The 57,671-nt window shown below is 44.7% G+C and carries 44 protein-coding genes and 2 tRNA genes (2 of these 46 cut by a window edge); 20 read left to right on the top strand and 26 right to left on the bottom strand.

Annotation, left to right across the window (positions count from 1 at the left end; translation table 11 throughout):
* Nucleotides 1-715, top strand: partial view of a glycoside hydrolase family 97 protein gene (locus tag ACLI09_RS12840; protein ID WP_411420023.1) — the 3' end only. 1,382 nt of this gene lie to the left of the window's left edge; 715 of the gene's 2,097 nt are visible here — the last part of the coding sequence; its start codon lies beyond the left edge, outside the window; the stop codon is at nt 713-715.
* A 156-nt stretch (nt 716-871) separates the two neighbouring features.
* Here ACLI09_RS12840 and ACLI09_RS12835 read toward each other — a convergent pair whose 3' ends face one another.
* Together ACLI09_RS12835 and ACLI09_RS12830 are read right to left on the bottom strand one after the other, a co-directional pair.
* Nucleotides 872-3,574, bottom strand: coding sequence for an AsmA-like C-terminal region-containing protein (locus tag ACLI09_RS12835; RefSeq protein ID WP_411420022.1), 2,703 nt, complete (start codon nt 3,572-3,574; stop codon nt 872-874).
* Nucleotides 3,575-3,797: 223 nt separating this feature from the next.
* Nucleotides 3,798-4,124 (bottom strand): hypothetical protein, encoded by a 327-nt coding sequence (locus tag ACLI09_RS12830; RefSeq protein WP_411420021.1) that lies wholly within the window; start codon nt 4,122-4,124, stop codon nt 3,798-3,800.
* Between the two features lie 38 nt (nt 4,125-4,162).
* Here ACLI09_RS12830 and ACLI09_RS12825 point away from each other — a divergent pair, with 38 nt between their 5' ends.
* The 5 genes from ACLI09_RS12825 to ACLI09_RS12805 all read left to right on the top strand — a co-directional run bounded on the left by ACLI09_RS12825 (nt 4,163) and on the right by ACLI09_RS12805 (nt 11,752).
* A complete protein-coding gene (locus tag ACLI09_RS12825) occupies nt 4,163-4,336 on the top strand; it encodes a DUF5522 domain-containing protein (protein WP_411420020.1) in 174 nt (57 codons plus the stop codon).
* A 168-nt stretch (nt 4,337-4,504) separates the two neighbouring features.
* Nucleotides 4,505-6,490, top strand: a complete 1,986-nt coding sequence (locus ACLI09_RS12820; RefSeq protein ID WP_411420019.1) for a urocanate hydratase — start codon at nt 4,505-4,507, stop codon at nt 6,488-6,490.
* Nucleotides 6,491-6,569: 79 nt separating this feature from the next.
* Nucleotides 6,570-7,121, top strand: coding sequence for a DUF4136 domain-containing protein (locus ACLI09_RS12815; RefSeq protein ID WP_411420018.1), 552 nt, complete (start codon nt 6,570-6,572; stop codon nt 7,119-7,121).
* Between the two features lie 106 nt (nt 7,122-7,227).
* Complete coding sequence (locus ACLI09_RS12810; RefSeq protein ID WP_411420017.1) at nt 7,228-9,441, top strand: T9SS type A sorting domain-containing protein; 2,214 nt, start codon at nt 7,228-7,230, stop codon at nt 9,439-9,441.
* Nucleotides 9,442-9,541: 100 nt separating this feature from the next.
* On the top strand, nt 9,542-11,752 hold the full coding sequence (locus ACLI09_RS12805) for a T9SS type A sorting domain-containing protein (RefSeq protein WP_411420016.1): 2,211 nt from the start codon (nt 9,542-9,544) through the stop codon (nt 11,750-11,752).
* Between the two features lie 58 nt (nt 11,753-11,810).
* On the opposite strand, the gene ACLI09_RS12800 is transcribed toward ACLI09_RS12805, so the two are convergent.
* A complete protein-coding gene (locus ACLI09_RS12800) occupies nt 11,811-13,727 on the bottom strand; it encodes an ABC-F family ATP-binding cassette domain-containing protein (RefSeq protein ID WP_411420015.1) in 1,917 nt (638 codons plus the stop codon).
* A 54-nt stretch (nt 13,728-13,781) separates the two neighbouring features.
* Between ACLI09_RS12800 and ACLI09_RS12795 the strand changes: the two genes are divergently transcribed.
* Nucleotides 13,782-14,174: a DUF983 domain-containing protein gene (locus tag ACLI09_RS12795; RefSeq protein WP_411420014.1), complete on the top strand. Its 393-nt coding sequence runs from the start codon at nt 13,782-13,784 to the stop codon at nt 14,172-14,174.
* On the opposite strand, the gene ACLI09_RS12790 is transcribed toward ACLI09_RS12795, so the two are convergent.
* The 11 genes from ACLI09_RS12790 to ACLI09_RS12740 all read right to left on the bottom strand — a co-directional run bounded on the left by ACLI09_RS12790 (nt 14,161) and on the right by ACLI09_RS12740 (nt 26,851).
* Complete coding sequence (locus ACLI09_RS12790) at nt 14,161-15,204, bottom strand: NAD(P)/FAD-dependent oxidoreductase (RefSeq protein ID WP_411420013.1); 1,044 nt, start codon at nt 15,202-15,204, stop codon at nt 14,161-14,163. The genes ACLI09_RS12795 and ACLI09_RS12790 overlap by 14 nt on opposite strands.
* A 234-nt stretch (nt 15,205-15,438) precedes the next feature.
* Nucleotides 15,439-15,515, bottom strand: a tRNA-Asp gene (locus ACLI09_RS12785).
* A gap of 120 nt (nt 15,516-15,635) precedes the next feature.
* On the bottom strand, nt 15,636-16,562 hold the full coding sequence (locus ACLI09_RS12780; RefSeq protein WP_411420012.1) for a DUF58 domain-containing protein: 927 nt from the start codon (nt 16,560-16,562) through the stop codon (nt 15,636-15,638).
* 33 nt (nt 16,563-16,595) lie between these two features.
* Nucleotides 16,596-17,726, bottom strand: coding sequence for a hypothetical protein (locus tag ACLI09_RS12775; RefSeq protein WP_411420011.1), 1,131 nt, complete (start codon nt 17,724-17,726; stop codon nt 16,596-16,598).
* An 18-nt stretch (nt 17,727-17,744) separates the two neighbouring features.
* A complete protein-coding gene (locus ACLI09_RS12770) occupies nt 17,745-18,425 on the bottom strand; it encodes a hypothetical protein (RefSeq protein WP_411420010.1) in 681 nt (226 codons plus the stop codon).
* The gene (locus ACLI09_RS12765; protein WP_411420009.1) at nt 18,422-18,973 is read right to left on the bottom strand and encodes an RNA polymerase sigma factor; all 552 of its coding nucleotides are present in this window, start codon (nt 18,971-18,973) and stop codon (nt 18,422-18,424) included. Before ACLI09_RS12765 ends, ACLI09_RS12770 begins: the two co-directional genes overlap by 4 nt.
* A 247-nt stretch (nt 18,974-19,220) precedes the next feature.
* Nucleotides 19,221-20,279, bottom strand: a complete 1,059-nt coding sequence (locus tag ACLI09_RS12760) for an NADH:flavin oxidoreductase (protein WP_411420008.1) — start codon at nt 20,277-20,279, stop codon at nt 19,221-19,223.
* 223 nt (nt 20,280-20,502) lie between these two features.
* The gene (trxA, locus tag ACLI09_RS12755; protein WP_411420007.1) at nt 20,503-20,823 is read right to left on the bottom strand and encodes a thioredoxin; all 321 of its coding nucleotides are present in this window, start codon (nt 20,821-20,823) and stop codon (nt 20,503-20,505) included.
* A gap of 115 nt (nt 20,824-20,938) precedes the next feature.
* Entirely contained in the window at nt 20,939-25,450 is a 4,512-nt protein-coding gene (gene dnaE / locus ACLI09_RS12750; RefSeq protein WP_411420006.1) for a DNA polymerase III subunit alpha, read from the bottom strand.
* Between the two features lie 281 nt (nt 25,451-25,731).
* Entirely contained in the window at nt 25,732-26,154 is a 423-nt protein-coding gene (locus ACLI09_RS12745) for an RNA recognition motif domain-containing protein (protein ID WP_411420005.1), read from the bottom strand.
* Between the two features lie 211 nt (nt 26,155-26,365).
* Nucleotides 26,366-26,851, bottom strand: coding sequence for a DUF6252 family protein (locus tag ACLI09_RS12740; RefSeq protein WP_411420004.1), 486 nt, complete (start codon nt 26,849-26,851; stop codon nt 26,366-26,368).
* Between the two features lie 229 nt (nt 26,852-27,080).
* Here ACLI09_RS12740 and ACLI09_RS12735 point away from each other — a divergent pair, with 229 nt between their 5' ends.
* From ACLI09_RS12735 to ACLI09_RS12725, 3 genes are all read left to right on the top strand, one after another.
* Nucleotides 27,081-27,623, top strand: coding sequence for a 30S ribosomal protein S16 (locus ACLI09_RS12735; protein ID WP_411420003.1), 543 nt, complete (start codon nt 27,081-27,083; stop codon nt 27,621-27,623).
* A 14-nt stretch (nt 27,624-27,637) separates the two neighbouring features.
* A complete protein-coding gene (gene rimM / locus ACLI09_RS12730; RefSeq protein ID WP_411420002.1) occupies nt 27,638-28,165 on the top strand; it encodes a ribosome maturation factor RimM in 528 nt (175 codons plus the stop codon).
* A 179-nt stretch (nt 28,166-28,344) separates the two neighbouring features.
* Nucleotides 28,345-29,052: a tRNA1(Val) (adenine(37)-N6)-methyltransferase gene (locus ACLI09_RS12725; RefSeq protein ID WP_411420001.1), complete on the top strand. Its 708-nt coding sequence runs from the start codon at nt 28,345-28,347 to the stop codon at nt 29,050-29,052.
* 25 nt (nt 29,053-29,077) lie between these two features.
* On the opposite strand, the gene ACLI09_RS12720 is transcribed toward ACLI09_RS12725, so the two are convergent.
* Entirely contained in the window at nt 29,078-29,707 is a 630-nt protein-coding gene (locus ACLI09_RS12720; protein ID WP_411420042.1) for a DUF6705 family protein, read from the bottom strand.
* A 322-nt stretch (nt 29,708-30,029) separates the two neighbouring features.
* Between ACLI09_RS12720 and ACLI09_RS12715 the strand changes: the two genes are divergently transcribed.
* The gene (locus ACLI09_RS12715) at nt 30,030-31,208 is read left to right on the top strand and encodes an acyl-CoA dehydrogenase family protein (protein WP_411420000.1); all 1,179 of its coding nucleotides are present in this window, start codon (nt 30,030-30,032) and stop codon (nt 31,206-31,208) included.
* A gap of 175 nt (nt 31,209-31,383) precedes the next feature.
* Entirely contained in the window at nt 31,384-32,016 is a 633-nt protein-coding gene (locus ACLI09_RS12710) for a hypothetical protein (protein ID WP_411419999.1), read from the top strand.
* 17 nt (nt 32,017-32,033) lie between these two features.
* On the opposite strand, the gene ACLI09_RS12705 is transcribed toward ACLI09_RS12710, so the two are convergent.
* The 3 genes from ACLI09_RS12705 to sppA form a co-directional block, all read right to left on the bottom strand.
* Nucleotides 32,034-32,615, bottom strand: a complete 582-nt coding sequence (locus tag ACLI09_RS12705; RefSeq protein WP_411420041.1) for a DNA-3-methyladenine glycosylase I — start codon at nt 32,613-32,615, stop codon at nt 32,034-32,036.
* Nucleotides 32,605-33,297 carry a queuosine precursor transporter gene (locus ACLI09_RS12700; protein WP_411419998.1) on the bottom strand — a complete coding sequence of 231 codons (693 nt, stop codon included), beginning with the start codon at nt 33,295-33,297 and terminating at the stop codon, nt 32,605-32,607. Before ACLI09_RS12700 ends, ACLI09_RS12705 begins: the two co-directional genes overlap by 11 nt.
* 279 nt (nt 33,298-33,576) lie before the next feature.
* Nucleotides 33,577-35,349: a signal peptide peptidase SppA gene (gene sppA / locus ACLI09_RS12695; protein ID WP_411419997.1), complete on the bottom strand. Its 1,773-nt coding sequence runs from the start codon at nt 35,347-35,349 to the stop codon at nt 33,577-33,579.
* A gap of 132 nt (nt 35,350-35,481) precedes the next feature.
* Between sppA and folK the strand changes: the two genes are divergently transcribed.
* Nucleotides 35,482-36,609 carry a 2-amino-4-hydroxy-6-hydroxymethyldihydropteridine diphosphokinase gene (folK, locus tag ACLI09_RS12690; protein WP_411419996.1) on the top strand — a complete coding sequence of 376 codons (1,128 nt, stop codon included), beginning with the start codon at nt 35,482-35,484 and terminating at the stop codon, nt 36,607-36,609.
* Between the two features lie 82 nt (nt 36,610-36,691).
* On the opposite strand, the gene ACLI09_RS12685 is transcribed toward folK, so the two are convergent.
* Entirely contained in the window at nt 36,692-37,357 is a 666-nt protein-coding gene (locus ACLI09_RS12685; protein ID WP_411419995.1) for a TonB family protein, read from the bottom strand.
* A 344-nt stretch (nt 37,358-37,701) separates the two neighbouring features.
* Between ACLI09_RS12685 and ACLI09_RS12680 the strand changes: the two genes are divergently transcribed.
* Nucleotides 37,702-37,902, top strand: coding sequence for a hypothetical protein (locus tag ACLI09_RS12680; RefSeq protein ID WP_411419994.1), 201 nt, complete (start codon nt 37,702-37,704; stop codon nt 37,900-37,902).
* Between the two features lie 130 nt (nt 37,903-38,032).
* Here the strand turns inward: ACLI09_RS12680 and ACLI09_RS12675 are convergent, their stop codons facing one another.
* Nucleotides 38,033-38,854, bottom strand: coding sequence for a ferritin-like domain-containing protein (locus tag ACLI09_RS12675; protein WP_411419993.1), 822 nt, complete (start codon nt 38,852-38,854; stop codon nt 38,033-38,035).
* A 27-nt stretch (nt 38,855-38,881) separates the two neighbouring features.
* The gene (locus ACLI09_RS12670; RefSeq protein ID WP_411419992.1) at nt 38,882-39,646 is read right to left on the bottom strand and encodes a ferritin-like domain-containing protein; all 765 of its coding nucleotides are present in this window, start codon (nt 39,644-39,646) and stop codon (nt 38,882-38,884) included.
* A 440-nt stretch (nt 39,647-40,086) separates the two neighbouring features.
* Between ACLI09_RS12670 and ACLI09_RS12665 the strand changes: the two genes are divergently transcribed.
* Nucleotides 40,087-41,118 (top strand): LacI family DNA-binding transcriptional regulator, encoded by a 1,032-nt coding sequence (locus tag ACLI09_RS12665; RefSeq protein ID WP_411419991.1) that lies wholly within the window; start codon nt 40,087-40,089, stop codon nt 41,116-41,118.
* 83 nt (nt 41,119-41,201) lie between these two features.
* Here the strand turns inward: ACLI09_RS12665 and ACLI09_RS12660 are convergent, their stop codons facing one another.
* Both ACLI09_RS12660 and polA read right to left on the bottom strand, forming a co-directional pair.
* Nucleotides 41,202-42,515 (bottom strand): serine hydrolase domain-containing protein, encoded by a 1,314-nt coding sequence (locus ACLI09_RS12660; RefSeq protein WP_411419990.1) that lies wholly within the window; start codon nt 42,513-42,515, stop codon nt 41,202-41,204.
* A 129-nt stretch (nt 42,516-42,644) separates the two neighbouring features.
* The gene (polA, locus tag ACLI09_RS12655; protein WP_411419989.1) at nt 42,645-45,476 is read right to left on the bottom strand and encodes a DNA polymerase I; all 2,832 of its coding nucleotides are present in this window, start codon (nt 45,474-45,476) and stop codon (nt 42,645-42,647) included.
* Nucleotides 45,477-45,920: 444 nt separating this feature from the next.
* On the opposite strand from polA, the gene ACLI09_RS12650 reads away from it, so the two are divergent.
* Both ACLI09_RS12650 and ACLI09_RS12645 read left to right on the top strand, forming a co-directional pair.
* On the top strand, nt 45,921-47,153 hold the full coding sequence (locus tag ACLI09_RS12650) for a metallophosphoesterase (RefSeq protein ID WP_411419988.1): 1,233 nt from the start codon (nt 45,921-45,923) through the stop codon (nt 47,151-47,153).
* An 85-nt stretch (nt 47,154-47,238) separates the two neighbouring features.
* Nucleotides 47,239-47,535, top strand: a complete 297-nt coding sequence (locus tag ACLI09_RS12645) for a thioredoxin family protein (RefSeq protein ID WP_411419987.1) — start codon at nt 47,239-47,241, stop codon at nt 47,533-47,535.
* On the opposite strand, the gene ACLI09_RS12640 is transcribed toward ACLI09_RS12645, so the two are convergent.
* The 3 genes from ACLI09_RS12640 to ACLI09_RS12630 form a co-directional block, all read right to left on the bottom strand.
* The gene (locus tag ACLI09_RS12640) at nt 47,532-48,173 is read right to left on the bottom strand and encodes a polysaccharide deacetylase family protein (RefSeq protein WP_411419986.1); all 642 of its coding nucleotides are present in this window, start codon (nt 48,171-48,173) and stop codon (nt 47,532-47,534) included. The genes ACLI09_RS12645 and ACLI09_RS12640 overlap by 4 nt on opposite strands.
* Nucleotides 48,174-48,237: 64 nt before the next feature.
* Entirely contained in the window at nt 48,238-51,519 is a 3,282-nt protein-coding gene (locus ACLI09_RS12635) for a DUF2723 domain-containing protein (protein ID WP_411419985.1), read from the bottom strand.
* A gap of 266 nt (nt 51,520-51,785) precedes the next feature.
* Nucleotides 51,786-55,076, bottom strand: a complete 3,291-nt coding sequence (locus ACLI09_RS12630) for a DUF2723 domain-containing protein (RefSeq protein WP_411419984.1) — start codon at nt 55,074-55,076, stop codon at nt 51,786-51,788.
* Between the two features lie 146 nt (nt 55,077-55,222).
* Here ACLI09_RS12630 and ACLI09_RS12625 point away from each other — a divergent pair.
* The 3 genes from ACLI09_RS12625 to ACLI09_RS12615 form a co-directional block, all read left to right on the top strand.
* Nucleotides 55,223-55,293: transfer RNA gene (locus ACLI09_RS12625), tRNA-Gln, on the top strand.
* 99 nt (nt 55,294-55,392) lie between these two features.
* Entirely contained in the window at nt 55,393-56,475 is a 1,083-nt protein-coding gene (locus tag ACLI09_RS12620) for a hypothetical protein (RefSeq protein ID WP_411419983.1), read from the top strand.
* 194 nt (nt 56,476-56,669) lie between these two features.
* A protein-coding gene (locus ACLI09_RS12615) for an SDR family oxidoreductase (protein ID WP_411419982.1) crosses the window boundary here: on the top strand, nt 56,670-57,671 show its 5' portion. 426 nt of this gene lie beyond the right edge of the window; only the first 1,002 of its 1,428 coding nucleotides appear in the window; it begins with the start codon at nt 56,670-56,672; the stop codon falls past the right edge of the window.

Raw genomic sequence — 57,671 nt, 5'->3', positions numbered from 1 at the left:
AAACCACTACCTGTATGCCATTAAAAAAGCAGCCGGGTATAAAATTATGGTAAATGCCCATGAGGCAATACGCCCTACCGGGCTTGCCCGTACCTACCCTAACCTTATAGGCAACGAGGCGGCGCGCGGTACCGAATATGAATCCTTTGGCGGTAATAACCCAGACCATACTACGATATTACCATTTACACGCCTTACGGGTGGCCCTATGGATTACACGCCGGGCATCTTCCAAACCCAGATAAACGCATATAACCCGGACAACAATAGCTTTGTACATACAACGCTGGTTAAGCAGCTGGCACTGTATGTAACAATGTACAGCCCGCTGCAAATGGCCGCCGACCTTCCGGAAACTTACCGCAAGCACATGGATGCGTTCCAGTTTATAAAGGATGTAGCTGTTGACTGGGACCAAAGTTGGGTGCTGGAGGCCGAGCCGGGCGATTATATTACCATAGCACGTAAGGCTAAAGGCAAAAACGAATGGTTTATAGGCGCTATTACCGATGAAAACGCCCGCGAAGCTACACTTACGTTTGAATTCCTCCCTAAAGGGAAAACCTATACAGCTACCATTTATGCCGATGGTACAGATGCCAGCTACGACAAAAACCCGCAAAGCTACGCGATAAAAACCGTTAAGGTTACCAGCAAAACAAAGCTAAAGCAAAAGCTTGCCACGAGCGGGGGATGTGCTGTTAGTATTAAGTAGTGTTCGGTATTCAGTAGCAGTAGGCAGTAGCTTCACTCAATTCTAAAAGTAACCCCGGCAACATAATATTGCCGGGGTTACTTTTTATCCTATTTTGGATTCAAATGTAGTTCCGTTCAGGTCTGAGTGAAGCTACTGCCTACTGCGCCTGAAGACTTAATTCCCCTCCTTCTTGTCTTTCTTCTTAAACAGGTTGTTTACCGCGTTTTTAACGCCGGCCTTGGCCGCGTCTTCGGCTTTTTGTTTTACCTCTTCGCTGGTTTTCGGTGTGGCGGTTTTTGCCGTGTCGGCAGTAGTTGTGGTGGTAGAACCACCTTTATTGCCGCCAAGCAGGCCGTTAAGCAGTTCCTTGCCTTTTTCGGAAGCCTTTTCCTTAGCCTTGGTTATCAGTATGTCCTTACCCTGCTGTACCAGCTGTGTTGCGAATGATTTACTGGCTGCCGCAAGGTCGGTAGTTACTTTAGGGTTCTGGAAGTTCCCGGTTATGTGTGCCGTAACCGGCACGTTAATCTTGCTAATGTTTACGTGCAGTTGCTCTGCTTTGGCAATAACGGTTTCTCCCAGGTATTTAGCGGGAACATCAAACACTACATTATAGTTCATAACCTGGTCAAAACCATGCTGGCCACTTACCTTAGCGTTTATATCCTGGTATTTAATGTCGAACGGCTGTATGTTTACCTTGCCGTCATCAAATGTAAGGTTAAGCTTTTGGTTGAGGTTAATTTTGCTCGGGTCAAGAAATTTTACATTGCTGGTCAGCGCAGACAGTACTTTAGACTGCTCAGTATGTATTACTGCATTGGCAAGCGAGCCGCCCAGGCTGCCCTTTAGCGATTTCATATCCGGTGTCATTTCCTTAGCGTCAAGGTTACCCGCCACGTTAATAGTAGTGTTTAGCTTACCGGTAACAACCTGCGCAATAGGGGCTATGTTTTTAAGCATGTCCAGTTGTGTAAACGATTTTGTGATATCAATGTTGCTAAGTGCCATGTCCATGTCAAAGGTAGGGGTGGCACCTTTTGTAGAAACATCGCCGTTAAAGCCGATAGCGCCATCAAACACATTGGTTTTTGCATTTTGGATAGAAACCGTTTCATCCCTGATGATCATTTTAGCGGTCATGTTTGTAAGGTTGAGGTTGTCATACACCACAGTATTTGCGGTAGCGTTTATGGTGCAGTCCAGGAACGCCGGAATTTTAACCGCGTCGCTCGCTGCTGCCGGTTTTGCCGGGGCTTTTCTTTTATCGCCGTCGGTAGCGGCAGTTGTTTTTGCCGGGGTAGTGGCTGTGGTCATAAAATCATTCACTACAATTTTATTCGATTTCATGTTAAAGTTACCTTTTAGGGTCTGGTCTTTAAACATAAAACCATAAAAATTGTCAAGCGTACCCGTAACGGCAAGGTCGCTGCTGCCGGTTTTGGCATCAAAACGGTTCAGGCTCACGCGGCTTGGGTTAAACTGAATGCTTGCCTCGCTTATCACAAAAGGCTTGCTGAAACCATCGGGCGTGTAGTTAAACCCGCTCAGGCTTATGGCGCCGCGGTTGTCTATTCTCTCGTAAGCGCCTTTTTCTACCGATAGCATGTCAAACTTGGTTTCCACATCTGCCTTAAGTATGCCCGACAGTGGGTAGTCCAGCTTTACCGGGTAAGCTTTGGTAAGGTTGCCCAGGTTAATGGTGCCTTTAAGCGCGGCATCAACCAGTGGGTTTCCGGTAAGGTCCTGTATTTTTGCCCTGGCATCAAACACGTCCTGGTCTATTTTAAACGCCAGCTTATCAAGGTTTACATAGGTATCGTTCATAAGGCCGGTTTCATTAACAATCTTGGTATCAATGTTAATGTTACTAATGCCCTTAGGCAGGTCAGGATATTGGAATGAAGCATCCTTACTCAGGAACGCGATGTTGAATTTAGGGATATGGGTTTCGTCCATTAATCCGTTTACCGTACCGTTTATGGTAAAATTACCCTCCGTTTTTACATTCGCAAGGCTGCCGCTATAGGCTGCCGGTACCAGTGCTAAAAAGTTTTTAAACGACGACTCAGGGGTTTTAAAGGTAATGTTTATATCCTGCCCGGCTTCAAGCAATGCCACGCTGCCGTCAAACTCTAAGCCCATCTGGTTGATGAGCAATTTGTTTTCCTTAAAGGTATAAATGCTTTTGTCGAGGTGAAGGCCCAGTATGGCATCCAGCTTCAGGCGGGTATTGCGCATAAAGTTTGTCTTGTCCATATCTACGGTAAGGTTTGCCGTAGTGTGGGTGTCAAGGTCCAGCTTGTTTGCGGCAAAGTTACCCGTACCCTTGTGGTTAAGGCTGTCTATAACCACATTCATTTTAGAGTTGGCATCAAAGTAACGGAAACGCATATTTTCAACAGCATATTCATCTATGTTCAGGGCAAAAGGCTTGCCGGGTTCAGCATCTGATGGGCTGTCTTCTGCGCCTTTTTTGGCAATATCAAAATTGCCTACGCCATCTTTATTAAACAGTATGTTTACCACACTGTTTTTAAGCGTAAACGATTGCAGGCTCATGGTTTCACCCTCGCTTTTAAAGAGTTCTTTAACGCTCATCTTCAGGTTCAGCTCGCCTACGTAGGCTAAGGTGTCGCCCGCAAACGGCGCCTTGTTTATTATACTGAGCTTATCAACCGTAACATTAGCATTGGGGAAGTTTTTAAACAGGCTAATGCTAACGTCTTCAAATGCAACGGTAGCATCTACCTGCTCGTTAATGGCCTTAACCACCATGTTCTTTATCTTATTTTTAAAAATAAAAGGTGCTGCTGCCAGCAGTACAATAAGTACAAGGAGGACAATGCCTGTCCACTTCAGGATTTTTTTAACCATAGTATGCTTTCTTTTTTTGCCAATAAAGGTAAGAGATAATAACGAAAATTATGCCATAATAGTGTTATCTCTTACTGAATTTACCGTAGGTTAGCCTATGTTTACCGCAACCTGTAAAAGTGCGAACCCATAATCTCCTTCACAGGTGCCTAAAAGGCTTTAATGAAGAATTTTACCGCAAGGGCGGAGGGTTTTCGCAAGGTGCCGTTGTTGTAAAATCAGGTTACAGATATTTAAAAAATCCCCATAATTTCCGCTGATTTGTATAGTCAGGGTTTTGCTCATTGGCATACGCCTCCCGCTCAAAGCTAATGTTGCGGTAGGCCTTTTTGCCATTTTTATATCTAAGGTAGCGGATGACGTATTCTATACCATACCAAATATAAAACGGAATAACTAAAAGTTCCGCCTGCTGCCTTATATGGATGCGTTCATGGTTAATCAGCACCGCGTTTGCTGCCAGTTCCCGGCTGCGTACCAAAACAAACGGAAAGAGCGTGATGCCCGTATAGCCCTTAGGCACTAAATATTTAGAGGTTACAACTATCATTGCGTGTAAAGTTCAGTAAAGTTCCTAAATTTGCGGATATGAGCAGCGGATTTTTTGGAAATAAATTAACCGAGGGTGAAGATTACTACCTTTCGCCGGAAGGGTATAAGGTGTTTACCGAAGCATACCACCTTAAACGCGGCTACTGCTGCAAAAGCGGCTGCCGCCACTGCCCGTATGGGTTTAACAAACGAACAGGAAATTTTAAATAAGCCTCACCCCCAGCCCCTCTCCGAAGGAGAGGGGAGCCGGGAACGGGTACATTACGGGAATAAATGCTATAAAATTATTGAAAATTCGTAACCAAAACATTCGAGTGTAGCTACCCCCCTCTCCTTTGGAGAGGGGCTGGGGGTGAGGCCGACAAACACTGAAAATAAATGACATTTCAACAACAAATACTACAGGGTATTCCGGCAACATTACCGGAACCAAAGCCATACGACCCGGCCATAAACCACGCGCCTAAGCGTAAGGATATTTTATCGGCTGAGGAGAAAAAGCTGGCGCTGCGCAATGCGTTACGCTACTTTTGGCCGGAACACCACGAAACTTTGGTAAAAGAATTTGCCGAAGAGCTCGACACCTACGGGCGTATTTACATGTACCGTTTCCGTCCTGATTATAAAATGTACGCCCGGCCAATAGAGGAGTATCCGGGCAAGTCGTTACAGGCCAAGGCCATTATGTTGATGATACAGAACAACCTTGATTATGCCGTGGCACAGCACCCGCACGAACTCATTACCTACGGCGGTAACGGCGCGGTGTTCCAGAACTGGGCGCAGTACCTGCTTACCATGCAATACCTTGCCGAAATGACAGATGAGCAAACCCTGGTGATGTACAGCGGCCACCCCATGGGGCTGTTTCCGTCGCATAAGGAAGCACCGCGTGTAGTGGTAACAAACGGTATGGTAATACCCAATTACAGCAAGCCGGACGACTGGGAGAAATTTAACGCCCTGGGAGTATCGCAATACGGCCAAATGACTGCCGGCAGCTATATGTATATTGGCCCGCAAGGCATTGTGCACGGCACCACCATTACTGTGCTTAACGGCGGCCGTAAAATAGAAAAAGAAAGCGAGGGCCTTGAAGGTAAACTGTTTGTAACTTCCGGCCTTGGCGGTATGAGTGGCGCACAGCCTAAGGCGGGCAACATAGCCGGCTGCGTTACCGTATGTGCCGAGGTAAACCCTAAAGCCGTTAACACCCGCCACAGCCAGGGATGGGTAGATGAGGTAGTAATCGACCTTGATACGCTGGTTGAAAGGGTAGCTTTAGCGAAAGCCAATAAAGAGGTAGTGTCTATAGCGTACCAAGGTAACATTGTTGATGTTTGGGAGAAATTTGACACCGAAAATATATACGTAGACCTGGGCAGCGACCAGACCTCGCTGCACAACCCCTGGGCGGGCGGTTATTACCCCGTTGGCCTTACCCTCGAAGAATCGAACAAACTGATGGCCGATGATCCTGAAGTTTTTAAGGAGATGGTACAGGCATCGCTGCGCAGGCAGGCAGCTGCCATAAACGCACACACCGCTAAGGGTACCTACTTTTTTGACTATGGCAATGCATTCCTGCTGGAAGCGTCGCGTGCGGGTGCCGATATTATGGCACCAAACGGCATAGACTTTAAATATCCCAGCTATGTGCAGGATATTATGGGGCCTATGTGTTTTGATTACGGCTTTGGGCCGTTCCGTTGGGTGTGTACGTCGGGCAAACCGGAAGATTTGCAGGCTACCGATGCCATAGCCACGCAGGTTTTGGAAGAAATGGCCAAAACTGCGCCGGTTGAAATCCGCCAGCAAATGGAAGATAACATACGCTGGATAAAGGGTGCGCAGCAAAACAAACTGGTTGTGGGCAGCCAGGCACGCATACTCTATGCCGATGCCGAGGGCCGCGTTGCCATAGCCCGTGCCTTTAATCAGGCCATAGCCGAAGGTACAATAGGCCCGGTGGTTTTGGGCCGTGACCACCACGACGTGAGCGGTACCGACAGCCCTTACCGTGAAACCAGCAACATATACGACGGCTCGCGCTTTACAGCCGATATGGCCATACAAAATGTTATAGGCGACAGCTTTCGCGGTGCTACGTGGGTAAGCATACACAATGGTGGTGGGGTAGGCTGGGGCGAGGTAATTAATGGTGGCTTTGGTATGGTTCTTGATGGTTCTACTGAAGCATCAAGGCGCTTAGAATCAATGCTTTTTTGGGATGTAAACAACGGTATTACACGGCGCAGCTGGGCCAGGAATGAGGGTGCGGTTTTTGCCATAAAACGAGCCATGGAACAGCAGCCGCTGCTAAAGGTAACGCTGCCAAACCAGGTTAGCGACAGCCTGCTGTAAGCGCTCCCGCAAGTAATGTTAATAAATGCCGCTGATGCTGTATGCTATGAAATTGAAATTAACTTTATTACTAGGTCTTATGAAAAAGATACAACTGCTCTCCCTGTTTATTGTAACCGCGTTTGCGGTGAGCTGCGCTTCTGTGAGCGTGCGGACTGACTATGATGATACCACCGATTTTAGTACTTACAAAACCTACGGTTTTTTAAAAGACGGTATAGACAAGGCCGAAATTAGCGACCTTGACAAAAGGCGTATTATGAAAGCCCTTGAGGCCGAGTTTACCGCAAGGGGTTTTACAAAAAGCGAAACGCCTGATGTATATGTAAACTTTTTTACCAAGGCCTCTAAAGAAGTAAACGTAAACAACTGGAACGGCGGCTGGGGTTATGGCGGCTGGGGCTGGGGAGGTTACGGCTGGGGCGGCCCGTGGGGCTGGGGTGGTAACTACTCTTCAGTAAGTACTTCTACCGAGGGCACGCTGTACCTGGATATTATTGATGCCAAAAAGAAAGAACTAGTTTGGCAGGGGGTAGGCACCGGCGTGCTAACGCAGGACCGGGAACAAAAACAGGAACGCATTAACGAGTTCGTTAAAAAAATCGTTGCGGAATATCCGCCTAAACAGTAAGTAAACTTTCAAAAAAGTAAATTTAAAATCCTGATTTTCAATCAGGATTTTTTATGGCTTTAAATTAAAAACATTACTTTTGCCTCTAAACCAATTGAATGAATTTATGAAAAAAATTACCCTACTCTTATTATTGCTTGTTACAGGCGCTTTAAATGCCCAGATTGTGAACATTCCGGATGCTGTTTTTAAGTATTATTTACTGCATTATTTTACAAATAATGGGACTAGTATTGTTATTGATACCAATGGTGATGGTGAAATCCAGGTAAGCGAGGCAGAGGCAGTTAACGCACTTCATATCGACGTTAGCTATACCAGTCCTGGCGGTACTCATATTAATGATTTGACAGGCTTAGAAGCGTTCACCAACATAACATTACTGTTCATAAAAGGTAGCGCTTTTTACCCATCAGGTTCTTTAGATTTGTCGATATTTCCACAACTTCAAACGTTTTATAGTGATCCAATTTATTTTTTAAGTTACGAGAGTATTACCTTAGGAAACCTTCCTAATTTAACCCATTTTGAGTTTTGGAATAGCTCAGTGCCGTCGTTGGATTTTTCCGGCTGTCCTAATCTTGTTACATTTGATAGCCAGGGTGCCGCTATAGACTCGATAGATATGGGGATTAACCTTAACCTTACAACATTTCATTTAGGAGTAGTGACTGGCATTCAATCTGTTGATCTTGGCGGGTGCCCTAATCTCAATTTGACAAAAATATCGAGGGAATACTATCAACAAGAAACCGGTGGGGATTGTTACATAAATCTTAGGAATGGCAATCCGAATAACAATGCTTTAGTGTATGATAATTATGATGGAGTTAGTGAATTAGTTTATTCTAATATTTATATATGCACAGATGAAGGGGAAGATTTGGAAATCAGAGGTATACCCTTAAGTGATTTTTTGGCCTTATCAAATCCTGCCCTAACGGCTCCATATATGTATGTAAGTAACTACTGCTCTTTTACTCCTCCCGGCAGCTATAACACCATAATTGGTACTGTTACTTTAGATGCTAACAACAACGGTTGCAGTAGTGGAGGTATTGTAAGGCCGGTAGCAATTAATATTAGTAATGGCACAAGCACTACAAAAATTTATAATAGCAGTACCGGAAATTACAGCTATTATAATGCGGCCGGAACCTACACTTTAACCCCCCACCTGGAAAACAGTAGTTTATTTTCGACTGATGCTGCAACGGTAACTTTTACCAACAACGATGGTAGTACAGCAACCCAAAACTTCTGCCTGACACCAAACGGTGTGCATAATGACGTAGAGGTTGCCATAGCACCTATAGTTTCTGCCCGTCCCGGCTTTGATGCCACTTATAAAATAATTTATAAAAACAAAGGCAACCAAACCCTTAGCGGCGATGTAACCTTTACTTATAACGATGCGGTGCTAGACTATGTTTCTTCTACTGTTACACCAAATATTGCTTCCGGTAACCTTAGCTGGAACTACAGCAACCTGCTGCCCTTTGAGAGCCGCGAAATAGTTGTTACACTAAACGTAAACAGCCCTATGGAAACCCCGGCGGTAAATAATGATGACGTGTTGAACTTTACAACTACTGTTACACCTGTTTCCGGCGATGAGACCCCTGATGATAATACTTTTTCGCTTAAGCAAACAGTAGTAGGCTCTTTTGATCCTAACGATATTACCTGCCTTGAAGGCGCTACGGTACTCGCTGACAAAATAGGCGATTACCTGCACTACAACATCAATTTTGAAAATACCGGTACTGCCCCTGCAAGCTTTGTGGTGGTTAAAGATATAATCGACGAAACTAAATTTGATGTAGGTTCGCTTGTAGTGCTTAATGCCAGCCATGCTGTAGAAGCCCGTGTAACGGGTAACAAAGCGGAGTTCTATTTCGGCGATATTAACCTGGCGGCAAACGGCGGCAAGGGTAATGTAACCTTTAAAATAAAATCGCTTGAAACCCTTACGGTAAACAGCAGCGTAACGCAAAAGGCAGACATCTTCTTTGATTATAACTGGCCGATTGAAACTAACGAGGCTACAACTACCTATGCACTACTAAATGCTCCCGGCTTTACTAAAGATGCTTCGGTAAAAATATACCCTAACCCGGCTAAAAACATAGTCAGCATTTCTTCCGAAAGCGCTATACAAAGTATACAGATGTTTGACGTACAAGGCAGGTTACTTGAGGCTACAAGTATTAATGACATATCAACTACGCTTGATATAGCATCCCGCGCCAAGGGTATTTATTTTATAAAAATAGCTACTGATAAGGGCGTTAATGTTGAGAAACTGGTAAAGGAGTAAATCAACAATAAGAGTTTAAAATCCTGATTTTCAATCAGGATTTTTTTATGGCTTTAAATTAAAAACATTACTTTTGCCTCTAAACCAATTGAATGAATTTATGAAAAAAATTACCCTCCTTTTATTATTGCTTATTACAGGTGCAATTAATGCCCAGATTGTGAATATACCGGATGCTGATTTTAAGTATTATTTAGCACATTATAATTATTCTAATTATAGTGTTATAGACACCAATGGTGATGGTGAAATCCAGTTAAGCGAGGCGGAGGCAGTTCAGGTCCTTACAATCGTTATTGCATTTGGTTACAACGATGAATACCAAATTCATGATCTTACTGGTTTAGAAGCGTTTGTCAACCTTACTGAGTTGTCATTTTATATAGACACCTTAATGACTCCAATTCCATTAGATTTATCTCCATTTTCGCAACTTCAAGCCTTTCATAGTGATTCAACTTTTTATACTATGTATTTTGCAAGTATCACTTTAGGAAACCTTCCTAATTTAACCTATTTCGATTTTTGGAATAGCTCAGTGCCGTCGTTGGATTTTTCCGGCTGTCCTAACCTGGTTACATTTGATAGCCAGGGTGCCGCTGTAGACTCGATAGATATGGGGGTCAACCTTAGCCTTACAACATTTCATTTGATAGTGGCAACTCATATAAACTATGTTAATCTTGGCGGGTGCCCTAATCTCAACTCTACAGAAATATCGAGGGAATACTTTCAAGGAGAGCCTGATGGGGATTGTTACATAAATCTTAGGAATAGCAATCCAAACAATAATGCTTTAGTAGCCGATAATTATGATATAAACAGTGAATATGCTTATTCCAACACTTATGTCTGCATAGATGAAGGGGAAGATTTGGAAATCCGAGGTATACCCTTAAGTGATTTTTTGGCCTTATCAAATCCTGCCCTAACGGCTCCATATATGTATGTAAGTAACTACTGCTCTTTTACTCCTCCCGGCAGCTATAACACCATAAGTGGTACTGTTACTTTAGATGCTAATAACAACGGTTGCAGTAGTGGAGGTATTGTAAGGCCGGTAGCAATTAATATTAATAATGGCACAAGCACTACAAAAATTTATAATAGCAGTACCGGAAATTATAGCTATTATAATGCGGCCGGAACCTACACTTTAACCCCCCACCTGGAAAACAGTAGTTTATTTTCGACTGATGCTGCAACGGTAACTTTTACCAACAACGATGGTAGTACAGCAACCCAAAACTTCTGCCTGACACCAAACGGTGTGCATAATGACGTAGAGGTTGCCATAGCACCTATAGTTTCTGCCCGTCCCGGTTTTGATGCCACTTATAAAATACTCTATAGAAATAAAGGCAACCAGACCCTTAGCGGCGATGTAACCTTTACTTATAACGATGCGGTGCTAGACTATGTTTCTTCTACTGTTACACCAAATATTGCTTCCGGTAACCTTAGCTGGAACTACAGCAACCTGCTGCCCTTTGAGAGCCGCGAAATAGTTGTTACACTAAACGTAAACAGCCCTATGGAAACCCCGGCGGTAAATAATGATGACGTGTTGAACTTTACAACTACTGTTACACCTGTTTCCGGCGACGAAACCCCTGATGACAATACTTTTGCGCTTAAGCAAACAGTAGTAGGCTCTTATGACCCTAACGATATTACCTGCCTTGAAGGCGCTACGGTACTCGCTGACAAAATAGGCGATTACCTGCACTACAACATCAATTTTGAAAATACCGGTACTGCCCCTGCAAGTTTTGTGGTGGTTAAGGATATTATAGACGAAACTAAGTTTGATGTAAGCTCGCTCGTGGTGCTTAACACCAGCCATGCCGTGGAAGCCCGCGTAACGGGCAATAAAGTTGAGTTCTATTTCGGCGATATTAACCTGGCGGCAAACGGCGGCAAGGGTAATGTAACCTTTAAGATAAAGTCGCTTGAAACCCTTGCTGTAAACAGCAACGTAACGCAAAAGGCAGACATCTTCTTTGATTATAACTGGCCGATTGAAACTAACGAGGCTACAACTACCTATGCACTACTAAATGCTCCAGGTTTTACAAAAGATGCTTCGGTTAAAATATACCCTAACCCGGCTAAGAACATAGTCAGCATTTCTTCCGAAAGCGCAATACAAAGTGTTCAGCTTTTTGATGTGCAGGGCAGGCTGTTAGAGGCTTCAAGCGTAAATAATGTAGCCGCTTCGCTTGATATTGCCTCACGTGCCAATGGTATTTACTTTATAAAAATAACTACCGAAAACGGAATGAAGGTTGAGAAGCTGGTAAAGGAGTAAATCAACGAATACACAAAAAAATCCCCCAGCCGCTCAGCTGGGGGATTTGCTTTATATACTAATTTGCAGCGTCTATTTCTTCCTGCACCTGCTCCCATTCGGCCATTTGTGCCTCCAGGTCTTTCTTCCTTTTTTCATAGGCCGAAAAGAACGCGGCATCGCCGTTTAGCTTCTCCGGATGCTCTGCAAGGGCGCGGTCGTCTTTTTGTATTTCCCGTTCCAGCTGTGCTATCTGGCTCTCTATTTTACTGAGCCTGTTTTGCAGCGCCTTGCCTTTTTTTTGCTCTTCAAAGCTAAGCTGGGGTTTTGGCTTTTCGGCCTTAACCGGCGCTTTTACTACATCGCGTTTTTCTACTTCACGCATGTTTTGCATGTTGCGCTGCTCCAGGTAATAGTTAATATCGCCCAGGTACTCGCGTATTTTATGGTCTTTAAATTCATACACTATGTTACTCATCCCCTGCAGGAAATCCCTGTCGTGGCTTACCAGCAGCAGTGTGCCCTCATATTTTTGCAGGGCGGCCTTAAGTACGTTTTTCGATTTTATATCAAGGTGATTGGTAGGTTCGTCCATTACAAGCACATTTATGGGCTGTAACAGCAGTTTACAAAGCGCAAGCCTGTTCCGTTCGCCACCACTCAATACCTTTACCTTCTTCTCTACATCATCCCCACGGAACAGGAACGAGCCCAGCATATCGCGCACTTTACTGCGGTTAGTATCTGTAGCGGCATCTTCCATGGTTTGCAGCAGCGTAATTTCGCCGTCAAGGTGTTCGGCCTGGTTCTGCGCAAAATAGCCCAGCTGTACGTTGTGGCCCAGTTTTATAGTACCGGTATACGGAATTTCCTCCACAATTGCTTTTATAAATGTCGACTTACCCTGGCCGTTCTGTCCCACAAAGGCAATTTTGCTACCGCGTTCTACGAGCAGGTTCAGGTCTTCCAGTATCAGTTTGTCACCATATCTTTTGGTTACATGCTCAGCCTCTACCACCACGCGGCCCGGGGTTTGCGACACGGGGAACGAGATGTTCATTACGCTGTTATCATCTTCGTCTACCTCTATACGCTCTACTTTGTCCAGCTTCTTTATGAGCGACTGCGCCATGGAAGCCTTGCTGGCCTTGGCACGGAATTTTTCAATCAGCTTCTCAGTCGCCTCTATGCTTTTTTGCTGGTTCTTTTGGGTAGCCAGTTGCTTTTCACGGATTTCCTCACGCAGTATTAAATACTCGCTGTACGGTTTATTAAAATCGTAGGCTTTGCCAAGGGAAATTTCTATAGTACGGTTGGTAACATTATCAAGGAACATTTTATCGTGCGATACAATAACCACTACACCGGGGTAGTTTTTAAGGAACGACTCCAGCCAAATGATACTCTCAATATCAAGGTGGTTTGTAGGCTCATCCAGCAGCAGCACATCATTAGCCTGGAGCAGCAGCTTTGCAAGCTCTATACGCATACGCCACCCTCCGGAAAAGGTATCTGTAAGCTGGTCAAAATCTTCCCGTTTAAAGCCAAGGCCCAGGAGTATTCGTTCAGTATCGCCCTGGTAGTTGTAGCCGCCCAGTATTTCATAGCGATGGCTATAGTCGCTTAAGTCTTCAATAAGTTTAGAATAGGCTTCGCTTTCATAATCGGTACGGGTAGCAAGCTGGTGGTTAATCTCGTCTATCTTAACCTCGGCTTTTTTTATCTCTACAAATGCCTGGTAGGCTTCGTCGAGCACGGTACGGCCCGGTATAAAGTCGATATCCTGGCGCAGGAAGCCCATGCGTACTTCCTTCTCGGTAGCGATAACACCACTGTCTGGAGCTATATCCCCGGAGAGGATTTTAAGCATCGTAGATTTTCCAGCTCCGTTCTTGCCTACAAGGCCTACGCGGTCGCCGGCTCCTAAACGGAAGGTTACTTCTTCAAACAGGTACGTCCCTCCAAAGGAAACCGATAAATTATGAATGTTAAGCATTATAAATGTCTTATATTAAAATCGTAAATTTGCGGTATTACAAATTTTGTGCAAATGTTAAAAAAAGGAACGAGACTATATAGTATTTTAACAGGAACCTGCCCCCGTTGCCATCAGGAAAGTATGTATAAAGACAAAAATCCGTTCAACCTTGGCAATATATACAAAATGCACGAAAATTGCAGGCACTGCGGCCTGCATTATAAAATAGAACCGTCATTTTTTTACGGCGCTATGTATGTTAGTTACGGGCTGGGGGTAGGCCTGGGCATCGCGGCCTTTATAGTGTCGTTTGTTTTGCTGGAAACCAGCCTTAAAACTGCCTTTATAACTATAGTGATAACACTTATTGTTTTAATGCCGCTGCAAATGCGGTGGGCGCGTAACATTTGGATTAATTTTTTTGTGAGTTACAGGAAAGACTGGCGCGAACTCAAAAAACCTTAAACCGGTTCAGGTTGATTTCACGTTTTACCGGTACACCGGTTGCTATCGATTCAAATAGTTCCTTAGCCATATACGGCCCCAGCATCACCCCGCGTGTACCCAGGCCATTAAGCAAATGCATATTTTTGTATTGCGGATGCGTGCCAACCAATGCCTTTCGGTCTTTTACCGTAGGGCGGATACCTGCTAAGTGGTTCACTACTTCATACGGGCAGGTAATTATTTCATCCAGCTTTTCAGTAAGCTCCGCTTTGCCGGCGGCTGTTGGCGTAGCGGTTTTATCGTCCCATTCGTATGTAGCGCCTACTTTGTACAAGTCATTTCCTATGGGCAGTATAAACACACCGGCATTCACGCCAACGGGAAGTTGCAAATCAGGCGCGTGGATTATCAGCAATTCGCCCTTAGTACCATCTAGTGGCAGCTTTTTAAAATAAGGGTTTTGGTGGATGCCAAAGCCCTCGGCAAATATGATGTGTTTTGCGGTGATATCTTTATAAGTTATATGGTCGTTAAACACTTCCAGAAGGTTATACTGAAAGGTTTCGTGCCTTAACAAATTACTTTGCTTAAGATATGCCCGATATGAGGTAATAAGGATATTAGTATCTATATAGCCGGTTTCTTTTACCCTGCCATAACCGAATGCGGCATCTATACCAGTAAATTTTTCATGTTTAATGTTTGTATCAAGAAAAGGGGTCAGTTTAGGCTTATCAGCGGCCTCAAACCACAAATTTTGTTCTTCAACCGAAGCAAAACGCCTGTAAATGGGTATTTCAATATCAAAATGCACACCTAACCTCCCGGCGATATTTTTGTAAAACGGTTTCATATAAGCCAAATGTTCGTGGGCGTCCTGCGGCAGGCTGAACCGTTTAAGGATAACAGGGTTGTATATCCCTGCGGCCACAAGGCTTGAGTTTTGAGATTCGTCAGAAACTACAATAAAAGACTTATTGTTTTGTAGCGCCGTTTCGGCAAATGCAATGCCCGCAAGGTTGCCGCCTATAATAAGATAGTCTGTCATGGTGCAAAGATAGGATTATATGCAGCTCCTTAAAAGACCAGTGGATTACTACTAATCCAAAAAATATCGTTAAATCAAAAAAGCCCTCCAATTAAGGAAAGCTTTTCATTGGTCTAACTACTAAACCTACCGCTCGCGCGGCATAAACAACACAACTATCTTTAAAGCCTTATAGAAAGGCTACTTATTTCGGCGCAAAAAGCCCCGCTTAAAGCAGGGCTTTCTTTGCAATACTGGCGGTCTGGACGGGACTCGAACCCGCGACCCCGTGCGTGACAGGCACGTATTCTAACCAACTGAACTACCAAACCAGCGTTCTTAATGATTAGCAGCGCGTAGCTGATTGTTTCATTATTACGGGTGCAAATATACGGCAGTTTTTGATTCTTGCAAGCATTTTTATAACAATCGTAAAAATATTTTTTAGACGACTATCCAAACTTTTGTTTCTCAACAAGGTAGGTGGTTAATATTTTTTCAAAACTTTCATGCACCGAAACCGGAACATACCTAATATGGTACTGAATGCAGGTTTCTTCTACTTTTTTAAAATAGGCAGCAACGCGTTTTTCATATTCCTCTTTTACATTTTCGGCAAAAAGGTTTACCTCCTCTCCACTTTCCAGATCGATGAATTTGCGGGGGGCATTATCAAAATCAAAATTAAACTCGGTCAACCTGTCCGTTACATGAAACAGCACTACCTTATGCTTATCGTGCTTTAAATGTTGTAACGCGTTAAACAGTGCATCCTCATTACCGGGCTGAAACATATCGGTAAATAATATAATCATGCTGCGGCGGTGCATCTTTTGGGCTATCTGGTGCAAAAACGTGGTGGTATCGGTATCTTTAGGGGAGGGCGGTTCCACAAGCAGTTGCTCCAGGCGGTTCAGAAGCATGCGGTGGTGCCTGCCGCTGCCTTTCTCCGGCGCGTAATACTCGTAATTATTGCTGTACACGCTAAGCCCCACAGCATCGCGCTGGCGCTTTAGCAAATCCATAAGCACTGCCGATGCCAATACCGAAAACCCTATCTTGCTTTCATAGAACTGCTGCCCGCTATTAAGCTTCGGGTAGTGCATGCTCGATGAGTTGTCTATAATCAGGTGGCAGCGCAGGTTGGTCTCCTCCTCATAGCGCTTGCTGTACAGCCTGTCAGTACGCGCGTAGAGCTTCCAGTCTATGTTTTTAGTGCTCTCGCCTGCATTGTACACCTTATGCTCGGCAAACTCAGATGAGAAGCCGTGAAACGGGCTCTTGTGCATCCCGGATATAAAGCCTTCCACAATTTGGTTGGCCAAAAGTTCCAGCCGGGAAAAGACCGATATTTTTTCTAAATGTGATTCTAACTTCATAGTACCAAATGTAACGAAAAAAAATGTTTTTCATTACAGGTCTACCCGCACCCCAAAATACAGTGCATGGTCTTTATGCGCCGAGTTGCTAAAAATGCTGTTGAGCTCGTAATTTGCAAAAAGGCTTAGGCTGCCAAAGCCCACATAGCCCTTAAGACCGTAAATAAACTTCTCGGTGTTATAGTCCTGTCGCAGCTTAATTTTATACTCCTTATCGTTTATTTCGTACTTCATACGCTGTATAGCGCCTGTATTAACCCCAATAAAGCCTCCTAAGCCCACTTTAAAACTCTTAGACGTATCATAACGGAAATACGTACGGTAGTCTTTCTTTTTTGATGGCCCAAACTCTATCATTACCGGGACTACAAGGTTTTCTACACTAAAGTCGTTTCTTTTTATCCTGTACGGAAACGGTTCAAGAGCCGTATAGCCGCTGTTGTTTACTACCTGCTTATTGTCTGATATACTAAGCTGGTTTTGCTGGAACGATATACCATAGGCAAGCCTCCAGAAATTAGACTCCTTAAGCAATCGGCTGCGCAGCGTAAATCCAATTTCAGAATAAGCGCTTTTCCAGACTTTGTAGGTATCGCCAAGCTTAGTGCCACCGCCGGTAGCACCACCCACACCAAATGCCGCCACAATATCAAACGACGTGCGCCTGTCTTTACGTGGATAAAGGCCTTTGGCATTATACTCTAACCCAAGCAAAAAGCTACCTTTTTCGTCGGTTTCCTGACCCAGGCCAAGATTTAGGTAAGCCCCGTTGTAATGTTCGTAACTATAATAAATATCACGCTCCACTAGGGCCATTTGGTTTTGTATAATGGCCGTTTTATTATCTATGTTTTGGGCGGCGCGCTTTGCGGCTTCTTCCTTAAGTGCCTTTGCCTTTTCGGCGGTTATTTCGCCCTTTTCAAATTGCCCGTCTATTTCATTTATCCGTTTTTTAAGCTCCTCCTTTTCGGCTTCTTTAATATCCAGTAACTCCTGATCTAGCCCTTCTTTCGTTACTTTTTTAAGATTGTCGTAATACCTCCTAAGCTCGTTTTCGGATTTGCTTTGCCCCGGCTTTACAGTATCCTGCTCTGTTTGGGCGTAAAGTTTAGGCATAGAAAATCCTGTCGCCACTAAGGCGAAAAATAAAATTGTGCGTTTCATAATGTTATGTGACTGAGATTATTGTTTGTTTACGGCAAACCGTATGGTTTTGTGTTTCAGGGCAAAAACTTTCATGGCCTTATCGCGGTAATAGTCGTCCATTTCGGTTTCTACTTCCTTTAAAAGCGCGGTATCGTTGGTGGCTTTTGCCTTTTCTTTGCTTAGCGCGATATTTTTAGTGGCATTCGCCAAAAGATATTCTGCCTCGGCATCTTTAGAAACCGCTGCGGGCGGAGTTACCACAACCGTTGCTAACTGTGTATCGTCAGTATTGGCAACACCTTTATTTTCAATTATCAGGTTCTGCTGCTGTGTTTTTTCTTTCGGAACAAATGCTTTAACCACTACTGCGTTTTGCTTCTGCGGAAACACGGGGTTTTCAATTACCGCAGCGCTTTCTTCCTGTGGTACTGCTACAGCTTTAGTCGGTATATTTTCAGCGGGTTTTTCGGTATTCACTACCTGCGGGTTAGTTATTGGCGCAGCAGCCTTATTATTCATACTAAAAAACGCGTAGCCTCCCGCCATAAAGAAAACCGCTACCGCTGCCGCGTAATAATAGAATGCCCTCTTTTTATTGGTATTTTCTTTTTGAGTACGCTGCCTGTTCAGGGCAAGGCGCTCCCAGGCATCGGCCGATGGCGTTATGCTGCGGTTGCCCAGGGTTTCCTGTAATTGTTGTTCTATATCCTTTTTCATTTTTGTAGCCTTTTTACGTGTTGTAGCTGTTCCTGTAGTTGCCTGCGCGCCTTAAATAGCTGCGATTTAGATGTACTCTCTGTAATGCCCAGTGTTTCGGCAATCTCCTTGTGGCTATAGCCCTCTATGGCGTGCATAACCATTACGGTGCGGTAGCCGTCCGGCAGCTGGTCTATGAGCAGTTGCAGCAGGTCGGCATCCAGGTGGTTGTCATCTGTTTCCACCAGTGGCACCTCAGCGGTTTCTATCTCCTCAAACCGGAATACCGTGCGCCCCCTTAAAAAATCAATCGCCTCACGCACCATAATGCGGCGCAGCCATCCCTCAAAACTACCCTCGTGCCTAAATTTGCCCAGATTATCAAACGCCCGGGTAAAGGCCTGTATCATTACGTCTTCGGCATAGTGCAGGTCCTTTATATACAGCCTGCACACGCCCAGCATTTTTGGCGCGTGGCGTTCATACAGCTCCCGTTCTGCCCGGGTATCATGGCGCAGTATCCTTTTTATAAGGGACTCGTCTGAGGTATGTAACTTAATAATTTTCAAAGCTCATGATTGGTTTACACCCTTAAGACGGAATTTTAAATGATGAAGTTGCCTGAGGTTGTAATTTTTTTTGAAAATTATAAAAAATATTTAGCTCCGGCAGGAGCGGCATATCTATAGGAAATTATATTATGAAGTGAGAGAGCCCCGGAGGGGCGGCATATATACATGCCGCCCCTCCGGGGCTCTTAGAATTGGATCTGAATTCGCTATAAATATGTAAACCCCGGAGGGGTTTACTTCCCGATTAATACAACGTACCCAAACTCGCAGCATCAAATGGTTTTAATTGGTCAATCTGCCCGGCAGCTACCTTTTGTACCCATTCCGGGTCGTGCAAAATAGAACGGCCTACAGCTACAAGGTCAAAATCGCCACGTTCGTAACGGCGTAGCAGTTCGTCTATGTTCGCCGTCTCAGACCCCTGCCCCCCAAAGGCACCTAAAAAATCACCCGATAGCCCCACTGAACCTACCGTGATAGTAGGCTGCCCGGTAACTTTTTTAATCCACCCTGCAAAGTTAAGGTCGCTGCCCTCAAACTCCGGTTCCCAGTACCTGCGCTGCGACCCGTGGAAGATATCTACACCGGCTTCGGCAAGCGGCTGTAGCCAGTTTTCTAACTCTTCAGGGGTATGGGCAAGCTTTACAGTGTAGTCCTGCTGTTTCCATTGCGATATGCGTAGTATGATTACAAAATCAGGCCCCACGGCTGCGCGCATGGCTTTTACCACTTCAACCGCAAAACGGCTGCGCTCTTTTATAGTGCTTCCGCCAAATTCATCGGTGCGGGTATTGGTACCTTCCCAAAAAAACTGGTCGATAAGGTAGCCGTGCGCCCCGTGGATTTCCAGCGCGTCGAAGCCTAACTCTTTAGCACTTTGGGCCGCATCTGCAAATGCTTTTATAGTATTTTCTATATCTTCGGTGGTCATGGTTGCCGGGCTTTCAAACGGGCCGGGCGGCTGCCAGCCGTAAGGTGTATTGCCCACATGCCAAATCTGCGGGGCTATGGCGCCACCATTAGCATGTACTGCCTTAACTACATTGCCCCAGCCTGTAAGGGCTGCATCGCCATGAAAATCAGGGATATCCTTAAGGTTTTTAGAAGCCGGGCGGTTTATAACGGTACCTTCAGTAAGTATAAGGCCTACCTGGCCCGCAGCGCGGCGTGAATAATATTCGGTTATCTGTTCGTTAGGGATACCATCAACGGCAAATGCACGCGTCATCGGGGCCATTACAAAGCGGTTACGCAGTGTAAGGCTTTTGTATTGAAACGGCGTAAAAAGGGAATCAAAATTCATTTTATAAACGTTATTATTTTGGGTTACTATTATTTTTATTTGTCCTCTCCGAAGGAGAGGAGCAGCTACACGCGGGTATTTCCTGACTGTGACTGCCGCGTTATTATGGCGAACTGTACCCGTCCGGTGGCTCCCCTCTCCTTCGTAGAGGGGACGGGGGATGAGGCCAAAAAAAGCCCCAACTCTCGTCAGGGCTTCCTTTATAATTAAGCTAATCAGCTGATTATGACAATAAAGCGTCGATAGCAGCAGTATATGTTTGTTTAGGGGCAACGCCTACCTGGCGGCCTACTACCTCACCATTCTGGAATACCAAAACGGTAGGGATGTTACGGATGCCATATTTAGCAGCAAACTCCTGGTTTGCGTCTACATCAACTTTTCCTACTACGGCTTTGCCTTCATATTCGTGGCCTATTTCTTCAATGATTGGGCCTACCATACGGCAAGGGCCACACCATGCTGCCCAAAAGTCTACCAATACGGGTTTATCTGATTTCAATACTAGCTCTTCAAAAGTAGCATCTGTTATTGCTTGTGCCATTATTTCTTCTTATTTTATTAATAGTAATTCGTTACACAAAATTACAAATTATAATCTAAATGTTAAGTTAAACATATCGCTTTTACCTATAATCGCATAAACAAAACTTATCCTGTTAATTAAGCTTGAAGTTAACCTGTAACCTGTCAAGTTCCTGTAATAGTTCGTTACTTATCTGTACCTTCAGCTTGCGGCTCGGCATGGTGAGTTTTGTAACTATCTGTACACTTTCCGTTTCTACAGCCGGAGCGGTTTCAAGTTCTTCATCAAACTGCTCTTCGTCCATCTCATCGGTAACCTCGGTTTCCCTTAGTGTTACTTTCGCAGCGGGTTCCGGTGCTTTCTTCACCTTTTCCAGCTCCATTACCTCAAAGGTTACCTGGTGGTCGCCTTTGTTACCGGTAATTAATTTAAACAGATTAGTTATCAGCTGCTCCTGCAAATCAATTACATTAAATTGTATAATGAGTTTCTTGGCAAACGTAGGCAGTACATCCTGAAGGTATTGTATAGCAGTAAATTGTAGTCTCGGCTCGCCTTTTTTGCCTTCGGCATTCGTCCATCCCTCGCGTACCATTACCTTTATAAAGGTAAAATTGTTACCTATAAGGAAGTGGCGGAACTTAAGGTACTCCTCGCCGTATATCCTGAACTCATAACTCTCATCATAGCCTTCCAGCATAAACGCCGCCCAGCCCTTGCCGTTCTTGGCTACGCGGTGCTGCACGTTAGATATGATGCCACCAAAACTCAGGTTTTTATTTACATGGGGCTCAAGGTTTTTCAGTGCTTCGAGCCTGTGGCTGCAGAAATACTTCATCTCAAATTTATAATCGTCAAGTGGATGGCCGGATATATAAATGCCTACTACTTCTTTTTCTTTGGCAAGTTTTTCCATCGTACTCCATTCTTCACATGGCGGTACTACAGGCTCAGGTATCTGTACTTCGCTGGCTTCGCCAAAAAGGCTTACCTGGCTTGAATTTTCGTTTTCCTGCGACTTTGCCCCATAGCGTATTGCTTTTTCAAGGAAGCTGATGTTATCGCCCTCGTCAAGGTAAAAATACTGCGCGCGGTGGGTTTCTTTAAAACAGTCAAAACCTCCCGAAAGTGCAAGGTTTTCAAAAGCTTTTTTATTAGCCGAACGCAAATCGATGCGCTTGGCCAAATCAAATATCGATTTATAGAATCCGTTTTTACGGTTCTCTACAATGGTTTCTACCGCACCGGCACCTACGCCTTTTACGGCACCCATGCCAAAGCGTACCGCACCGCTGTCGTTAACCGTAAATTTATAATACGACTCGTTAACATCAGGACCAAGCACCTGCAAGCCCATACGCTTACATTCTTCCATAAAGAAGGTAACCTGTTTAATGTCGTTCATGTTGTTACTCAGCACCGCAGCCATATACTCGGCAGGGTAGTGTGCCTTAAGGTAGGCCGTTTGGTAGGCAACCCAGGCATAGCAGGTAGAGTGGCTCTTGTTAAAGGCGTAACTCGCAAAGGCCTCCCAGTCTTTCCAGATTTTTTCAAGCACCACCGGGTCGTGGCCCTTTTCGGCAGCCTGGGCTACAAATTTGGGCTTCATTTTATCCAGTACGTCCTTCTGCTTTTTACCCATCGCTTTACGCAGTACGTCGGCCTCACCCTTGGTAAAGCCGGCCAGCTTTTGCGACAGTAGCATCACCTGCTCCTGGTATACGGTAATGCCGTAGGTTTCCTTAAGGTATTCTTCGCAGGCGTCGAGGTCGTACTTTATTTCTTCCTCTCCGTTTTTACGGCGTACGAAACTCGGGATATATTCTAACGGGCCGGGGCGGTATAGGGCGTTCATGGCAATAAGGTCGGCAAACACGGTAGGCTTAAGGTCCTTCATGTATTTTTGCATGCCGGGCGACTCATACTGGAACACCCCTACAGTTTCCCCACGCTGAAATAGTTCGTATGTCTTTACATCGTCTATAGGGAATTCCTCAGGGTCGAGGTCTATGTTGTGCTTGTACTTTACAAGCTTAACGGTATCTTTAATAAGGGTAAGGGTCTTTAACCCCAGGAAGTCCATCTTAAGCAGCCCCGCGCTCTCTACCACCGAGTTATCAAACTGGGTAACATACAGGTCAGAGTCTTTAGCAGTGGCTACGGGAACAAAATTTGTAATATCATCGGGGGTAATAATTACCCCACAGGCGTGTATGCCCGTATTGCGCAGCGAACCCTCAAGCACTTTGGCCTGCTGTATGGTTTCGCCGGTAAGGTCGCCACCATCGGCCATAGCGATGAGTTCCAGCACACGGTCGTATTCTTCAGACCGCAATGCACCTTTAAGCGCATTTTGGTCCATGGTAAATATCTTCGCCAGCTTCATGTTCGGGATGAGCTTGGCTACCTTATCCGCCTCAAAGAGCGGCAGGTCGAGCACGCGCGCTGTATCGCGGATGGACGATTTTGCCGCCATGGTACCATAGGTAATGATTTGCGCTACCTGGCTGGCACCATATTTATTGATAACATAGTCCATAACGCTGCTCCGGCCTTCATCATCAAAGTCGATATCTATATCGGGCATTGATACCCTGTCCGGGTTTAGGAAACGCTCAAAGAGCAGGTCGTAGGCAATAGGGTCAATGTTGGTTATCCAAAGGCAATAGGCCACCGCGCTACCCGCCGCAGACCCACGCCCCGGCCCCACGGAGACGCCCATACGGCGTGCTTCGGCAATAAAATCCTGCACAATAAGAAAATACCCAGGATAGCCTGAATTTTCAATGGTCTTTAGTTCAAAATCTAAGCGCTCCCGAATATCATCGGTAATAACCTTGTAGCGTTTTAAAGCGCCTTCGTAAGTAAGGTGCCGCAGGTAGGCATTCTCACCGCGCTTGCCGCCGTCGGCCTCGTCTTCGGGCATAAGGAATTCTTCCGGAATATTGAATTTTGGCAGTAGTACGTCGCGGTACAACGAATAGGTCTCTACCTTATCGGTAATTTCCCGGATGTTTGCAATGGCTTCGGGCAGGTCTTTAAACAGCGCCTTCATTTCGTCGCCGGGCTTAAAGTAATATTCATTATTAGGCAGCCCATAACGGAAGCCGCGGCCACGCCCCTTAGGGGTAGCCAGCTTTTCGCCGTCTTTTACGCACAGTAAAATATCGTGCGCGTGGCTGTCTTCTTTGTTTACATAATAAGTATTGTTGGTGGCAACCAGCTTTACGTCGTGCCTGCGGGCCAACTTTATGAGGGTATCGTTTACACGGTTCTCATCTTCCTGGCCATGGCGCATTAGTTCTATGTAAAGGTCGGCGCCAAAAAGGTTTTTCCACCACAACAACGCATCTTCGGCCTGGTTTTCGCCCATGTTAAGCACCTTGTTAGGTATCTCGCCATAGAGGTTGCCCGAAAGGACTATAAGGTCGTCTTTATATTGCTCTATAACTTTTTTATCAATACGCGGCACGTAGTAAAAACCGGCCGTGTAAGCAATAGACGCCATCTTGGCAAGGTTGTGGTAGCCTTTTTTATTCTTAGCCAATAGCACAACCTGGTAACCGTTATCCTTGCGCGATTTATCCTTGTGGTCTTCGCATACAAAAAACTCACAGCCTACAATGGGTTTTATAACAACCTCGGCAGGTTGTTCACCAGCCTCAATAGCGGCTTTGTTTTTGGCTTCAGCCGCTTTGTTATGGTTCATAACAGCGCTCACAAACTGAAATGCCCCCATCATATTACCGTGGTCGGTCATGGCAACGGCTGGCATTTTATATTTGGCCGCTGCCGTTATCAGGTCGGGTACCGCTATGGTGCTTTGCAGTACCGAAAATTGCGTATGGTTGTGCAGGTGTACAAAGTCTACGCCTGTTATATCAATTTGCTCAACAGGCCTTACGGCTTCAATCTTATCAGCACCACGCAGTCGCTCGAGGCGCTGGCGTACTTCTTCACTCGCTTTTTTAAGATTGATGTGCTTAAGGCCTATCAATTGTATGGGCTGCGGGTTTACCGTGCGGAACTCATGAAAGTAGGTAGGGTGTACATCCAGTTCTTCTTTGGTAAAAATTTCGCGTTTAACCAGCTCCAGGAAACAGCGTGTAGTAGCTTCAACGTCGGCTGTGGCGTTGTGCGCTTCGGCAAAGGGCTCGTTAAAAAGGTACTGGTGCAGTTCGGTTAGCGTAGGTAGCTTAAATTTACCGCCACGCCCCCCGGGAATCCGCAATAATTCGGCCGTGATTTCGGTACAGGTATCAAGCACTTTCATTTTACTGAGGCGGCTTTCTACGCCGTGGCGGTAAAACTCGGCACCCATAATATTTACGTCGAAGCCTACATTCTGGCCTACTATAAATGAAGCTTTATCGAGCGCCGCGTTAAAACGGGTTAGGGCATCGGCAAGCGAAATGCCCTGCTCTGTGGCAAGGTCAGTCGATATACCGTGTATACGTTCCGCATCATAGGGAATATTAAATCCATCAGGGCGTACAATGTAATCCTGGTGATCAAGCAGGCGGCCCATATTATCGTGCAGCTGCCAGGCTATCTGTATGCAGCGGGGCCAGTTGTCTGTATCGGTTATGGGCGCATCCCAGCGTTTGGGTAATCCGGTTGTTTCCGTGTCAAATATCAGGTACATAGCAACGAGTGGACTTTTAGGTAGTTAACGGCAAATCTGCGTAAAAAAGTGCCTGTAACAAAAATAGGATTTTTTGTTTATACAGTAATACGGTTATGTGTTAATTCGGTAATTCGGAAGAAGAGGTAATTCGGGTAATAGGTTATTCAGAATAACACAATGATTGGCTATTGGAAGGCATCCAAATCAAATAACCGAATTACCGTATAACCCACCTGGCAAAACAAAAAAAACCGGCATAAAGCCGGTTTAAAAATATATTTTGTGTATTTTTTTCAGTATTAGTAACGACTACCACGGTCTCCACCGCCATAGCCACCGCCGCTGTTGCCGCCACGGTTGTAACCGCCGCCGCCATTACGGTCTCCACCACCATAGCCACCGCTTCCGCCACGGCTATTACGGTCTCCACCACCAAAGCCTCCGCCACGGTTGTTGCTAAAGCTCCTTTTAGGCTGTTGTGGCCTGGCTTCGCTTTGGTTAACAACAATAGTACGGCCGCCTACAGTAGCGCCATTCAGCTCATCGATTGCTCTTTGGGCTTCTTCTTCGTTTGGCATCTCTACGAAACCAAAACCTTTACTCCTGCCGGTCATTTTATCTGTAATAATTTTTACAGACTCTACCGGTCCATAAGCCTCAAAAGACTCTCTTAAATCTGCCTCGCCCAAGCTGAACGGAAGGCTTCCAACGAAAATGTTCATAAAAAACGATTAAAAAATGTTTGTATAGGGTGTTTGTACTCCTGCCTGAAAAAAAATAAATGCAGGCGCTTTACAAATGTAACTTTATTTAATTACATAACACCGATTTATTTTAATTTAATATAATTTTAATATTTGAGTTTCAAAAAGATACAAAAAAAAGCCCCCCGCTTATAGCGGGGGCTGTATAATATACGCTGCGGCAATCTCGTTAAGGTACTGCCGTAACAATAGGTACTTTGTAAAACCATCCTTTTTGGAATGATACTTCATATCCGTCACTGTCTACCGCTAAAAAGGTAAAGGTGCCGGTAATATATCGGCCCGTTGTGCCTGTAAGATTGGTTTCCCGTGGGTCAGGGCTTATCCTTATCTGGCCGCCCGCAAGCTCATCCATGGTAGAGTATTCATTAGAGATGCCATCGGCAGAAAATTCATAGTGTGCCATACTTGAAGCGCTGCCGCCAAGCTGGTAAGTTCCAGGGTCAGTATCTGCAACCCTTAAAGATAAGGTCTCAAAATCGCGGTGCGCTGTTATGGTAAGCGAATTGTCTGAGCCTATAGTGGCCGTAAAGTCTTCCGCCTTCCATACTTCATTATCTTTAAATCCCTGTACGGCGGGATTATTAAATTTAACATCGTCTTCACACGAAGCAAAAACAATTATTACCAGTAAAAGCGACAAAATTCTTTTCATTATATTTAATCTTAGAAGGGGTAACTCAAATTTTACAACGACAAAAATAGTTTTTTATAGAATATATCCTAATCAAAATGAAATAAATCATAATAAAATTTAAAAAAATAAATTTAATGCGTTGGTGAAAATCATAAAATCGCCCATTTTAGTTATTTGTATTAATGTTTTTAATATATTTGCACCCTAAAATTAACAGGGGTCGGGAACCCCACAAAATCTTAAAAAGATGCCTGTAAAAATCAGATTACAAAGACACGGTAAAAAAGGAAAACCTTTTTACTGGGTTGTAGCGGCTGACAGCCGTTCTAAAAGGGATGGTAAATTTCTTGAAAAATTAGGAACTTACAACCCTAACACTAACCCTGCAACTATAGAGCTAAACGTTGAGAGTGCCGCACAATGGCTGCACAACGGCGCACAGCCTACAGATACTGCAAGGGCTATACTATCTTACAAAGGTGCTTTACTTAAACACCACCTTGATGGCGGCGTGCGTAAAGGTGCACTTACACAAGACCAGGCTGACGAAAAACTGGCTAAATGGCTTGAAGAAAAAGCAGGTAAAGTAGATGCTAAGAAAGGTAACCTTTCTGACGCTAAAGCCGATGCTAAAGCAAAAGCACTTGAAGCTGAGAAAAAAGTTAACGAAGACCGTATTGCTGCTGCAAAACAGGCTGAAGCCGATGCAATTGCTGCTGCAAACCCTGTTGCTGAAGAAGCTACAGAAGAAACTGCTTCTGAAGAAAACACAGAAGAAACCCAGGCTTAATTTATATTGGCGCCATGCGTAAAGAAGATTGTTTCTATTTAGGCAAAATCGCCAAAAAATTTAGCTACAAAGGCGAGGTACTGGCCTGGCTGGATACCGACGACCCCGGGTATTTTGAAGATATGGAATCAGTGTTTGTTGAATTAAACAAACACCTGGTTCCATTTTTTATTGAAAAAAGCCGCCTGCACAAAAACGACTTTTTGCGCATACAGTTTGAAGACATGGACAGCGAGGAAGCTGCAGACCGCATTATGGGCTGCGACATTTACCTACCCCTTACCATGCTGCCCAAACTGGAGGGCGACAAGTTTTACTTTCACGAAATTATAGGCTTTACCGCTTCAGACAAGCGCCTGGGCGAAATAGGAACCATAGTAGGCGTAAACGACACCTCGGCACAGGCCCTTTTTGAAATTAAAAAAGGCGACATAGAGATACTTGTGCCCATGGTAGACCACTTTATTGTAAAGGTAGACCGCGAAAACAAAACCATTTTCCTGGATACACCCGATGGGCTGGTTGACCTTTATTTGGGATAGTTTATTTGTTTAAAGTTTCAGGTTCAGAGTTACTTACTCAAACACGCTAAATTGTTTTGAGTTCTTAGTTCGTTATCGACCTTTTCATACCCCATTTATATATGAGTGAAGCTCAATCTGACCCGAAGGCAAAGCCCGAACAGGCAAAGCAAATCTACAATCTGAAATCATAAATAGAAATGTTCCAGTTCAAACAATTCTCCATACAACAGGATAAAACCGCTATGAAGGTTGGTACCGATGGCGTATTGCTGGGCGCGTGGGCTCCTGTAGCGCACCATCCTTATGCTGTACTTGATATTGGTGCGGGAACCGGACTCATAGCCCTGATGCTGGCGCAGCGCAGCGGGGCAGAACAGATTGACGCCATAGAAATAGACGGCGATGCCTACGAGCAGTGTGTAGAGAACTTCGAGGCTTCCCCTTGGGCTGACCGCCTGTTTTGCTACCATGCCGGGCTGGATGATTTTATGGAGGAGTGGGAAGACGAGTATGACCTTATAGTAAGCAATCCGCCTTTTTATACCGAAGACTATACCAGTGGCGATGCCCGGCGCGATGCCGCACGTTTTGAAACCTCGCTACCGTTTGAAGACCTTGCCGAAGCAGCAGGCATATTACTGAGCGAAAACGGCATGCTTGCCATAATTATACCCTATAAAGAAGAAACCCGCTTTACAGCATTGGCGCGTGAGGAAGGTTTGTACCCTATTAAGATTACCCGAGTAAAAGGTACGCCTGAAAGCGACATAAAACGCAGCCTCATGGCCTTTAGCCGCCATGAAACCAATAATATTGCTACCGATGAACTGGTTATAGAAACCGCCCGCCATAAATATACAGATGAGTATATTACGCTGACGAAAGATTTTTATTTGAAGATGTAAAAAGCGGCCCGAAAGCCGCCTTAACCTACTGTATTTTTGCCATAAAAAAATTACTGATTGGTAATTGTATAGGTACTTCGGTCTCCCCGGCCTCTATGCCGGTAACCTCCAAATGTAACCATACCTGCACGCCCTGCTGGCTGCCCACGGTTCTTTTAGCCATACGTAACACTGCACCTTTGTCGGTTACAGGGTCAAAGATACCGCCTTCAATCCACTTTTCAGACAGGCATTGCGGACAAAACAATGGTTGCTGGGCCGGATGTATCCAGCTTAATGATATTTTAGAGGTCGTGTCGTTTGGCAAAGCTATTAAGTTATCGCTCATATAGTCAATGTCAACACCGTCTTTTATATATCGGTATTTGCCTACTAAAACATCTTCGCAAAAATAATCCACGTTAGAGAATATTTTCTTCAGTTCCATTTTAAAATAGAAACCCGGGCCTGTATATTCATATGCTCCCTCAAAGCCGTTTAAAACATTATTCATGTCTTTGTAATAAACTAAATGTTCTATTTCGCCCATATTTTCCAGTGGTTTTGTAGTTTGGTAAACCTGTGCTATTGCAGATAGAGGTATAAACAACAATATTAAAAAATAGATTTTTATTACACTGTCCGCTTGCTTATTAATATTAGGTAACAGGCACATGCTCTTGAAAGTTTCAAAAGTGCTTTTCATTTAATATGGATGGTTAAAGTTGGCGCTTACTCTTTTAACGGGTTTTCTGCTTACCCCTTGCATTGCAATACGTTACAATAATAGTAATTATATTGGAACGATGTAAATATTTTTATCGCTTATTTAAGTTATTTAACTATTGCCCACAATGATCAATAAATCTTTCAATTACATTTTCACTATTTAAAACACTTATAATTCGTAAGCGGTATTATTTAATTCAAAAATCACAACAAATCATTATACATTTGTTAGAAATCTGCCTACATTTGTGGTGTTTAAAATCAAACAAATGAAACCCGATCTTTTCCAGGCTCCTGATTATTACAACCTTGACGAATTACTAACCGACGAGCACAAAATGGTGCGCGATGCTGCCCGCGAATGGGTTAAGCGTGAGGTTTCTCCCATAATAGAAGACTATGCCCAGAAGGCAGAATTCCCCACACAAATTATAAAAGGCCTTGCAGAGATAGGTGCTTTTGGGCCTTACATCCCTGAGGAATATGGTGGTGCGGGCCTCGACCAGATAAGCTACGGCCTCATTATGCAGGAAATAGAGCGCGGCGACAGCGGTGTGCGCAGTACGGCTTCGGTACAGTCATCGTTAGTGATGTACCCGATATGGAAGTACGGCAACGAGGCCCAGCGCAAAAAATACCTGCCTAAGCTGGCCAGCGGTGCGTTTATGGGCTGTTTTGGCCTCACCGAACCCGATTATGGCAGTAACCCCGGCGGCATGGTAACCAACTTTAAAGATAAAGGCGACCACTACCTGCTTAACGGCGCCAAGATGTGGATAAGCAATGCGCCTTTTGCACATATTGCCGTAGTGTGGGCAAAAGACGAAAGCGGACGCATACACGGCCTGATAGTAGAGCGCGGCATGGAAGGCTTTACCACGCCCGAAACCCATAACAAATGGTCGCTGCGTGCTTCGGCTACGGGAGAGCTTATTTTTGATAATGTAAAAGTACCCAAAGAAAACCTGCTGCCTAACAAGAGCGGACTGGGCGCACCGCTGGGCTGCCTTGACTCTGCCCGTTACGGTATTGCATGGGGTGCTATAGGCGCCGCGATGGACTGCTATGATACCGCCCTGCGCTACAGTAAAGAGCGCATACAGTTTGACAAGCCCATAGGCGCCACACAGCTGCAACAGAAAAAGCTTGCCGAAATGATTACTGAAATTACCAAGGCGCAGTTGCTTACCTGGAGGTTGGGCGTGTTGCGCAACGAAGGCAAAGCGACCACTGCCCAGATAAGCATGGCCAAGCGCAACAACGTAGATATGGCCCTTACCATAGCCCGCGACGCACGGCAGATGCTGGGCGGTATGGGCATTACCGGCGAATACAGCATTATGCGCCACATGATGAACCTGGAAAGCGTGGTTACTTATGAGGGTACGCACGACATCCACCTGCTTATTACGGGTATGGATGTAACGGGCTTTGCGGCTTTTAAGTAAAAGTAATTCATAACATAAAACACCCCGAAATTCTTTTGCTTTTCGGGGTGTTTCGTAATTCGTCTTTTGGCTTTGCGAGAGGGACAATTTTTACAGTAAAAACTACATTTGCGAGCTAGGTTTACATAAGCTGCCCTACACTAAAATTTTGTAGCTTTACAGATATCCATTCGCCATGAAAAAAAGCTTTTTATTGATACTATTGGCGTTAGCTGCCTGCAAAAATGAAACGAAAGAAACTGTTGAAACTGTTACCGATACGGTTGTAATTGACACAACAGCCATCCGCGTTGCCGAAGAAAAAGCGGGGGAAGATAACGAACCCATAGCACCCGAACGTACCACAGCCAACCCTGATGAGTATGTTACCGGGCATTTTGTATCCAATAAAGACGTGACTGCTATGGCGACCTTGGTACGGGAGCGGGAAGGCAATCCATCGGAAGATGGTACTGCGGCAGCCTACAGCATTACTTTTAACGACCCTAATATACCAGCCCTGCCGGCAGGCTGCTGCGAAATGATTTTGGTAAACGAAGGCGACCTTAATGGTGACGGCCTCGATGAGTTGGGCTATGCGCAGGCACCCATGAACGGCTGCGTGTTTTACTATTATGTTTACACCTACAAAAACGCTAAGTGGAAACAGTTCATTGAACCCTTTGTAATACCCACCGGATGCGATGGCATTAGTCGCGCTGATATGGAAAAAATAGTTTTTAAAGAAGGTAATGTGATTTACTTTATGCAAACCGATATGAATGACGAGGACATGGAAAAGGTAAAAACCAAAGCTAAGTTGTTGTAGTAAATAGCCCAGTAAAGCTACTCCCTCTCCTGAGGAGAGGACGTCCTCACCCAGCAATTCATCACATGGTCATTAACCATACCTGTGGCCTGCATGTGGGCGTAGATAATGGTGCTGCCCACAAACTTAAAGCCTCGCTTTTTAAGGTCTTTGCTTATTTTGTCGCTTAGCGGTGTGGTGGCGGGTATCTGCCCCATCGCTGTAGGTTTGTTGTCAACAGGCTTGCCATCGGTAAAGGCCCAAAAGTACTTGCTAAAGCTGCCAAACTCCTGCTGCACTTTCATGAACAGCTGCGCATTTACTATGGCGGCATTTACTTTTAATTTATTACGGATAATACCTGGGTCGGCCATCAGGCGCTCACGGTCAGCCTCGGTGTATTGGGCAATCTTTTTATAGTCAAAATTGTCAAATGCAGCGGCAAAGGTTTCGCGGCGGCGCAGTATGGTTATCCAGCTCAGCCCCGCCTGAAAGGTTTCCAGCAGCAGGAACTCAAACAACGTTTCATCATCATATACTGGTTTGCCCCATTCTTCATCGTGGTATTTTTGGTACAGCGGGTCGGCACCGCACCAGTCGCAGCGAATTTTATCGTTCATCATTTGCAAGTTGTTTGTCGTGGTTGTGTACATATTTTTCTATCAGCCAGTGACCCAGGTAAATGAGCGGCGTCATGAGTACAGCTATCACAAGTTTTACGGTATAGTTAGTAAATCCAGCTTCTATATATACCGGCAGGGTCATTTTTCCGATGGCGTAAAAGGCAATGCCCAGCACAATAAACGAATCAAAGAACTGCGAAATTACCGTAGAGCCGGTACTGCGCAGCCATATCATTTTATCGCCGGTTTTTTTCTTAAAAAAGTGAAACAGCGTAACATCTATAATCTGTGACACGATAAAGGCCGTAATACTGCCCACAATAATCCACATGCTTTGCCCAAATACCGCCGTAAACTGCGCATCGGTAACCCAGCCCGGGCCGTTAGCCGCAGGTATCGACATTGCAAAATACAGCAATATAAAACAGTACGCAATAAGTATAGCCGTTATAATGGAAAGGCGGCGTACACCCTTTTGCCCGAAATATTCGTTTATAAGGTCGGTTGTAATAAATACCACCGGCCAGGGTACCACCCCTACGCTCATAAGGTATGGGCCATACCCAAAGATAGGCCCTATGTTGATGAGTTTGCCGCCAATGAGTTCGGCAACAACGGCATTGGTTATAAAAATTCCGGCTAGGATTACGTACAGGGTACTTTTACGGTTTTCGAACATAGTAAGTGTAAAACGTAAAGTTACAGAAAATTCCGTATGGCATTATATCAACAAGCGTTAAAGAAGGATGGCATTTGCCTTTTGAGTAATATTTTGCTGGCCGCGTTTTATTTACGAGGCAATTATAAATGCCATATGACACCGTTTGAGGCAAACAGCATTCTGTTATACGCGGATATTAAAACAACATTATAAAAAATGGAGGGCACAAGGTTTTAAAATCCTGTGCCCTATGTACTTAGGTTTGGGAGTAAGGTAATCCCGAATACACTAAACAAATTACCTGATAGTGATATCAAACGGCATAGCCGCCTGTGTTCCCTTTTCCTGGGTTACACGCCTTATACGCTCTAATATCTTATAATTTTCCGAGCCTATTTCCTCTTTAATCAGGCTCTCGCGGGTTTGTGCAAACGGCAGGCCTGTGGCATTTGCAAGGAAACGGTCAAATGTTGCCTCATATTCAGGGAAATCAACCGTACTGTATTCTTTAACTTTAGCTTTAGCGGCAGCATATTTTATGGCGGCATCCAGCCCGCCTATTTCATCTACAAGGCCTATGCGCTTAGCATCGGTGCCGCTCCATACACGGCCCTGGCCTATGGCATCTACCTGCTCAGTAGTAAGCTTGCGGCCCGCAGCCACACGGCTGATGAAAGTGCCATATACACGCTCCACGCTTTGCTGTATTACATCGCGGGTGCTGGCTTCAAGCGGGCGGAACAGGCTGTAATCTGCAGCGTTGGCATGGGTGCTTACCTGCTCGGTATGTATGCCCAGGTTATTGGTTACTTTAGTAAGGTTTGGCAGTACGCCAAATACGCCTATAGAGCCTGTAATGGTACCTTCTTCTGCAAAAATACGGTCAGCGCCGCAGCTTATATAGTACCCGCCCGAAGCAGCATAGTTACCCATACTTACCACAACCGGTTTTTTCTTTTTGGCAAGCTCTACTTCCCTCCATATAAGGTCAGATACCAGTGCATCGCCACCCGGGGAGTCTACACGAAGTACTATGGCTTTTACAGCATCGTCTTCAACAGCTTCCTGAAACGCTGTGCGCATGCTTTCGGTACCTATGCTGGTAAGTGTGCCCTCGCTATTGGCTATTTCACCCTGGGCATATATTATGGCAATATGGTTTTCTTTATCGTTAAGCAGTTCATTAACCTTATTGGCCTCTACATAATCAAGTATGTCAACGGAGTTATACTCTTCGTCTTTTTCAACCTTAAGGACTTTTTTGATGCTGTTTTCAAATTCATCAAAATAGGCAATCTTATCTACAAGCCCGGTTGCTTTAGCCATTTCCGGCGTGCGGGCACTAAGCCTTTCGGCAATGCCGTTAAGGCTGTCCAGCGGAATCTTCCTGCTTTTAGAGATGTCGTTGCTCACCGATGCCCATACGGCATTAAGCAGCGTGCTCATCTGCTCGCGGTTTTCGGGGCTCATTTCATTGGCAATAAAAGGTTCTACCGCGCTTTTGTATTTGCCGTGGCGGATAACCTCCATGGTAATACCTGTTTTTTCCTGAAAGTCTTTAAAGAACATTACTTCGCTGCTCAGGCCCTTAAATTCAAAGTCGCCCACCGGGTTCAGGTAAAGCGTGTCTGCAACAGAACTCAGATAGTACTGCCCCTGGCTGTAATTGTCGCCGTATGCCAGTACAAATTTGCCCGATTTTTTAAAATCGGCCAGCTTATCGCGCAGGGCTTTTGCCTGGGCTATACCCAAATTGGTCTGCACATTGGTAAGGGTAATCCCTTTAATTTTATTGTCAGTTTTTGCGGCATCAATGGCCTTAAGCACATCTACAAGGCCGTCGTGCGGCTCTGCGTTAAGGAACGCCATTTTTTCGTTTGTAAATTTTCCGGCATAGTCGTTTACTACCTCTTCAATATTCAGTTCGATAACTGAGTTGTCTTCCACCACTACCGCATCATCGTTACCGCTGCCGGCTATTGCCGCTATGGCAATAATCATGATAAAAAAGAACAGGAAGAAACAAAATATACCTACAATAGTAGAGAGTACGTTTTTTAAGAATTGCATATTATTGTTATATAAAATTTAACTGCTAATAAGTAGCAGAAATACACTTTATGTTACAGGCTAAATAAACTTAGTTGTAAAATTATCAACAACCGCCCGCTATCCGCATAATGTTTATTTACTTTGCAGCCTATGAAATTTCAAAACAGCGCCATACTATCCCTGGGCAGCAACATGGGAAACCGCCTGCAAAACATACAACAGGGCATAGACTATATACATAATAACGTTGCCACCGTGGTAAAGGTTTCGGGTGTTTATGAAACGCCGGCGCTTGGCTTTGAAGGCGATGCGTTTTACAACTGTGCCATTACTGTTCATACACTTCGCGATGCTTACGAACTGCTCATCGGCTTGCTTGCCGCAGAGCAGCAGGGTGGGAGGGAGCGTGGCACATCGGGCGAATATGTGTCGCGCACTATAGATGTGGATATCATTGCCTTTAACGATGAAGTGATAGACAGCCCGCACCTCAATATTCCACACCCGCGGATGCAGGGGCGCAACTTTGTACTCTGTCCCCTTCGGGATGTGGCACCGCACTGGGTACACCCGGTTTTGAAGAAAGATGTTAATAAGCTGATAGCTGCATCTCCTGATAACAGCGACTGCCAGTGGGTAATGAAACTGCCTGCCCCCATAGCGGTTTTTAACCCTGAAAAATTTAACTACATAGCCATAGAAGGCAATATAGGCGCGGGTAAAACTTCTCTTGCAAGCAAAATATCAGAAGATTTTAATGGGAAGCTGGTACCGGAGCGCTTTGCCGATAACCCGTTTTTGCCGCTGTTTTATACCGACCAGGCGCGCTACGCGTTTTCGCTCGAAATGTCGTTCCTGGCTGACCGCTACCAGCAGATTACCGACGACCTCTCGCAGTTTAACCTCTTCAGCGATTTTGTGGTGGCCGATTACCACGTGTTTAAGTCGCTTATCTTCGCTAAGGTTACACTAAGTGAAGACGAATACCGCCTGTACCGCCGCCTGTTTGAAATTATGTATAAAGAACTGCCGCGCCCGGGGCTGTACATCTATCTGTACCAAAGCACACCACGCCTGCTGGAGCACATTAAAAAACGCGGACGCAGCTACGAGCAGGATATTACCGCGGAGTATTTAGAGAGCATTAACCGTGGTTACCTTGATTATATAAAATCGGTTACCGGCCTTAACGTACTGGTTCTGGATGTTACCGACCGCGACTTTGTAAATAAGCAGGAGGATTATTTGTGGCTGTTGGGTGAAATTAATAAAGTCTAATTGTCTCAGGTTTAAAGTTTCGGGTTTTTGGGCCGGATGTCCTATGTCAGTCAATCTGTTGGGGCATGAGGTTAACTTAAAACTAATTAAAAGTTAGTGGAATAGTATATGTGCAGCGCACTAAGCCATTTTGCTGAAGTCCCGGTTGCCACCTGGGCATAATCGAAATTAACCGGATGGCTTCGTTATTAAGTTTGTCGTTTGTGCTTGATACTATTTCAATATCCTGAGATTTCCCGATATTGCTCGTCGTAAACTTTACTACAACTTTTCCTTTTACACCTTTAAGTTTAGGGTCAGCATTTTGCCCTATAAATTTGTAAAAACTTTGCATGCCGCCATAGGGTACGGCCTGTATGGATGAATTTGAAAAAAAATACTTCATTATTTCACTGCTCAGTTCATTTCCATCCGCATCCACAAGTGAGGTACGCCCCGCAGCATCCCTGTAAAACTGCGCCTCAATAGTTTCCGTCCCTTTGATAATTTGTATTATTCCATCCATTTTGCAGGTAGCAAAGAGTTTAGAGTCAATATAGTAATTTGTGTCGGCAATGCGTTCTCCCTTACTAAATTCAGTCACTACTGCTATTTGATGGTTATCATTTGTGCCAAATATTTTCCATATGCCGGTAGGATGATTGTCGGCATCAATGGCATTAATTTTTTCGCCATTAAATTCTATATATTCCTGGCAATACATGCAAAATGAAATAAATAAACAAGCGGCTGCGTAAAAAAGTTTCATGAGTTATGCTTAATTATACATAATAGCAAATATAGTTTTTTGAGGCAATATTTTGCTACCTCAAATACATATAAGTGTATAACTACAAACTCCTTATGCAAAAACCAATTTTTGTAAAGCAAATCTGTCATCCATCCGCCGCCTATTTTGTTGTTTTGCAAAAGATTGCAGTTTTATAAGTACCCAATATTTCAACTATATTGTTAAAAAGGTTTTTAATATTTATAATATGCTGGCATTCAGTGCTAAATCATTTTTAAAAATTTCTCTCAGAATTATTTTGCAGTGTCAAAAAATTTATATCTTTGCTCCGAATTAATAATTAACCTTTATAATTTAGTAAGATGAAAAAAGTTGTTTTAAGCGTAGCTCTAGTTGCTGTACTAGGTCTTTCTTTCACTTCATGCAAGAAAGCAGAAACTGAAACTCCAGCTGAAGATACTACAGTTGTTGTAGCTCCTGAAGCTCCAGAAGTAGATACTACAGTTGTTGCTGACACTGCAGTTGTTGATACTACTGCTGCTCCTGCTACTCCAGCTGAGTAATTAAAGCTCTAAAGAAAAAATTAAGCTACGCATCGCGTGGCTTTTTTTGTGTCCGGTTGTTAACGCTCGGAAATAAAAAAAGCCTGCTCCGGCAAAACCGGGAGCAGGCTACTATATAAAATAATGGCTATTACTGGGCGAAAAACAGGGAGGCTATTGCAGTTGCCTCATCTCCGGTAAGGATTTCGTCAAATGATTCGGTATACGAACCCGCACCAAACGCAGGGTTGCCCGATGAAGCGGTAAACATAGTAATATTTACACCGCCGTGTGTAGTGTTTTCTTCACCATTATATACAGGCTGGGTAGCCTCCGGCATACCCGCACCTCGCTGGTTGCCCACAATCCATCCTTTAAGCCCACGCAGCCTGCGTATCTGCGAGGCGTGGCGTGCTTCTACACTATGTATTTGCAGTGCCGCAGTAAGCAGGTCTCCATTGCTTTGTAAGTTACCCGCCTGGCCTTTGTATGCCCTTACGCCGGTATCTTCAAACGCCTGTGATAAGGCAAGGAACGTTGGGTAGTCATTAAACGGGTCTAATCCGGCTATGTTAAAGTTAAATTCCGGTTTTGCAGGGGCAGCGTCGGCAAGTGCGGTTTGTAAAAACGCTACGTGTGCGGCTTCATGCTGGCTTATTTGCTGAATGATTGCTTTATCGGAATTAGGTATAAGCCCTGCAGAGTCAAGCGCTGTGGCATAAAACTCGTCTTCAAGATATTCCAATATAAGTGCAAGCGAAAGGGCTGCCGTTTCTGTCTCGGGAGAAAACATGGTTGTCGCGGCTTTAGCTTTGTTGGTAGTAAATAATGAAATAAAAGGTACTGCCGCAAGGGCGGCGCCCGTACCTAATTTGCCAAACTGGCTAAAGCTGTCTCGGCGTGATGTTTTTACATCAAGGCTTTGTATAATGCCTTCGTTTGTAAACGATTCTATAAATTTCAGGATATTCATAATGTCTTTTTTAAGTGGGTTAGCTAATTAATCCAGGTACGCTGCGGTAAAGGCAGTTTGGATAAAGTTTAACGATGCTACCTGAGGTATAATTACCGATGGTTTCTCTGCTTTCTCCAGGCCATTGCTGTCAATAAGGTCATTTGGTGCAAAGGCCGCTGTGCCCGGGCTGATAAGGCTGGCAATAGCACTCGCGTGGCGCGCCTCTACCGATACTATTTTGCCGGCTATAACCAGGTATGCCGGTTCCTGAATGTAACGGCCTGCGCCATTATATGCTTTTACTCCGGTATCTTCAAGGGCTTTTGCAGTACCCAGTACGCTGTCGCGGTTATTAAAGTTTACGCCCGGATAATTAAACTCAAGGTTAGGGAGCAATTGTCCGTCAGTACCTTCAAGTGCGGCTGTGATGGCTACCTTAAAGAACTCCCTGTGCAGCACTTCGTGCGCATAAAGGTCAGATAGTACCTGGCGCTCTTCGGTATTAAAAGTCGTACCAAATGAGTTGCTGTTTACCACACGTGTGTAAAAATCGGCTTCCAGCTGCTCCAGCGCATAAGCATAGGTAAGGATTCCCGCGTCTCCACCGCCCAGGTCAAACACTCCGTTGCGCACACCCGGCAGTTTGCCTGACGGGCTACTGCTGCCACTGTCGTCATCATTGTTACAGCCCGCAAGCAGCAGGCCGGTTCCGGCAAGGGTAAGGCCGGTAACTCTAAGAAAGCTCCTTCTGCTGGTAAGCCCGTCTTTTTGGGTGCCCAGTTCAGTAACGGTTACTTTTGTCTTTTTCATAATGTAACATGTAAGAGGTTAATAGTTTTGCAAGGTGCGGTAACGTTCATCTTATGTTCTTTTTCAAAGCTATCTTTACATACGCCGTGTAACTGGTAACGGTTTTATCGATTTGCGGGCATCTTGTTATTTTAACAAAACTTTATAGATTTAAACTTAACCAGCTTATGCTAAAAGTTTGCTTGCCAGTTTGATTAAAGATTTTTATAATCGTGAATAATTTTATGTCTGGCCCTTCATTTTGTCATAGGTTTAACAACATGTATACAATAATTCCTATCATTTTTAGTTTAAGATTATTTATTTTAATCACTCTTTAACAAGTAAAGTTTTAGTAAATAAAACGGTAAATGCATCTTCAATTATAAAAATGTTGTATCGTTATTCAGAATTTCGTAAAATTTTCGTTATTTTTACGTGGTAAAAACATCTTTTTGACTATGAGACCAAAAGCGACCTTAAAACAAATAGCAAAAGAACTAAACGTATCGGTATCTACAGTGTCAAAAGCACTGAGCAACAGCCCCGAGATAAGCGAACCTACAAAAATTAAAGTGCAGGAATTTGCAAAGCTTAAAAACTATAAGCCGAACAATATTGCTGTAAACCTAAAGAGCAAGCGCTCAAAAACCCTGGGTGTACTGATACCTAACATCCTTAACCCCTTTTTTGCCAAAGTATTCAGTGGGATAGAGAAAGCAGCTAACGCCCGCGGCTTTAATGTTATAACCTGTATTAGCGATGAATCGCTTGCAAAGGAGATAAAGATTATAGACATGCTGAGCAACGGTACCATTGACGGGTTTATACTTTCTATTTCGGAAGAAACGCAAAAGGAAGGCGAAGTAAAGCATTTTAAAGAAGCCATATCTGATGACCTGCCCATAGTAATGTTTGACAGGATATCTAATGACGTAAACTGCGACAAGGTTGTTGTAGATGACTTTGATTCTGCCGTGCACGCTGTAAACCACCTGATAAAAACAGGGGCTAAAAATATTGCCCTGCTTAGTAATATAGATAACCTGAGCGTGGGTAACCTGCGTGCCGAAGGCTACCTCCAGGCACTTAAAGACAATGGTATAGCAATTAACGAAGACCTGATCTTGCGATGTGAGAGCTCAGAAGAATTTGATGAGAAATTCCCGGATTTTTTTGATATAAAAGGAAAAAATATAGATGCCGTCTTTGCATTGGAGGAACACTCGTCGGTAGCGGCGCACAAGCAAACGCTAAAATTAGGCGCTAAGATACCGGACGAAGTACAGCTTATAGGCTTTGCCGATGGTGTGTGGAGCCGCAGGCTTACGCCAAGCCTTAGCACGGTAAGCCAGCACGGCCCGGAGATAGGCGAGGCCGCAGCCGATATGCTGATTGACCGCCTTGAAAACAAAGATCCGGATGCCCCTGAATTCAGCACAACAATTATAAAAACTGAGCTCCGCCAGAGAGAATCTACCAGGAAACTGTAACGATTTTTAAATAAATTTCAGCCACGAATTATGCTAACCGCACAAATCCATTTGTGCAATTAGCATAATTCGTGGCTCGCTTTTTACTGCTTCTTAAAAAATGTCTCTGTTCCATTTTGTTTTAGCACAAAACCATCCGGCCTGAAAAGCATTTTTACGCCCGAAGCGTCGTGGCTAAATTCGTTCTCGCTTATCGGGCTTATATAAAATGTGCCCTGCTCATCAGCATGCACACGTAAAGTGCCATTAACAAGCATTACGTTTATAATAAACGGGAGCCCATCATTCTTATAGTTGCCTTCATACTTTTTAAGCACATCGTCTTCTAAGTTGATGGAATTAAAAGTAGGGAAGCGGTAGGGTAGCTTATAATAACAACTCAATATACCCAACATTATTTCGTTAAAGTCATAATCAAGGCCGTTTGTTACCATCGATACGGCAAAATTATCCTTAGGATAATACCCAACGGTAGATGTAAAGTTCTCTATACCCCCATTGTGCCCAAAGAATTTACGCTCCCCAAACGGAAAGTTCACAATGCCCTTGCCGTAACCATAATCCACCATGGTCATTATTGCCAGCGACTCCGGCGAAATTATCTTGCCGTTAAACAATGCTGTAATAAACCGGGTCAGCTCTTCAGGTGTGCTTTGCAATGCCCCCGCGGCCCCGGCCACACTCTCGTGCCACTCGGGTACGCGCTCCCAGTTGCCGTTATCAAAAGCATAAGAGTACGCCTCGTTCTTTTTAGGGTTTATTTTGCCAAAGTAATAGGTATTTTTTAAGCCCGCTTTTTTAATAATACGGCTTGTTACGTTTTCCTTATATGATTTGTGGGTAACGTCCTGGATGATATAGCCCAGCAGCATATAGTTGCTGTTGCTGTATTCCGCTTTGGTGCCGGGTTCAAATACGGCATCATACTTATACAGCCGCTCCAGCATATCACGGCGCAATACCGGTGCTGTGTATACAAAACTGCTGTCATCGGTAAAATTATAAATGCCGCTGCTGTGGTTTAGCATTTGGGTAATGGTAATTTTATCGGCATTTTTTATCCTCGGGAAAAATTCGCTCAGCTTTGTATCGAGTTTTAGCTTTTTCTCTTCGGCCAATTGAAGTATAACGCAGGCGGTAAACATTTTTGTGATGCTGCCTACTTTATATTTTGTTTGGGTAGTGGCTTTGGTATTCGTCTCTATATCGCTAAAGCCGTAGGCTTTGCTAAATACTATTTTATCTTTTTCGCGCAGCGTAAGGCTGCCCATAAACTTACCGTTTGTGTAAAGGTAATTCATAAGGCTGTCTATTTTGCTAAAACGTGCGTTTTCTGTGCTTTGACAAAAGCCGGTTAACGTGTTGAATGCGAAAAGGAATAAAAGTGTTTTCTTCATTATCATAGCATTTCCATAATCGTTGTCATCGCGGGGTACGAAGCCCGAACTGACATAGTAATCCCATCGTTGAATTAACCCTCCTTATGACATTGACGCGGTTGGTGCTGCCTTGCAATGACGGGTGTGTTAATGAGCCTCCAGCCAGTTTAACCCCGAGCCCAACTCTACTTCAAGCGGCACATCCAGCTTAAAGGCATTTTCCATTTCATGCTTGATTAACGGGGTAATGCGCTCCAGCTCTTCAGTATAAACGTCAAAAACCAGCTCATCGTGTACCTGTAGCAACATTTTGCTTTTCCAGCCCTCATCAATCAGGCGTTTTTGTATGTTAATCATCGCAATTTTAATAATATCGGCGGCGCTGCCCTGTATGGGGGCGTTAACGGCATTGCGTTCTGCCGCACCGCGCACCACAGCATTTGCTGAGTTAATATCTTTTAAATACCTGCGGCGGCCGGTAATGGTTCGCACAAAGCCGTTTTCGCGGGCCGTTTCTACCTGCTCGTTAATATAATCGCGCAGTCGCGGGTAGGTTTTGTAATAAGCATCTATAAGGTCTTTACTTTCGCCACGGCTCAGCGAGGTCTGGTTGCTCAACCCAAATGCCGAAACACCATATATGATACCAAAGTTTACTGTCTTGGCATGGCTACGCTGCTCACGCGTAACCTCCGCAAGGGGTACGTTAAACACCTTGGCAGCCGTACTGGCATGGATATCCTCACTATTTTGGAACGAGCGTATCATCTCCGGGTCGCCGCTTAACGCTGCTATAATACGCAGTTCTATTTGCGAGTAGTCGGCACTTACAAGCGTGTGGTTTTCATCGCGCGCTACAAAGGCCCTGCGTATCTGCCTGCCACGTTGCGTGCGTATGGGTATGTTTTGCAGGTTGGGGTTGTTGCTGCTCAGGCGGCCTGTGGCGGCCACTGTTTGCATATAGTCGGTATGCACACGGCCTGTGGTGGCTTTTACCTGCCCGGGCAGTGCATCTACATAAGTGTTTTGCAGCTTCACCAGTTGGCGCCACTCCAGTATATCAGCCACTATGGGGTTGTCTAACGCCAGGTAAGAGAGTACCTCCTCACCCGTAGCATATTGTCCGGTTTTCGTTTTCTTTTGTTTGTTGCCGCCTATTTTCAGTTTGTCGAATAATATCTCCCCCAACTGCTTAGGCGAACCCAGATTAAACGATTCGCCGGCGGTTTCATAAATACGCTGTTCCAGCACTTTACTATCTGCGGCTAACTCTGCCGAAAGCTCCTTTAAATAAGGCACATCCAGGTTAATGCCTTCGGTTTCCATTGCGGCGAGTACCGGCATCAGCGGGATTTCGATATTGTCGAATAACTCGCGCGTACCCGTCTGGTTCAGCATCGGTGCAAAAACCTCTTTTAGCTGTAGCGTAATGTCGGCATCTTCCGCTGCATATTCTTTTACAGTTTCTACATCTACCTCACGCATGGTTTTCTGGCCCTTACCTTTTTTACCAATAAGCGCCTCAATAGGCATGGGCGAATATTTAAGGTAGGTTTCTGCAAGGATATCCATACCGTGGCGCATATCGGGGTTGATGAGGTAATGCGCTATCATGGTGTCAAAGAATTTGCCTTTTACCACTATATTGTAGTTGGCTAAAATCTCGAGGTCATATTTAAGGTTCTGGCCTACTTTCTCTATATGTTCTGCTTCAAAAAACGGTCGGAATTTATCTACCAGTTCCTGTGCTTCGTTTCTGTCTGCTGGTACCGGTACATAAAATCCTTTACCCTTTTCCCATGAGAACGACAGGCCTACCAACTCTGCGGTAAGTGCGCAGATGCCCGTTGTCTCTGTATCAAAGCTCACGCTCGTTTGCTTGAGCAGGTTGCCTATTAAAAAATTTACCGCCATGCCCTGTACCAGCTGGTAATGGTGGTCGGTATTCTCAAGTGTGTTGTAAAAGCTAACGCCCGACGCAGCCTGCTCAGGGTCGGCGGCGCCTTCGCCAAAAAGGTCAAACTGCTGGTTATTGCTTGTAATGGTTTTAGTAGGGGAGTAGCCCGCGCCTTCTACCTGGTCATAGGTATTGCCTCCGTCAAACAGCTTATGGTACTGCTCTGCCATACGGCGAAATTCCAGCTCGTTAAACAGCTCCTCTACTTTTGGTGTATCGGGCTTTGTGAGCTCATAATCATGTTCGTTAAAGGTAACATTGCAATCAGTTATAATGGTAGCCAGCTTTTTAGAGAGCATGCCCAATTCTTTATTGGCCTCAATGTTTTCGCGCATCTTGCCGCTTAGCTGATGGGTATTGGCCAGCAGGTTCTCCATAGTGCCGTATTCTTTCAGAAATTTCTTGGCGGTCTTTTCGCCTACGCCCGGCAGCCCGGGTATATTATCCACAGCATCGCCCATCATCCCGAGGAAGTCTATTACCTGCTCGGTGCGTTCTATCTCGAAGCGCTCCAAAACTTCGGGCATGCCCCATATTTCAATGCCGTTACCCAGGCGGGCAGGGCGGTACATAAATATGTTTTCGCTTACCAGTTGTGCAAAATCTTTATCGGGCGTTACCATAAATACCTGGTAACCTTGTTTTTCTGCCTGAAGTGCTACGGTGCCTATCAGGTCGTCGGCTTCGCAGCCTGCCTCTTCAATAACGGGTATGTGCATGGCCTTGAGAATGGCCTGTATGTAGGGTACGGCTATCTTTATGGCTTCGGGGGTTTCATCGCGGTGGGCTTTGTACTGCACATACATTTCGGTACGGGCGGCGCTACCATCTTTATCAAAAGCTACGGCAAGGTGGTCGGGTTTTTCACGTTTTATCACATCCAGCAGCGAATTCATAAACCCAAAGATGGCGCTGGTATCCATGCCTTTTGAGTTAATCCTCGGGTTTTTTATAAAGGCATAATAGCCTCGGAAAATGAGCGCGTAGGCATCAAGCAGGAAAAGTCGTTTTTGCTGGGACATGAATTGCTTATTTGTTAGGATGTAAAAATAAACAAACCCACCCACATTAAAAAACAGCTGTAGGTTAAATCAAAAAAAGGCAGCGCCCCGCTGCTGTAAAAGCCTCAGGGCGCTGTGTATATGGAGTTAATAGTTTTATTGTTTTCTACAATACAAAGCTACAGATTGATAAGTGAATAAAATGCTAAGGAAAGTATAGCGGTATGCTAAAAGTTTATTGTGCTGTGATAATGCGGTAATTTGATGGAATGCGGATGACATGGATTAACTCAGATTTTTGTCCTGATTTGCTAATCTGCACTTTACAAAACGGCGGCGCATATAAGTGAAGCTCCTGCCGACTGCGACTGAATACTGAACACTCCTGCCGCCTGACACAAAAACCTGACATTGTTTTTATGGCACGTTTTATGATGCCCCCTTCGGTATAATTTTACTACACACATGCGCCAGTTTTTTCCGCTCATTCTCATAATAATAGCCCTAGTGGCTGTGCTTGCAGAATTTTATACCTTCCAGGCTGTTAGGGTTTCTACAAAAAGCCGCTGGGCTCCCTGGGTTTTCCTTGCCATATCGCTGCTTATAATGGCATATATTATTTACTCTTTTATGCATTTTGACAGGCGCCAGGGCCAAAACAAACAAAGCCTGCTTGCCATCGGGTTACTGCTTATTACCCTTGTGCCAAAACTTATCATCCTTATTGTAATGCTGGGTGAAGACGTTGTACGTTTCGTGGGCGGCTGCGTGCGCGCATTTACAGGGCAAAAAGGTGATGGCTTCCTGCCTGAAAGGCGGCGCTATATAAGCCTCATAGCGCTGGGTATTGCTGCTGTTCCGTTTACCGCGCTGTGGTACGGCATGACCAAGGGCAAGTACAACTTTAAGGTGCGAAAAAGTACCTTAACGTTCCCCGACCTGCCCGAAGCATTTGACGGTTTTACCATTACACAAATAAGCGATGTGCATAGCGGCAGCTTTGATGACCCTGAAAAGATAGCCTATGCTATAGATTTGATAAATGAGCAAAGCAGCGACCTTATTCTTTTTACCGGCGATATTGTAAACACCCACGCCAAAGAAATGCATCCCTGGATAGAGACGTTCAACAGGATTGAAAGCGCGCCTATGGGTAAATATTCGGTACTGGGCAACCATGATTATGGTGAGTATATTGAGTGGCCATCGCAAAAAGATAAGGATGATAACTTTGCGGCAATCAAGAACCTGTATGGCGACATAGGCTTTAAGCTGTTGCTGAATGAGCATGTAAAATTGCAGAAGGGCGGCCAGGAAATAGCACTGGTAGGCGTAGAAAACTGGGGCCATAACTTTAAGAAAGCGGGCGACCTGCACAAAGCTACTGACGGCCTTAAGGCTGAAGAGTTTAAAATACTGATGAGCCACGACCCCAGCCACTGGGATATGGAAGTAAAGAACAGCGAAAAGAATGTACACCTTACACTTAGCGGGCATACCCACGGGTTTCAGTTTGGTATAGAAATTCCCGGGTTTTTTCAATGGAGCCCTGTGCAGTATGTGTATAAGCAATGGGCCGGGCTCTATGAGCATGTAGGCCGATATATTTATGTGAACCGTGGTTTTGGTTTTCACGCCTATCCCGGCAGGGTAGGTATATGGCCTGAAATTACAGTATTAACGCTAAAAAAAGGCTAATAAGTAGCATCATATTGTAAAAATGCTATATTTGTATCAAATTTTACCAAATTTAGGTTTAGAGTAGATTTAACACCGCCAATTTATGTCGAAATTCGGAGAACTTATTAACTCACCGGTACCTGTATTGATAGACTTTTATACAGAGTGGAATGAGCCATCAGTATCCATGCACCCCGTAATAAGGGATGTAGCTGCAGCACTGGGCGACAGGGCTAAAGTTATTAAAATTGACGTGGATAAAAACCAGGAGCTGGCCGATGCGCTGCGTATTAAGGGGCTGCCCACGCTGATGATTTATAAAGACGGCCAGATGGTGTGGAGGCAAAGCGGCGAGCTTGATGCCAATACTATTATCGGCCTTGTACGAGAGCAGGTTTAAACCGGTAGTAACGCAAAACGGAATCTTTCCCTTTTTAAATATTCTATAGCACGTGGCAGTGCGTACTGCATGTTTTTCTGTGCCTTAAGGCTGTCATGAAAAATAATGATGCTGCCGTTACGCGCATTTTTCACTACATTCTTTAGGCACTTTTCCGGGGATATGCCCTGGTCGAAGTCGGCACTTAGCACATCCCACATTATTACCGTATACCCCTTTTGTTTTAATCCCCTTGCCTTTACGGGAGAGAGTTTGCCATACGGCGGCCTGAATATTTTAGTACCTTCGGGCTTGTACTTTTTTATGGCTTTCTGGCAAAGCTCGGTGTTAGCCATATAAATGTTATCATCTACGCGCCAACCGTCAAGGTGGTTGTAGGTATGGTTGCCCACCGCGTGCCCGGCGGCAAGTACCTGCTTAAATGTTTCGGGGTGCTTGTCTATATTATCACCTATACAAAAAAAAGTAGCCTTAATATCGTGCCTTTTTAAAATATCCAGCACGAGGGGCGTAACCTGCGGTATAGGGCCGTCATCAAACGTAAGGTATACGGTGGGCGCCTCCTTAGGGAGGCTCCATATAAAACCACTAAACAGCTTCTTTATAAGCCACGATGTTTTTACCCAGTAGAATTTCATTAGCTTAAAATAAAGATGCAGCCCTAAAGCTGCATCCCAAATGTAATTATAAATTTTTTATCCCTTACTCATTATCGCGCCCGTAGCGTGAAAATTTCTGGTTATAATTGTTAAAGTCTTTACGCGCGTTATTATAATAGGTATCGTCGCCGCTTTCCTGTGCTAATAGCAACAGGCTGCGGTAGCGTTCTATATCCGTTACGATATCCATCCGGCTAAACTGCTGGTCTGATATCGACATGCCGCTGTAAAACAACAGGTTTTCCTGGTATTTTTTTATTATCTGATCCAGTAATTTATGCGCATTGGCGGTATCGCCCAGATCATAGTATCCGGTTATAAAAGGCTCTAACAGGGTGTAGTATCCGTAATATTCTACCGGCATTTTTGCCATGGCCAGGTCTATTACTTTTTTAGCCTTTACCTTATCGCCTTTATCTATAAGTGCCTGCATGAGTCGCGCCAGGTTAGTGCGATAGGTAATGCTGTTCTTGCGGGTTTCCGGGTCGTGGTATATATTAGGATCTTCACTATTGCCCCAGTCCCATTTCATAACAATATCATACATCTTATCAGTATCGATGGCACCCATATCCAGTGGACTGCCGTCTTCCGGTATTGCGGTGCGTACCGGCACCAGCTTGTATACCATTCCATCCAGCTGCAGGTAGTCTTTCATCCACAGGTAGTCGTCATCGCCAAAGCTGCCACCTGTAAAATAAATGGGCCTTTTCCACTTGTTGTTGTTAACAATATTCAGCATCAGCAGGCGGTTTTTGTATAACGCGTCGCCTTTGATGTCAATATCTATATACGGTACGATGCTGTCGTATTTCTCCGGAGCTACTACTTTGTTTTTAATAACAGCTTCCCGGTCTACCGTAAGGCGGACCTTATTGGTAGGGTAAAAATTAACCCAGTGGCCGTTGTTCAGCTCGCGCTTCAGCCTCTGGTCGTCACTGCCTAATATCTTAAGGAAATAATCCATATCAAGGCGCTCATCAGTATTAGGTATGTACAGCATATAATCACGGGTGCCCGGTTTGTACTGGTCGTGTGTAAAGCTAATCGGCATAGGGTCGCTTTCGTAGGCCTTGCGTTTCATCTGGTCAATATACCAGTCGGTCATAAACAGGCTTGTGTTTACTATGCGCACATCGGTGCGGTAACCCTCTACCTCCTGCGCATACCACAACGGGAAGGTGTCGTTATCCCCTATGGTAAACAGTATGGCATTTGGCTCGCAGCTGCTCAGGTAAGCCTTAGCCATAGCAAGCGCGGTATAGCGGTTTGCCCTGTTATGGTCGTCCCAGTTTTGGCTGGCCATAAGTACTGGCGCTGCCAAAAGGCATACTGCCGTAACTACCGGACCGGCCACTTTAGGGCTTAGGTATTTTGTAATGGCTTCATAAATTGCATACACGCCAAAACCCAGCCACATGGCAAACACATAAAATGAGCCCACCAGGGCGTAGTCCCTTTCGCGGGGCTCAAACGGCCTTTCGTTAAGGTATATTTTAAGGGCAAGGCCTGTAAATAAAAATAGCATGAGCAGCACATAAAAGCTTTTCGCGTCTTTATTTGCATGCCAAAACAGGCCTATTAAAGCCAGTATAAGCGGTATAAAGTAGTAGGTATTACGCCCGGCATTGTTAAGCTGGTCAGACGGCAGGTTAGCCTGGCTGCCTATGTGCAGCTCGTCTATTGGCGTAATGCCCGACAGCCAGTTGCCGTCAAGGTCGTCATATTTACCCTGAACGTCATTTTGCCTGCCTACAAAGTTCCACATCAGGTAGCGGCCATACATATAACCAAACTGGAACTCTACCATAAACTTCATATTATCATAAAACGAAGGCTTTTCGATAATAAGGTAGCGGCTGTATTTGTTAAGGAATTTACTGTAATCGTCATAATCAAGGCGCCCGGAACGGAATTCGGCCTGAAACTGGGCTACATTTTGCTCCATTTCGGCACGTGCGGCGGCAACGGCCTGTGCTATCTGCTCATCGTCCATCTGGTCTATAGGTGCACCCATACGGTACAAATCATCTACATAATCTACGGCAGGGTCGAGCCTGAATTGCAGCGGCCCGGTAAAGCTCATGTAGTTTGCGGCGTTATCAGGGCTCCACATGCGGGGCATAAAGCCTTTGTGGTTATCGTCGCTGTTTTGTTTGGCATTCTTGTAGTTATTTACTACTACATATTTACCTTTTTTATAGTCGCGCTGGTAGTTTGGCTTTTCGTCCTCATAAGGGTTTTCTTTATCAAGCCCGCTGTAGGTATCGCTGTACATCGGCCCATAAAACAGCTTTTGCTCGCCATACTGCTCACGATTATAGTATGCCAGCACCTCGGCGGCATCGCTGGGGTTGTTTTCGTTGATTACTACATTGGCATTGGCACGTATGGGCAGCATGGTCCAGGTACTGAAGCCAATAAAAATAAACAGCACACACAGCAATATCGTGTTTGCCATAGCGTAACCTTTTGCCTTAGTGTAGCGCAATCCGAAATAAAACAGGGCTATGATGGCAAGCAGCATGAAAATAGTACCCGAGTTAAACGGCAGGCCAAACGTGTTTACCATAAAAATTTCGGTTTTGCCAAAAAGCGCCATGGTAAACGGTAGCAACAGCTTGAATATAAATAACAGTATAGCAATAATTACCACGTTTGCTATAATAAAGCTTTGTACTGTAACCGTTTTATAATTTTTAAAGAAATAGATAAACCCAATGCTGGGTATGGCAAGGATAGCCATAAAGTGTACCCCGAAGGATAGCCCCACAACCAATGATATAACCAGCAGCCACTTGTTGCCACGGTGGTTGTACATGTCAAGTTCCCAGCGGAGGCCCAGCCAAAGCAGCAGGGCGATAAAAAGCGATGCCATGGCATATACCTCGGCTTCGGTGGCATTGAACCAAAAACTATCAGTAAAAGTAAACGCAAGCGCGCCTACGGCAGAGGCGCCCAGTATGGCAACGGCATTATCTTTAGTCAGTTCGGCATATTTAGATACCACAGCCCTCATTACAATGGTGCTTGACCAGAACATAAGCAGTATGGTAAAGGCACTTGAAAATACCGATACCATGTTTACCATAAGCGCTATCTTATCATCTGAAGGTGCAAACATGGCAAATATAGCACCAAGCATCTGAAATAACGGTGCTCCCGGCGGGTGGCCTACTTCAAGTTTTTCGGCGGTGGTAATGTACTCACCGCAGTCCCAAAAAGCAAGGGAAGGCTCTACGGTAAGTGAGTAAACAAGGAGTGCAATGGCAAAAACCGACCACCCTAAGATGGTGTCCCATTTCCTGAAATTGAATGTTGTCATGTATGGCTGAATTGACCTATGGTATTAATTCTCTTGCAAAGAAACTATTTTTTTGCTAAACCTAAAGGCATAAGGCGTTTTTTAATGATAAAAATAAGCCACTCCCAAACCCTCCTCGATGGGGAGGGAGAAGCTTCACTCGTATATAAATAATCGTGTGGGAAAAATGTCCAAAGCCAAATTTAATTTACTATATCAGAATCCGCCGCTCGGGCACGAGTGACACTGCTCCCCTCTCTTTCGGAGAGGGGCGGGGGGAGAGGCGCCTACATCTCATCTTCCCGCCCGAAACGTGCAAACCAGCCGTTACACTCGTTAAAATCTTTTTTGGCTTCGGCATACATCCGGGTGTCGTTGTTTTCCTGCATCACCAGCAGCAGGCTGCGGTAACGCTCTATATCGGTAACAATATTACGGGCTACGCTGTTTTGCTCAGGCGTGGGCAGCGAGCGGTAATAGCCCAGGCTGTCTTTGTATTTTGATGTTAATTTGGTAAGCAGCTTACGTGCTTTTTCTTTTTCTCCCACCTGGTAGTAGCCCCCGGCGAATGGCTCGGCAAGGGTATAGAATCCAAATTCGTCTACCGGCATTTTTTGCATGGCCAGGTCTATCACTTCTTTTGCCTTGGCCGTTTTCTTTTCCTTAATCAGCGCGTCCATAAGTCTTGCCATCGTGGTGCGGAATGCGATGCCGTTGTGGCGCGTTTGCGGGTCGTGGTAAATTTTAGGGCTGCCCATGTTACCCCAGTCCCATTTCTTAACGGTATCGTAGCTTTTTTCGGTATCTACATAGCCCATATCCAGCATGCTGCTCTCTTCGGTAAACGGCGTTTTTACGGGGACCAGCTTATAGGCCATACCCTGCATTTGCAGGTAGTCGCGCATCCATGCAAAATCGGCCGCGTCATTGGTACGCCCTGCAAAGTATATAGGGCGGTTCCAATTGTTGTTGCGGATGATGTCAAGCATTACCATATTGCCTTTGTAAATAGCATCCTGCGGCAGGTTAACCTCAAGCTGTTTTACGATAGAGTCATATTTGTCTGTCCCTACAATCTTCTTTTTAATAATGGCATCGCGGTTTACCGGTATACTTATTTTATTAGTAGGGTAGGTATAGGCCATTTGCCCGTTGCGTAGCTCAGCCTTGGCACGCTCGTCTTCCAGGTGGGTAAATTTTATAAACGTGTCAATATCAATACGGTCTTCTGTTTTAGGGTTGTACAGTAAAAAGTCGCGGGTACCGGCCCTGTATTCTTTATGCGTAAACGATATGGGCAGCGGCGCCGACGTGTACGCGCGTTGTTTCATCATGTCAATATACCAGTCGGCGTGCAGTAGCGTGGTGCATACTATACGCACATCGGTACGGTAGCCCTCTACCTCCTGTGCATACCACAGCGGGAAGGTGTCGTTATCGCCTACGGTAAACAGTATGGCATTCGGGTCGCAGGAGTCGAGGTAGGCTTTGGCCATAGCTACTGCGGTGTAACGTTCAGAACGGTCATGATCGTCCCAGTTTTGTGTGGCCATAAGCACAGGTACACCAAGGAGTAACGCGGCAAATGCTGTAGGCAGCGCTGGCCTTACAGTAATAGCAGGTGCATATTTCTCTACTGCTTTTAACACGGCAAACGCACCAAATGCTATCCACATAGCGAATATGTAAAACGAACCCACCAGCGCATAATCACGCTCGCGTACTTCAAACGGTTTTTCGTTAAGGAATATCTTAAGGGCAATGCCGGTAAACAGGAACAACATAAGTAACACATAAAAGCTTTTGGCATTTTTTCGGGCGTGGTATAGTAAGCCGATGCCCCCCAGTATAAAGGGCAGCATATAGTAGATGTTGCGGCCCTTATTGTTCAGCATGTCCTGTGTGAGGCGGGCCTGCGAACCCAGGCGGGCCTCGTCAATGGCGGTAATGCCGCTCATCCAGTTGCCGTTTGCATTGTCATAAAGCCCCTGTTCGTCGTTCTGCCTTCCGGCAAAGTTCCACATCAGGTAGCGGGCATACATGTAGCCAAACTGGTAATCGAACATAAAAGCCATGTTTTGCCCAAAGCCCGGTTTCTCCACTATAAGGTAGCGGCCATACTGGCGCAAAAACTGGTCGTACTCCTCGTTGCCTATTTCACCCTGTGCATAGGCCGACTTAAATTCAGTAATTACTTTTTCAAGCTGGCCCCGCGCCTGGCCCATGGCCATAGCAGCTTCTTCGGGCGTATAGTTAGAAATGTCTATACCGCCCTCGGCAAGGTCGCGGCTAAAGTCATATTGCGGGTCTATTGTAAACTCCGGCGGCCCGGCAAATGCCATATAGTTTGCTGCACTCGCTTCCTGGTGCATCCGCGGGAGGAAGCCTTTGTGGGCGTTATCGCCATTTTGCCTGGTCTTTTGCCACTGGTTTACAATTTCATACTTTCCCGTGGTGTAGTTACGCTCGTAGTTTGGTTTGTCATCTACATATGGTTCGTTCTTATCAAGCCCGGAATAGGTATCAGTATATAGCGGCCCGTAAAGGGTTTTCTGTTCAGGGTATTGTTCGCGGTTGTAATAGGCAAGGAGCTCGGCGGCATCCTGCGGGTTGTTTTCGTTAAGCACTACGTGGGCATTGGCACGAATGGGCAGCATAATCCACGACGATGCGCCTATCAATATGAATAATATACAAAGGATAACATTGTTGTATAGCGGCAGCTGCTTCTTCCGCGTAAAGCGCAGCCCATAGTAAAATACGGCGGCAAGCGCTATAAAGGCAATGATGGTACCTGAGTTAAACGGGAGTCCAAAGGTGTTTACCATAAAAATTTCGGTTTTCCCAAAGAATGCCATGGTATAGGGCATCAGGAATGCGAATACAAAAAACAGCAGCAGTACCACCAGTATGTTGGCTATGATAAAGTTCTTTATAGTTACTTTCTCATAGTTTTTAAAGTAATAGATAAGCCCAAGCGACGGCAGCGTAAGCAGCGCCATAAAGTGTACACCAAACGATAGCCCTACCAGCAGCGCGATTAAAAACAGCCAGCGGTTGCCGCCCGGCTGGTGCATTTCGGCACCCCAGCGCAGGCCGGCCCACAATATAAGCGCTATAAATAACGAGGCCAGTGAATATACTTCGGCCTCCACAGCGCTGAACCAAAAGCTGTCGGAAAATAAAAACGCAAGCGAACCCACTGCCGACGCGCCTACTACTATAAAGGTATTTTTGCGGCCGGTAACCTCAGTTTTAGTTGTTTCCCTCAGCAAAAGCGTGAGCGACCAAAACATAAATAATATGGTAAACGCGCTTGCCAGTACCGAAACCATATTTATGGTAAGGGCAATTTGCTGCGGCGAGGCGGCAAACGAAGCCGCTGCGGCACCCAGCATCTGGAACAACGGTGCACCCGGCGGGTGGGGTATCTGCAGTTTGCTTGAAGCGGATAAATATTCGCCGCAATCCCAAAAACTCATGGTGGGTTCTACCGTAAGGCTGTAAACCAGCAGGGCAATAGAGAAGATTAGCCAACCGGCAATGGTGTTTGTTTTTTTAAAGTCGAAGTGTTTCATATTGGCAGGCAGTGGGTTAAAGTTATATTAGACAAGGTGCGAAAACGCTAACTAAAATAACGTAAATATTTTAAAAATATTTTTTTGGGTAAAATTTGGTTTAAAAAAAATATGTGCTACATTTGCACCCGCAATGAGCAAATGATTGGTCTATGGTGTAATGGTAACACAGCTGATTTTGGTTCAGTCGTTCTAGGTTCGAGTCCTAGTAGACCAACGGAATAACCTCCCACTTCGGGAGGTTTTTTTATTTTAGGGAATACTTCATATACACATAATCCTCAATCTTTGTATCTTGCTCTTTCAAAAAAATGATATGTCTGAATTATCAAAATATTCATCAACAGAGGGGCTTAAAATAACTTACTTTTTAGGTGCAGGAGCAAGCTATCAGGCATTGCCTATTTGGAAAGCTCAAGGGCAATCGATGATTGATTTGGCTTATTATATTATGACTTTTGTTGCAAGAAGAGATGGAACACCAAATAATCAATTGATTTATCCTGAGTTATTTAAAGATATAAGATTAACAGAGTTTTGCCTGAAATTAATTAGCTTCGGCGAACATGCTCAAGAATATGGTTCGATAGATATTTATGCAAAACGATTGTATTTAACAGACAACCACGAAGAGCTTAATGAATTGAAATACTGCTTAAGTGTCTATTTTGATATTTGGGAAAATTTTCTACATAAATCTTTTTTTTTGAAAGAAGTTGAAGGCGTTAGGTATAACAAGATTGATAAGCGATATTATAGTTTATTGTCTGTGATTTTGAACAAACTTGATGGAGAGCCTAAATTGAATGAAAATATATCTTTTATAACTTGGAATTATGACTTACAGTTAGAAATGGCATTTGACTCGTTTTTGCCAAGACCATCAAGTTCGTTTGAAGACTTAGATAGTAAAATCCAATTTATGGATAATCAGAATCATGCTCGAAAAGTTTTACATTTAAATGGTTTCAGAGGTATTTTTTATGATGGAGATAAGCATTACGAAAATGTAGATAAGGATAGATGCCTAAGTCTTGAAGATTATCTTGAAAGATTGTTAGATAATTATACTCAATTTAAAAATCCTGATTATAATAACTGCATTAAATATGCCTGGGAATCAAATTCAGAAGCATTAACAGAGGCAAAAGACATAATGAGTAAAACAGATGTTTTAGTTATTGTGGGATATTCTTTTCCCGCTTTTAATAGAAAATTAGACATCGAATTAATTCATGAATTTGAAAGTGGAGAGGGTTTTAAAAGGACAATTTATCAGGATCCTTTTGCAAATGACGATATTGTTAATTCAATTTTTTACGATAGCAGTCGGGTAGAACTTAAAAAAGAAAACATTTCGCAATTTTATATTCCTCATGAGTTTTTATCCCGCACCTAAAAACCACAAAAATCACCGTAACAGTCTTTGTAACTTGCCCTCCGACAACATTATGTCTTTATAAACTTTAATCTCTCAAAATACCTAAGCCTCTTAGCAACTCAGATCCTAAGTTCCTTTTAAAACAGATATAACATTCGTTTAAGCCCATTTCCCATCGGTAATAATTATCTTTAATGGAAAATGCGCTTAACATGAAAATACTTATAACAGGTACCACCGGCTACATAGGCAAGCGCCTCATCCCGTTTCTGCTCGAAGCGGGCCACGAACTGGTATGCAGCGTGCGCGACCTGGGCCGCGTTCCAAAAAAGTTTAAAAAAATACCTCAGATAACATTTGTAGAAATAGACTTTTTAACCTACGATGCATCGGTCACCCTGCCGCCGGGTATTGATGTGGCCTACTACCTAATGCACTCCATGTCGTCCTCGGATGATTTTGACAAGCTCGAGCTTACCTGCGCCGAGAATTTTAAAAAATATACGGCCAATGCCGGGTTTAAGCACGTAATTTACCTGAGCGGTATTGTTAATGAAGACGAACTGTCTAAACACCTGCAATCGCGCAAGCACGTAGAAGAAGCGCTGGCGGGCGGCAAGTATGCGCTCACTACCTTTAGGGCCGGGATAATAGTGGGAAGTGGCAGCGCCTCATTTGAAATTATACGCGACCTGGTAGAAAAACTGCCTATAATGGTAACGCCCCGCTGGCTTGATACTAAAACCCAGCCCATAGCCATACGCGATGTGCTGCTCTACCTGAGCAGGGCCGCGGGCGACGAAAGGCTGTTTAACAACAACTACGATATTTTTGGCCCCGATGTACTTACCTATAAAGAGATGCTGCTTGAATTTGCAAAAGTACGCGGCCTGAAACGCACCATTATTACACTTCCGGTAATGACACCAAAACTATCGTCATACTGGCTGTATTTTGTAACCAGCACTACCTACAAGCTGGCTGCTGCGCTGGTAGACAGCATGAAAATTGAAGTAATAGGGCGTGAAAGCAACATATCGCAACTGTTAAACGTACAGCCCATGAGTTACCACGATGCTATGGTAAAGGCACTCTCTATCATTCAGCAGGACAGTACACCATCAAGCTGGAAGGATGCTATGGTAGGAAGCCGTTTCCAGGAAAAGCTTTCCAGTTATATCACCATCCCTGAGTATGGTGTACTGAAAGATGTA

Origin of the sequence: Flavobacterium sp. RHBU_24 (assembly GCF_046613695.1) — a bacterium.
GTDB lineage: Bacteria > Bacteroidota > Bacteroidia > Flavobacteriales > Flavobacteriaceae > Flavobacterium.
Note: the sequence above shows the minus strand (reverse complement) of the source record. Positions and strands in the feature narration are given on the sequence as shown.

Coding starts and splice junctions, on each gene's coding strand:
- ACLI09_RS12760 (WP_411420008.1), bottom strand. CDS start 20,279: ATGAATTTTGATTCCCTTTTTACGCCGTTTCAATACAAAAGCCTTACA.
- ACLI09_RS12630 (WP_411419984.1), bottom strand. CDS start 55,076: ATGAAACACTTCGACTTTAAAAAAACAAACACCATTGCCGGTTGGCTA.
- ACLI09_RS12820 (WP_411420019.1), top strand. CDS start 4,505: ATGACATTTCAACAACAAATACTACAGGGTATTCCGGCAACATTACCG.
- dnaE (WP_411420006.1), bottom strand. CDS start 25,450: ATGTACCTGATATTTGACACGGAAACAACCGGATTACCCAAACGCTGG.
- ACLI09_RS12835 (WP_411420022.1), bottom strand. CDS start 3,574: ATGGTTAAAAAAATCCTGAAGTGGACAGGCATTGTCCTCCTTGTACTT.
- ACLI09_RS12775 (WP_411420011.1), bottom strand. CDS start 17,726: ATGAAACGCACAATTTTATTTTTCGCCTTAGTGGCGACAGGATTTTCT.
- ACLI09_RS12830 (WP_411420021.1), bottom strand. CDS start 4,124: ATGATAGTTGTAACCTCTAAATATTTAGTGCCTAAGGGCTATACGGGC.
- ACLI09_RS12670 (WP_411419992.1), bottom strand. CDS start 39,646: ATGAAAAAGACAAAAGTAACCGTTACTGAACTGGGCACCCAAAAAGAC.
- ACLI09_RS12795 (WP_411420014.1), top strand. CDS start 13,782: ATGTTAAAAAAAGGAACGAGACTATATAGTATTTTAACAGGAACCTGC.
- sppA (WP_411419997.1), bottom strand. CDS start 35,349: ATGCAATTCTTAAAAAACGTACTCTCTACTATTGTAGGTATATTTTGT.
- ACLI09_RS12720 (WP_411420042.1), bottom strand. CDS start 29,707: ATGTGCCTGTTACCTAATATTAATAAGCAAGCGGACAGTGTAATAAAA.
- ACLI09_RS12780 (WP_411420012.1), bottom strand. CDS start 16,562: ATGAAGTTAGAATCACATTTAGAAAAAATATCGGTCTTTTCCCGGCTG.
- ACLI09_RS12660 (WP_411419990.1), bottom strand. CDS start 42,515: ATGAAGAAAACACTTTTATTCCTTTTCGCATTCAACACGTTAACCGGC.
- ACLI09_RS12700 (WP_411419998.1), bottom strand. CDS start 33,297: ATGTTCGAAAACCGTAAAAGTACCCTGTACGTAATCCTAGCCGGAATT.
- ACLI09_RS12645 (WP_411419987.1), top strand. CDS start 47,239: ATGTCGAAATTCGGAGAACTTATTAACTCACCGGTACCTGTATTGATA.
- ACLI09_RS12680 (WP_411419994.1), top strand. CDS start 37,702: ATGAAAAAAGTTGTTTTAAGCGTAGCTCTAGTTGCTGTACTAGGTCTT.
- ACLI09_RS12715 (WP_411420000.1), top strand. CDS start 30,030: ATGAAACCCGATCTTTTCCAGGCTCCTGATTATTACAACCTTGACGAA.
- ACLI09_RS12815 (WP_411420018.1), top strand. CDS start 6,570: ATGAAAAAGATACAACTGCTCTCCCTGTTTATTGTAACCGCGTTTGCG.
- ACLI09_RS12740 (WP_411420004.1), bottom strand. CDS start 26,851: ATGAAAAGAATTTTGTCGCTTTTACTGGTAATAATTGTTTTTGCTTCG.
- ACLI09_RS12635 (WP_411419985.1), bottom strand. CDS start 51,519: ATGACAACATTCAATTTCAGGAAATGGGACACCATCTTAGGGTGGTCG.
- ACLI09_RS12810 (WP_411420017.1), top strand. CDS start 7,228: ATGAAAAAAATTACCCTACTCTTATTATTGCTTGTTACAGGCGCTTTA.
- ACLI09_RS12675 (WP_411419993.1), bottom strand. CDS start 38,854: ATGAATATCCTGAAATTTATAGAATCGTTTACAAACGAAGGCATTATA.
- ACLI09_RS12825 (WP_411420020.1), top strand. CDS start 4,163: ATGAGCAGCGGATTTTTTGGAAATAAATTAACCGAGGGTGAAGATTAC.
- ACLI09_RS12805 (WP_411420016.1), top strand. CDS start 9,542: ATGAAAAAAATTACCCTCCTTTTATTATTGCTTATTACAGGTGCAATT.
- ACLI09_RS12665 (WP_411419991.1), top strand. CDS start 40,087: ATGAGACCAAAAGCGACCTTAAAACAAATAGCAAAAGAACTAAACGTA.
- ACLI09_RS12685 (WP_411419995.1), bottom strand. CDS start 37,357: ATGAAACTTTTTTACGCAGCCGCTTGTTTATTTATTTCATTTTGCATG.
- ACLI09_RS12790 (WP_411420013.1), bottom strand. CDS start 15,204: ATGACAGACTATCTTATTATAGGCGGCAACCTTGCGGGCATTGCATTT.
- rimM (WP_411420002.1), top strand. CDS start 27,638: ATGCGTAAAGAAGATTGTTTCTATTTAGGCAAAATCGCCAAAAAATTT.
- ACLI09_RS12725 (WP_411420001.1), top strand. CDS start 28,345: ATGTTCCAGTTCAAACAATTCTCCATACAACAGGATAAAACCGCTATG.
- ACLI09_RS12710 (WP_411419999.1), top strand. CDS start 31,384: ATGAAAAAAAGCTTTTTATTGATACTATTGGCGTTAGCTGCCTGCAAA.
- ACLI09_RS12745 (WP_411420005.1), bottom strand. CDS start 26,154: ATGAACATTTTCGTTGGAAGCCTTCCGTTCAGCTTGGGCGAGGCAGAT.
- ACLI09_RS12705 (WP_411420041.1), bottom strand. CDS start 32,615: ATGAACGATAAAATTCGCTGCGACTGGTGCGGTGCCGACCCGCTGTAC.
- ACLI09_RS12620 (WP_411419983.1), top strand. CDS start 55,393: ATGTCTGAATTATCAAAATATTCATCAACAGAGGGGCTTAAAATAACT.
- ACLI09_RS12800 (WP_411420015.1), bottom strand. CDS start 13,727: ATGCTTAACATTCATAATTTATCGGTTTCCTTTGGAGGGACGTACCTG.
- ACLI09_RS12770 (WP_411420010.1), bottom strand. CDS start 18,425: ATGAAAAAGGATATAGAACAACAATTACAGGAAACCCTGGGCAACCGC.
- ACLI09_RS12735 (WP_411420003.1), top strand. CDS start 27,081: ATGCCTGTAAAAATCAGATTACAAAGACACGGTAAAAAAGGAAAACCT.
- trxA (WP_411420007.1), bottom strand. CDS start 20,823: ATGGCACAAGCAATAACAGATGCTACTTTTGAAGAGCTAGTATTGAAA.
- polA (WP_411419989.1), bottom strand. CDS start 45,476: ATGTCCCAGCAAAAACGACTTTTCCTGCTTGATGCCTACGCGCTCATT.
- folK (WP_411419996.1), top strand. CDS start 35,482: ATGAAATTTCAAAACAGCGCCATACTATCCCTGGGCAGCAACATGGGA.
- ACLI09_RS12640 (WP_411419986.1), bottom strand. CDS start 48,173: ATGAAATTCTACTGGGTAAAAACATCGTGGCTTATAAAGAAGCTGTTT.
- ACLI09_RS12650 (WP_411419988.1), top strand. CDS start 45,921: ATGCGCCAGTTTTTTCCGCTCATTCTCATAATAATAGCCCTAGTGGCT.